This is a genomic window from Pandoraea sp. (assembly GCF_004297875.1).
GTDB lineage: Bacteria > Pseudomonadota > Gammaproteobacteria > Burkholderiales > Burkholderiaceae > Pandoraea.
Genome location: NZ_SCSK01000024.1, coordinates 1 through 57,671 on the forward strand (window position 1 = coordinate 1; position 57,671 = coordinate 57,671).

The 57,671-nt window shown below is 65.1% G+C and carries 45 protein-coding genes, 1 tRNA gene, 1 pseudogene and 1 riboswitch (1 of these 48 running past the window's edge); of the genes and pseudogenes, 24 read left to right on the forward strand and 23 right to left on the reverse strand.

Annotated elements, in window-relative coordinates:
- The first annotated feature begins 178 nt into the window (after positions 1 to 178).
- The gene (locus EPN80_RS07035; RefSeq protein WP_293025280.1) at positions 179 to 1,561 is read left to right on the forward strand and encodes an MFS transporter; all 1,383 of its coding nucleotides are present in this window, start codon (positions 179 to 181) and stop codon (positions 1,559 to 1,561) included.
- Positions 1,562 to 1,816: 255 nt separating this feature from the next.
- On the opposite strand, the gene EPN80_RS07040 is transcribed toward EPN80_RS07035, so the two are convergent.
- The gene (locus EPN80_RS07040) at positions 1,817 to 2,884 is read right to left on the reverse strand and encodes a porin (RefSeq protein WP_293025171.1); all 1,068 of its coding nucleotides are present in this window, start codon (positions 2,882 to 2,884) and stop codon (positions 1,817 to 1,819) included.
- Between the two features lie 268 nt (positions 2,885 to 3,152).
- Here EPN80_RS07040 and EPN80_RS07045 point away from each other — a divergent pair, with 268 nt between their 5' ends.
- Positions 3,153 to 4,211, forward strand: a complete 1,059-nt coding sequence (locus tag EPN80_RS07045; protein WP_293025173.1) for a LysR family transcriptional regulator — start codon at positions 3,153 to 3,155, stop codon at positions 4,209 to 4,211.
- Positions 4,212 to 4,301: 90 nt separating this feature from the next.
- On the opposite strand, the gene EPN80_RS07050 is transcribed toward EPN80_RS07045, so the two are convergent.
- Complete coding sequence (locus EPN80_RS07050; RefSeq protein ID WP_293025282.1) at positions 4,302 to 4,961, reverse strand: trimeric intracellular cation channel family protein; 660 nt, start codon at positions 4,959 to 4,961, stop codon at positions 4,302 to 4,304.
- A gap of 90 nt (positions 4,962 to 5,051) precedes the next feature.
- On the opposite strand from EPN80_RS07050, the gene EPN80_RS07055 reads away from it, so the two are divergent.
- The 5 genes and pseudogenes from EPN80_RS07055 (at position 5,052) to EPN80_RS07075 (ending at position 7,512) form a co-directional block, all read left to right on the forward strand.
- On the forward strand, positions 5,052 to 5,729 hold the full coding sequence (locus EPN80_RS07055) for a DsbA family oxidoreductase (RefSeq protein WP_293025175.1): 678 nt from the start codon (positions 5,052 to 5,054) through the stop codon (positions 5,727 to 5,729).
- 288 nt (positions 5,730 to 6,017) lie between these two features.
- On the forward strand, positions 6,018 to 6,311 hold the full coding sequence (locus tag EPN80_RS07060) for a HigA family addiction module antitoxin (protein ID WP_293025177.1): 294 nt from the start codon (positions 6,018 to 6,020) through the stop codon (positions 6,309 to 6,311).
- A 34-nt stretch (positions 6,312 to 6,345) separates the two neighbouring features.
- A pseudogene (locus EPN80_RS07065) lies at positions 6,346 to 6,870 on the forward strand (tyrosine-type recombinase/integrase); the annotation flags it as partial.
- A 90-nt stretch (positions 6,871 to 6,960) separates the two neighbouring features.
- A complete protein-coding gene (locus EPN80_RS07070; protein ID WP_293025284.1) occupies positions 6,961 to 7,230 on the forward strand; it encodes a type II toxin-antitoxin system RelE/ParE family toxin in 270 nt (89 codons plus the stop codon).
- Between the two features lie 3 nt (positions 7,231 to 7,233).
- Complete coding sequence (locus EPN80_RS07075; protein ID WP_293025179.1) at positions 7,234 to 7,512, forward strand: helix-turn-helix transcriptional regulator; 279 nt, start codon at positions 7,234 to 7,236, stop codon at positions 7,510 to 7,512.
- Between the two features lie 557 nt (positions 7,513 to 8,069).
- Here the strand turns inward: EPN80_RS07075 and EPN80_RS07080 are convergent.
- The 4 genes from EPN80_RS07080 to EPN80_RS07095 all read right to left on the reverse strand — a co-directional run bounded on the left by EPN80_RS07080 (position 8,070) and on the right by EPN80_RS07095 (position 11,643).
- A tRNA-Thr gene (locus EPN80_RS07080) sits at positions 8,070 to 8,145 on the reverse strand.
- Between the two features lie 112 nt (positions 8,146 to 8,257).
- Positions 8,258 to 9,262, reverse strand: coding sequence for a class 1 fructose-bisphosphatase (locus EPN80_RS07085; RefSeq protein WP_293025181.1), 1,005 nt, complete (start codon positions 9,260 to 9,262; stop codon positions 8,258 to 8,260).
- A gap of 84 nt (positions 9,263 to 9,346) precedes the next feature.
- Entirely contained in the window at positions 9,347 to 10,636 is a 1,290-nt protein-coding gene (locus EPN80_RS07090) for an aspartate carbamoyltransferase (RefSeq protein WP_293025183.1), read from the reverse strand.
- 83 nt (positions 10,637 to 10,719) lie between these two features.
- Positions 10,720 to 11,643, reverse strand: coding sequence for a LysR family transcriptional regulator (locus EPN80_RS07095; RefSeq protein WP_293025185.1), 924 nt, complete (start codon positions 11,641 to 11,643; stop codon positions 10,720 to 10,722).
- A 96-nt stretch (positions 11,644 to 11,739) separates the two neighbouring features.
- On the opposite strand from EPN80_RS07095, the gene metE reads away from it, so the two are divergent.
- The gene (gene metE / locus EPN80_RS07100) at positions 11,740 to 14,112 is read left to right on the forward strand and encodes a 5-methyltetrahydropteroyltriglutamate--homocysteine S-methyltransferase (RefSeq protein ID WP_293025187.1); all 2,373 of its coding nucleotides are present in this window, start codon (positions 11,740 to 11,742) and stop codon (positions 14,110 to 14,112) included.
- Here the strand turns inward: metE and EPN80_RS07105 are convergent.
- The 3 genes from EPN80_RS07105 to pepN form a co-directional block, all read right to left on the reverse strand.
- Positions 14,075 to 15,250 carry a chromate transporter gene (locus EPN80_RS07105; protein ID WP_293025189.1) on the reverse strand — a complete coding sequence of 392 codons (1,176 nt, stop codon included), beginning with the start codon at positions 15,248 to 15,250 and terminating at the stop codon, positions 14,075 to 14,077. The genes metE and EPN80_RS07105 overlap by 38 nt on opposite strands.
- A complete protein-coding gene (locus EPN80_RS07110) occupies positions 15,247 to 16,224 on the reverse strand; it encodes a chromate resistance protein ChrB domain-containing protein (RefSeq protein WP_293025191.1) in 978 nt (325 codons plus the stop codon). Before EPN80_RS07110 ends, EPN80_RS07105 begins: the two co-directional genes overlap by 4 nt.
- Before the next feature lie 283 nt (positions 16,225 to 16,507).
- Positions 16,508 to 19,183, reverse strand: a complete 2,676-nt coding sequence (pepN, locus tag EPN80_RS07115) for an aminopeptidase N (protein WP_293025193.1) — start codon at positions 19,181 to 19,183, stop codon at positions 16,508 to 16,510.
- A gap of 129 nt (positions 19,184 to 19,312) precedes the next feature.
- On the opposite strand from pepN, the gene EPN80_RS07120 reads away from it, so the two are divergent.
- Positions 19,313 to 19,921: a DUF4136 domain-containing protein gene (locus tag EPN80_RS07120; protein WP_293025195.1), complete on the forward strand. Its 609-nt coding sequence runs from the start codon at positions 19,313 to 19,315 to the stop codon at positions 19,919 to 19,921.
- A 69-nt stretch (positions 19,922 to 19,990) separates the two neighbouring features.
- On the opposite strand, the gene EPN80_RS07125 is transcribed toward EPN80_RS07120, so the two are convergent.
- The 6 genes from EPN80_RS07125 to xdhA form a co-directional block, all read right to left on the reverse strand.
- Positions 19,991 to 20,557 carry a TMEM165/GDT1 family protein gene (locus tag EPN80_RS07125; protein WP_293025197.1) on the reverse strand — a complete coding sequence of 189 codons (567 nt, stop codon included), beginning with the start codon at positions 20,555 to 20,557 and terminating at the stop codon, positions 19,991 to 19,993.
- Positions 20,526 to 20,753: riboswitch (yybP-ykoY riboswitch) on the reverse strand. (Overlaps the previous gene by 32 nt.)
- Before the next feature lie 49 nt (positions 20,754 to 20,802).
- Positions 20,803 to 22,152 carry a guanine deaminase gene (gene guaD, locus EPN80_RS07130; RefSeq protein WP_293025199.1) on the reverse strand — a complete coding sequence of 450 codons (1,350 nt, stop codon included), beginning with the start codon at positions 22,150 to 22,152 and terminating at the stop codon, positions 20,803 to 20,805.
- A gap of 276 nt (positions 22,153 to 22,428) precedes the next feature.
- Complete coding sequence (locus EPN80_RS07135) at positions 22,429 to 23,457, reverse strand: adenosine deaminase (RefSeq protein WP_293025201.1); 1,029 nt, start codon at positions 23,455 to 23,457, stop codon at positions 22,429 to 22,431.
- An 84-nt stretch (positions 23,458 to 23,541) separates the two neighbouring features.
- Positions 23,542 to 24,600 (reverse strand): xanthine dehydrogenase accessory protein XdhC, encoded by a 1,059-nt coding sequence (gene xdhC, locus EPN80_RS07140; protein ID WP_293025203.1) that lies wholly within the window; start codon positions 24,598 to 24,600, stop codon positions 23,542 to 23,544.
- On the reverse strand, positions 24,600 to 26,954 hold the full coding sequence (xdhB, locus tag EPN80_RS07145) for a xanthine dehydrogenase molybdopterin binding subunit (RefSeq protein ID WP_293025205.1): 2,355 nt from the start codon (positions 26,952 to 26,954) through the stop codon (positions 24,600 to 24,602). Before xdhB ends, xdhC begins: the two co-directional genes overlap by 1 nt.
- An 11-nt stretch (positions 26,955 to 26,965) precedes the next feature.
- A complete protein-coding gene (xdhA, locus tag EPN80_RS07150; protein WP_293025207.1) occupies positions 26,966 to 28,447 on the reverse strand; it encodes a xanthine dehydrogenase small subunit in 1,482 nt (493 codons plus the stop codon).
- Positions 28,448 to 28,606: 159 nt separating this feature from the next.
- Here xdhA and EPN80_RS07155 point away from each other — a divergent pair, with 159 nt between their 5' ends.
- Positions 28,607 to 29,557, forward strand: a complete 951-nt coding sequence (locus EPN80_RS07155; protein ID WP_293025209.1) for a LysR substrate-binding domain-containing protein — start codon at positions 28,607 to 28,609, stop codon at positions 29,555 to 29,557.
- A gap of 27 nt (positions 29,558 to 29,584) precedes the next feature.
- Here the strand turns inward: EPN80_RS07155 and EPN80_RS07160 are convergent, their stop codons facing one another.
- Positions 29,585 to 30,100: a disulfide bond formation protein B gene (locus tag EPN80_RS07160; RefSeq protein ID WP_366468792.1), complete on the reverse strand. Its 516-nt coding sequence runs from the start codon at positions 30,098 to 30,100 to the stop codon at positions 29,585 to 29,587.
- A 331-nt stretch (positions 30,101 to 30,431) separates the two neighbouring features.
- On the opposite strand from EPN80_RS07160, the gene EPN80_RS07165 reads away from it, so the two are divergent.
- Complete coding sequence (locus EPN80_RS07165; RefSeq protein ID WP_293025211.1) at positions 30,432 to 32,192, forward strand: cation:proton antiporter; 1,761 nt, start codon at positions 30,432 to 30,434, stop codon at positions 32,190 to 32,192.
- Between the two features lie 30 nt (positions 32,193 to 32,222).
- On the opposite strand, the gene EPN80_RS07170 is transcribed toward EPN80_RS07165, so the two are convergent.
- Complete coding sequence (locus EPN80_RS07170; RefSeq protein WP_293025212.1) at positions 32,223 to 32,429, reverse strand: cation transporter; 207 nt, start codon at positions 32,427 to 32,429, stop codon at positions 32,223 to 32,225.
- A gap of 185 nt (positions 32,430 to 32,614) precedes the next feature.
- Between EPN80_RS07170 and EPN80_RS07175 the strand changes: the two genes are divergently transcribed.
- From EPN80_RS07175 to EPN80_RS07210, 8 genes are all read left to right on the forward strand, one after another.
- The gene (locus EPN80_RS07175) at positions 32,615 to 34,999 is read left to right on the forward strand and encodes a heavy metal translocating P-type ATPase (protein ID WP_293025288.1); all 2,385 of its coding nucleotides are present in this window, start codon (positions 32,615 to 32,617) and stop codon (positions 34,997 to 34,999) included.
- A 138-nt stretch (positions 35,000 to 35,137) separates the two neighbouring features.
- Complete coding sequence (locus EPN80_RS07180) at positions 35,138 to 35,893, forward strand: endonuclease/exonuclease/phosphatase family protein (RefSeq protein ID WP_293025213.1); 756 nt, start codon at positions 35,138 to 35,140, stop codon at positions 35,891 to 35,893.
- 6 nt (positions 35,894 to 35,899) lie between these two features.
- Positions 35,900 to 36,325, forward strand: coding sequence for a Cu(I)-responsive transcriptional regulator (gene cueR / locus EPN80_RS07185; protein WP_293025214.1), 426 nt, complete (start codon positions 35,900 to 35,902; stop codon positions 36,323 to 36,325).
- 593 nt (positions 36,326 to 36,918) lie between these two features.
- Complete coding sequence (locus EPN80_RS07190) at positions 36,919 to 38,304, forward strand: NCS2 family permease (RefSeq protein WP_293025216.1); 1,386 nt, start codon at positions 36,919 to 36,921, stop codon at positions 38,302 to 38,304.
- 320 nt (positions 38,305 to 38,624) lie between these two features.
- The gene (locus EPN80_RS07195; RefSeq protein WP_293025217.1) at positions 38,625 to 38,765 is read left to right on the forward strand and encodes a DUF3563 family protein; all 141 of its coding nucleotides are present in this window, start codon (positions 38,625 to 38,627) and stop codon (positions 38,763 to 38,765) included.
- A gap of 379 nt (positions 38,766 to 39,144) precedes the next feature.
- Positions 39,145 to 39,918, forward strand: coding sequence for a translesion DNA synthesis-associated protein ImuA (imuA, locus tag EPN80_RS07200; protein WP_293025218.1), 774 nt, complete (start codon positions 39,145 to 39,147; stop codon positions 39,916 to 39,918).
- Positions 39,848 to 41,365: a DNA polymerase Y family protein gene (locus EPN80_RS07205; RefSeq protein ID WP_293025220.1), complete on the forward strand. Its 1,518-nt coding sequence runs from the start codon at positions 39,848 to 39,850 to the stop codon at positions 41,363 to 41,365. The genes imuA and EPN80_RS07205 overlap by 71 nt, the downstream gene beginning before the upstream one ends.
- A 3-nt stretch (positions 41,366 to 41,368) precedes the next feature.
- Positions 41,369 to 44,536: an error-prone DNA polymerase gene (locus tag EPN80_RS07210; protein WP_293025222.1), complete on the forward strand. Its 3,168-nt coding sequence runs from the start codon at positions 41,369 to 41,371 to the stop codon at positions 44,534 to 44,536.
- Here EPN80_RS07210 and EPN80_RS07215 read toward each other — a convergent pair.
- Complete coding sequence (locus EPN80_RS07215) at positions 44,533 to 45,468, reverse strand: pyridoxamine 5'-phosphate oxidase family protein (protein ID WP_293025224.1); 936 nt, start codon at positions 45,466 to 45,468, stop codon at positions 44,533 to 44,535. The two genes, EPN80_RS07210 and EPN80_RS07215, sit on opposite strands and share 4 nt — an antisense overlap.
- On the reverse strand, positions 45,465 to 46,079 hold the full coding sequence (locus EPN80_RS07220) for a glutathione S-transferase family protein (protein ID WP_293025226.1): 615 nt from the start codon (positions 46,077 to 46,079) through the stop codon (positions 45,465 to 45,467). Before EPN80_RS07220 ends, EPN80_RS07215 begins: the two co-directional genes overlap by 4 nt.
- A gap of 118 nt (positions 46,080 to 46,197) precedes the next feature.
- Between EPN80_RS07220 and EPN80_RS07225 the strand changes: the two genes are divergently transcribed.
- Complete coding sequence (locus EPN80_RS07225) at positions 46,198 to 47,100, forward strand: LysR family transcriptional regulator (RefSeq protein ID WP_293025228.1); 903 nt, start codon at positions 46,198 to 46,200, stop codon at positions 47,098 to 47,100.
- Positions 47,101 to 47,103: 3 nt separating this feature from the next.
- Here the strand turns inward: EPN80_RS07225 and EPN80_RS07230 are convergent, their stop codons facing one another.
- From EPN80_RS07230 to nirB, 3 genes are read right to left on the reverse strand one after another with little or no spacing between them, the layout of a single operon-like run.
- Complete coding sequence (locus tag EPN80_RS07230) at positions 47,104 to 49,911, reverse strand: nitrate reductase (protein ID WP_293025230.1); 2,808 nt, start codon at positions 49,909 to 49,911, stop codon at positions 47,104 to 47,106.
- Positions 49,912 to 49,920: 9 nt separating this feature from the next.
- Entirely contained in the window at positions 49,921 to 50,298 is a 378-nt protein-coding gene (nirD, locus tag EPN80_RS07235) for a nitrite reductase small subunit NirD (protein ID WP_293025232.1), read from the reverse strand.
- Positions 50,299 to 50,333: 35 nt separating this feature from the next.
- Entirely contained in the window at positions 50,334 to 52,775 is a 2,442-nt protein-coding gene (gene nirB, locus EPN80_RS07240; protein ID WP_293025234.1) for a nitrite reductase large subunit NirB, read from the reverse strand.
- A gap of 354 nt (positions 52,776 to 53,129) precedes the next feature.
- Between nirB and EPN80_RS07245 the strand changes: the two genes are divergently transcribed.
- Together EPN80_RS07245 and EPN80_RS07250 are read left to right on the forward strand one after the other, a co-directional pair.
- On the forward strand, positions 53,130 to 54,521 hold the full coding sequence (locus tag EPN80_RS07245) for an MFS transporter (RefSeq protein WP_293025235.1): 1,392 nt from the start codon (positions 53,130 to 53,132) through the stop codon (positions 54,519 to 54,521).
- Between the two features lie 165 nt (positions 54,522 to 54,686).
- On the forward strand, positions 54,687 to 55,928 hold the full coding sequence (locus EPN80_RS07250; RefSeq protein WP_293025237.1) for an MFS transporter: 1,242 nt from the start codon (positions 54,687 to 54,689) through the stop codon (positions 55,926 to 55,928).
- Here the strand turns inward: EPN80_RS07250 and EPN80_RS07255 are convergent.
- Positions 55,901 to 56,248, reverse strand: coding sequence for a hypothetical protein (locus tag EPN80_RS07255; RefSeq protein WP_293025239.1), 348 nt, complete (start codon positions 56,246 to 56,248; stop codon positions 55,901 to 55,903). The genes EPN80_RS07250 and EPN80_RS07255 overlap by 28 nt on opposite strands.
- A 482-nt stretch (positions 56,249 to 56,730) precedes the next feature.
- Between EPN80_RS07255 and EPN80_RS07260 the strand changes: the two genes are divergently transcribed.
- Together EPN80_RS07260 and EPN80_RS07265 are read left to right on the forward strand one after the other, a co-directional pair.
- Entirely contained in the window at positions 56,731 to 56,940 is a 210-nt protein-coding gene (locus EPN80_RS07260; RefSeq protein ID WP_293025290.1) for a DUF3311 domain-containing protein, read from the forward strand.
- A protein-coding gene (locus tag EPN80_RS07265) for a sodium:solute symporter (RefSeq protein ID WP_293025241.1) crosses the window boundary here: on the forward strand, positions 56,940 to 57,671 show its 5' portion. 741 nt of this gene lie beyond the right edge of the window; the window shows 732 of its 1,473 coding nt (coding positions 1–732); its start codon is at positions 56,940 to 56,942; the stop codon falls past the right edge of the window. The genes EPN80_RS07260 and EPN80_RS07265 overlap by 1 nt, the downstream gene beginning before the upstream one ends.

Below are 57,671 nucleotides of genomic sequence, written 5' to 3' on the forward strand. Positions count from 1 at the left end.
GCCAGTGGCCGAGCGGGGCAACCCATCGATCCACACACTAGGCCGGATACAAGGCAGCAGCCGACTTCTTCACAACACGATGCGGGTTACTACCTATCGCCGGGAGGCATCCATACAAGACGACATGAGTAATGCCTTGGCCGGAGAGCACATCGACGGCGAGCCCGGTGTCAGCCGCATGGAAGACCCGCTCGCTCGCGGCGCGCACCTGCTCTTTAGAATCGAAAACGTACCCTTTACCCGGTGGCACACCAAAGCCCGCGTGATCATGGGCAGCGCGACATTCTTCGATGCATTCGATGCGCTGTCGCTCGCTTTCGCCATGCCGGTGCTGGTTGGTCTGTGGCATCTCAGTGCCAAGGAAATCGGCGTGCTGATTGCGGCCGGCTATCTTGGCCAGTTGATCGGCGCCCTGGTATTCGGCTGGTGCGCGGAGCACTTCGGCCGGGTGCGTAGCGCGGCGGTGGCGGTTGGGCTGATGTCGGTGATGGGCGTGGCCTGCGCGTTCACCGGCAATTTTCATATGCTTTTCCTGGCCCGCTTCGTGCAAGGCATCGGCGTGGGCGGCGAAGTCCCCGTCGCGGCGGCCTATATCAGCGAGCTGTCGCAGGCGCATGGCCGCGGCCGGTTCTTCGTGCTCTACGAGCTGATCTTCCCGCTGGGGTTACTTGGCGCGGCGCAAGCCGGCGCGTTCGTCGTGCCGCGTTTCGGCTGGGAATGCATGTTCCTGGTCGGAGCGATCCCGGGCCTGCTGGTGGCGCTGCTGATTGCCCGTTTGCCCGAATCGCCGCGTTGGCTGGTCGGCAAGAATCGCTGCGACGAAGCCGAGCGGATCATCGAAGGAATCGAAGCCAGCACGCCCAGGCGAGATCTCGATGCCGTGCGCGACCGAAGCGAGATCGAAGCCCGTTTGGCCTCGCTGCGCCAGGGCGCCCGCCGGCATGGCAAGGCCACCTGGAAGGAGCTGTTCTCGCCGGTGTATCGAGGCCGCACGTTGGGTGTATGGGTGCTTTGGGCTGCCGCGTATTTTGTTGCGAATGGCATCAATAACTGGCTGCCGAGCCTGTACAAGACGGTCTACCATCTGCCGCTGCAAGAGTCCCTGAGGCTGGCGTCGATGTCGAACGTGTTGAGTGTGCTCGCGGTGCTCGGATGCGCATTTCTGATCGACCGCGTCGGGCGCAGGCGCTGGGCCATGGCCTGCTTCCTGATCAGCGGCGCGCTGCTGCTGGGGCTCGGCGCACTCGCCACGGGCAGCCCGTGGTCGCTGATGGTGCTGGGCTCGTCCGCCTATGCTGTTATGGGCACTGTCACCGTCATGCTGTATCTCTATACGCCGGAAATTTACCCTACGCGCATGCGTGCGATCGGCACCGGGGTGGCGACGTCGTGGCTTCGTGCGGCGTCGGCAGCCGCTCCGGCCATCGTGGGTATCGTTCTGACCGGGTACGGGATCGGCGCGGTGTTTCTGATGTTCGCCCTGGCGACCATGGTCGGCCTTGGCGCGGCGTCGCGCATGATCGAGACGACCAATCGCGCGCTGGAAGAAATCTCGCCTTGAGATCAACTCGTCGCGGCGAGCACGGACTGGCCGACGATTGACGTCGTGGATGTTCAACGAAAGAGCCATCACTTGGCGCGGCGAGGTGCCGCGACCCGTGATGGCTCGATGTTTTTTTACGTGACTGTATCTGGATTGATGCCCGGCCGGGGATTGCCGGTGAAGTGCTGCGGGAGGGCGGCGAGTGAGCCGGAGCGGGTGGTGAAGGGGCGGCAGCGCGGCAGCGCGAGCCGCCCCTTGTTGCGAGCACGAGCTCTAGAACCGGTGACGCATTCCGATGCCATAGGTGCTGCCGGACGGGTTCGATGCCAGCTTGTCATACGAATAGGCGGCGTAGACGTCGGTACGCTTGGAGAAGAAATAATCGTAGGCAATCGATGTCGTGTCGCGCACGGTATTTTTCTGCCGGGGGCCGCTTTGCTTGGTGAGAGCCCACTCCGCCAGCACGGATGCCCGCGGGGAAACCGGGACCGAGACGCCTAGCTCGTAAGTGTGAGAGCCGATGCCGAGTGTCGTCGTATTGGTCGTCTGGAGCGCGCCGTAGAATTTTGCGAAACGGGTCTGGTACGTGGCGCCTCCCAGGTAGAGGTACTGCTGCTGCGCCGGGGCGATCGCCGCGGCCCGCACGCGCTGCGCGGACAAAGCGACCAGCAGCGGCCCGTTCTTATAGGTGAGATGCAGGCCGAGATTGTCGCGGCCCTGATGTCCGGTGACATCGCTCACGCCATATTGCACGTTACCGGTGAGGCCGGCAAAGGAAGGAGAGGTATACCCGATCGTGTTGGACCAGACGGTGTCGCCGATGGCCGTGCCGTTGTAGGCCGCCATATACGATTGCACGATAAGCGGCGAGAACACGACCGACGGACCAAACGGATTGAGCAGTATCTGGTGCAGGTAGGTGCCGGTCGTCTGTTGGCCGACCTTGAGCGTCCCGTACGCGACGGAGGACAATCCCACGTATGCGTTGCGGGCGAAGAATCCGTCGGAGGGATTGCGTCCCATTTGGCCGGTGTTTGGCCTGAAGAAGCTCTCCAGCGCAAAAATGACCGCGGTGCCGTTACCGAGGTCCTCGCGCCCGCGCATGCCCCAATATGAAGTGGTCAAGCCGCCGCCACCCTGCTGGACCATGCCATGCGGTGTGGTGCTGAGTTTCGACTGATCGACGTAGACGCCGATCAGTCCATACAGCTGAACCGACGAGGATGAGTCGGCAAGCGGCGACGCCGCCTTGGCCGAGCCGTTGCACAGGACCAAGGAAGCCGCCGCGAGGCAACTCATGGCGAGGACGCTTCTGGATTTAAGGCGCTTGCTGGCAAGCATGGGGTTGTCTCCTTGAAATTGTTTTGGGGCACGCCGAGCCTGGGGTATGTGCCGCGCTACCCTGTGGCGCATGCCGCGGCGCATCGATGCCGCACCGGGCGCGAGGGTCGTATTGCCTTGCGACGCGCCATGAAGAGCCCGTCAAAGAGCGCGCACATGGCGTACCCGCATCCCTCGCCGAAGCCAGTGTATGTAACGCTGAGTTATGCGGATAGACTGAAGGGAGCGAATTCAGATATGCTCGATTTGAGATATCAATGGAGGCGACATGAATCGCGAGATATTCAAGCTTTTCGTCGAAGTCGCGGAATTGGGGAGCATCAGCCGCGTTGCAGCGTTGCGCCAGACGGTGCAATCGCATGTCAGCCGGCAGATCGCCGAGTTCGAGCGCGAGTGCGGTGGCCGGCTGTTCGAGCGCACCGGGCGGGGCGTGACGCTGACCGGTTTCGGCGAGCGAATCATTCCGCGGGTGCGCGCCTGGCTGGCGGATACCGATCAACTGCTCAATGACATTCGAACCTCCTCGGGCATTCCGGTCGGCGAGGTGCGCATCGGGATTCTGCAATCGACTGCCCATCCCCTGATCACGACGCTATGCGAGCGTCTGGCGGCCGCTTATCCGGATATTCGCTTGAACATTCGCGAAAGCCAGCTCGGCGAGGTTGAAACGTGGCTCGACACCGGGCGGGTCGATCTGGCGATACTCTTTCACGCCGAGCGGGCGATGACCACCGAACGCCTGGCGACGCTGGCGACCATCAACACCTATCTGGTCGGCGCCCCCGATGCGCCGCTGACGCAACACGAGAGCGTCGATTTTCGAAAGCTTCAGAATGCGCCGCTGGTATTGCCCGGGCGCCCCAACCGATTGCGTGACATGCTCGACGACGAGGCGCGACGGGCGGGCATCGTGTTGCGTACGATCTTCGATGCCGATTCCCTGGCGGTGCAGCGCGAGGTGGCTGCCAGCGGTCGCGCCTACGCGGTGCTGGGCCCGTGGGCGATTGCGCAGGACATCCGTGCCGGTCGCCTGCGCGCGGCGCGCATCGTGCGGCCTGGCATTACGCGTTTCGTGACGCTGGCCAGTGCCCGGCAAGGCTCGATGACGCCGGCGCTGCGCATCGTCATCGAGTTGCTGAAACAAATTTCCGCCGAACTGATCGAGTCGGGGCAATATCTGGGCCTGCCTCAGGCGCCTCTTGCCGTCGATCCAAAGCCGAAGAGCCGTGCCGCGGAAGGCGCGGACCGAGCCTCGTCCAGGCGCATGGGAGCGAGCGAGAAAGGTGCGCGGCGACGCCTTGTGCCAACCGATGCGAACGACAAATGACGGGAACCTGGCCGAGGCGGATTGGCTGGCGGCGGGAGGGTGTCTTTGCTCGCCGTTGCGAACGGCTCGCCGTCTAGAGGCATCGGCCGATCAGCGGTTGTCGCGAACCCCATTCTCCCGCGCCTCGCCGAACACCGGCAGACGCCAGCCGAAATAGAGCGAGGCGAGCCGCGCCGTCACGCAGGCGAGCGTCGCGAGCCAGGGCGTCCAGGCATTGCTCCAGCCGGCGTAGTAAAGGCCGACCTGGGTCACCGCGCCGAGCAGGGCGGCCGAGGCGTAGATCTCGCGCTCGAGGATGGCGGGCACGCGCGAGAGCATGACGTCGCGCATCACGCCGCCGCCGACCGCGCTGACGATGCCCAGCAGGATTGCCAGTTCCGCGCTGTGTCCGTAGGTGAGCGCCTTTTGCGCGCCCGACACGGCAAACAGGCCGAGCCCGATCGCGTCGAAAAGCAGCACCGAATGGCGCAGGCGCCGGATTTTCGGATACGCCAGGATGGTGAGCGCGGCGGCGCACAGCGAGGCGGCCAGGTAGCGCCAGTTCGACAGGCCCGCCGGCGGCACGGCACCGATGCAGACGTCGCGCACGATGCCGCCGCCGCAGGCCACGGTGAAGGCGACGGCCGCGATGCCGAACAGATCGAGTCGTCTTTGGCGGGCCGCGACGGCACCGCTGATGGCGAACGCGAAGGTGCCCACCAGATCGAGGACGGTGTACACCACATGGGAATTGACGACGTGGGGGGGCACGATGATCTGTCTGATAGTGAAGGCTGGCCAGACGCCGGCCAGATGGCGCTGGGAGCGAATATACACCGGTTGGCCGGAAAATTCGCTGGTATGATCGAAGCGATCAAGCCGGAGGAAAGCACCATGCAACCGCAACCGTTAAGAATCGATTTTGTCTCGGATATTGCCTGTCCATGGTGCGCGGTCGGGCTGTCGTCGCTGCGGCTTGCGCTGGCCCGTCTCGAAAACGAGGTCGAGCCCGAGATCGTGGTGCACCCATTCGAGCTGAATCCGGACATGGCCGCCGGCGGCGAGAACACCGTCAAGTATCTCAGCAGGAAGTATGGCCGCACGCCGGAGCAGGTGGCCCAGACGCAAGCGATGATCCGCGAGCGCGGCGCGAGTGTCGACTTCACGTTCGGCCCGCGCACCCGCGTCTACAACACGTTCGACGCGCATCGCCTGATGCATTGGGCGGGTCTCCAGGGCGAGCAGTTGCCGCTCAAGCTCGCGCTGCTGCGCGCCTATCATTCGGACGACAAGGATGTCAGCAACCACGACGTCCTGGTCGAGGTCGCGGAATCCGTCGGGCTCGACCCGGTCGAGGCGCGCGCCGTGCTGCAGCGTGGCGACTACGCCGAGCAGGTACGCGCCGAGGAGCGGGACTACCAAGCCAAGGGCATCCATTCGGTGCCGACCATCATCTTCAATCGCCGCTACGTACTGACCGGCGGCCAGCCGGTGGAGACCTTCGAACAGGTGATTCGCGAGGTGCTGGCGGCGGAGTAGGGCGCCACGCTCCCTGAAAGCAAAAAGCCCAACCTGGCGGTTGGGCTTTTTTGCGTGTGTCTCATATAACGAGTGAGGCACGCTGGCAAGCGCCGGATTTGCATTATCGGGGGCTGCGAGCGATCAACTGAATAGTCCGATATTCCGGGCAAAGCGGAAAGAGGGTGAACTATCGCGCACAGGCCATATCTGGCATTTCTCAATCAGTCGCGTGCCCATGGGAGAGTTTTGCCAGCGGCGAGGACGCCGAGGTTGTCGATTACCAGGATTATCAGTAGGGAACAGAATATGGCGCGCATGTACCATCCGCCGCACCCCGGCGACGCACTCAAGGAAGATGTATTGCCGGCCTTGGATCTGAGTGTGACCGAAGCCGCCGAGCAATTGGGGGTGTCGCGTGTGGCACTTTCGAGGGTAATTGACGGGCGGGCTGCGATTAGTGCCGATATGGCAATTCGTTTGGCCCAATGGCTGGGCGGCAGCCCGGAAATCTGGCTGCGGCAGCAGCTTCAATATGACTTATGGCATGCGGAGAAAAAAAGCACGCTCAAAGTCAAACCGGCAAAGCGGTTGAACGTCTAGCAGTGGCCGAGGATTCTGGCTTGGGCGATCCAAGAACCCGGTTATCAGTGCCTACTTGCAAGCGTTATTGCTTACCGGCACACGCCGCGAGGAAATGGCGGCGCTCAAGTGTGCCGGTGTGGATTTTCAATGGCGAAGCCTGCGTGTGGCTGACAAGGTGGAAACGGTGACGGACCGAGTTATTCCGCTGACAACTTATCCTGCCTCCTTGCTGGCCGCGTTACCGCGCCGCAATGAATGGGTGTTCAGCAGTCCGGCCGCCGCCGATGGCAAGATTGCCGAGCCGCGCATTGCGCACAATCAGGTGCTAGCCGCTGCCGGATTGCCTCATGTGACGCTGCATGGCCTGCGCCGGTCATTCGGCACGCTTTCTGAGTGGTGCGAGGTGCCTGTGGGCGTGGTGGCGCAAATTATGGGGCACACCGCGAGCGCACTTGCCGAGAAGCATTATCGCCGCCGTCCGCTGGACCTGCTGCGAAACTGGCACGACAAGATTGAGACGTGGATGCTGGAGCAGGCGGGCATCGACTTTAAGCCTGAGCAGGCGCCTTGCGGGTAGTGGCGCAGTGATTTACGAATATAGCAAAAAAGCGATAAAATAATGGCATGGCACGTAGAGTTAATACCTGACGCTGAAGCCGAATTGCTGGTGCTGCCGCCCGATATGCGCGCCCGCTTTCTGCACATCGCGGAAATGCTGGCGGAATTTGGTCCGCAGCGCGTCGGAATGCCGCACGTGCGCCCGTTGGATGGAAAGTTGTGGGAAATCCGCATGACGGGCCGGGATGGCATCGCGCGGGCGATATACGTTACACGGACCGGGCAGCGTCTGGTTGTGCTGCACGTGTTCGTGAAGAAGACGCAGAAGACGCCGCGCCGGGCCATCGAGACAGCTCTCGCCAGAATGAAAGAGGATTGAACGATGACTGACCTTGCCACCCTGAAAAAACGCCTGCTGGCGGACCCCAAAACCAAGGCTGAATACGACGCCCAAGCGCCGGAGTTTGCCATTGCACGAGAACTCATTGCAGCGCGTGTTCGAGCCGGGCTGACTCAAGATGAGTTGGCAGAACGGATGCATACGACCCAATCGACGATTGCCAGAATGGAGAGTGGCCGTTCGTTGCCTTCGATGCGTACACTTGCCCGATATGCCGAGGCAACTGGAAGCCGCGCTGTGGTGCGTCTTGAGGCCGTATAGAGCATGACCGTTGCCTGACGGTATCAGGCGGAGCGGCGGCGCGGGTGTTGCAGCACTTCGCGCCGCCTGGCCATAAGCCAAGCTAGAAAGGAGCTTGAATCTTGGCTAAGACCAATTCTACGCCGGTCCCTACCCCAAAATCGTTTCCTCAAGACCGCGCGAGCGAGCTTGCATTAAAGCTTGATGCGCTACTTTTTCAGACTTACGGCGACAGTGGCGAGGCTTTTCGCAACACCCATGAAACGCTGGGACTGCTACATGTGGGCTTGTGTTGGTATCGCTGCAGAACTGCGAGCGCTAATTAACGGCGAAAGTTCTGAGGTGCTTCATGGATATGAGGCCTACCGTGACCGGTTGGTACTAGTGAAGGACGCAGGTCAGCGTTACTCGGGGTCATCGGATACGTCTGCGCCCGCACTCTAAGCTGGATTATCAGTGGATTTGCTAAATCGCCTATGTAGGCCTGCAGTTTCTCCAATCCGGTTGCACAGTAGTTACACTGTTGCCAGAAACGACAAAGGGTTACGCGCATGATTGCGGTAACCCTTTGATTTTATTGGTGCCGGAAAGAGGAGTCGAACCCCCGACCTTCGCATTACGAATGCGCTGCTCTACCGACTGAGCTATTCCGGCGAAGCCTCGGATTTTAACAAAACCAGAGGTGATTTGTCACTAGCCTGACGCAATATTTTTCCCGGCAGCGGTGCGCATGGCGTCGCCGAAGCGGGGCCGACGCCAGGCCGGCTCAATCCTGCTGGTGATAGCCGGTCACGCGCTCGACTTCGTTTTTCGAGCCGAGGAACACGGCCACGCGCTCGTGCAGGCTGGTGGGCTGAACTTCGAGCATGCGTTGCGCGCCATTGGTGGCCGCGCCGCCGGCCTGCTCGACCAGGAAGCTCATCGGGTTGGCTTCGTACATCAGGCGCAGCTTGCCGGGCTTGCTGGGATCGCGCGCGTCGGCCGGGTACATGAAGATGCCGCCGCGCGTGAGAATGCGATGCACGTCGGCCACCATCGAGGCGATCCAGCGCATGTTGAAGTCCTTGCCGCGCGGGCCTTCCGCGCCCAGCAGCAGTTCGTCGACGTAGCGCTTGACGGGCGGGTACCAATGCCGCGAATTCGAGGCGTTGATGGCGAATTCCTTGGTGTCTTCCGGGATGCGCATGTTTTCCTGGGTCAGCACCCAGGAGCCCATCTCGCGGTCCAGCGTGAAGCAGTGCACGCCGTGGCCGGTGCTCAGCACCAGCACGGTTTGCGGGCCGTAGACCGCATAGCCGGCCGCGACTTGCCGGGTGCCGGGCTGCAGGAAGTCCTGCTCGGTGGCCTCGCACACGCCGTCGGGGCAGCGCAGTACCGAGAAGATGGTGCCGATCGAGACGTTGACGTCGATGTTCGACGAGCCGTCGAGCGGATCGAACAGCAGCAGGTATTCGCCTTTCGGGTAGCGATTGGGGATGTGGTGGACCTGCTCCATTTCCTCCGACGCCATGGCGGCGAGGTGGCCGCCCCATTCGTTGGCTTCGAGCAGGATCTCGTTGGAGATCACGTCGAGCTTTTTCTGGATCTCGCCTTGCACGTTTTCGCTGCCGGCGCTGCCCAGCACGCCGCCGAGCGCGCCTTTGGAGACGTTGTAGCCGATGGTCTTGCAGGCGCGCGAGACGATTTCGATGAGCAGGCGCAATTCGGCGGGGATGTTGCCGAACTCGCGTTGCTGCTCGATCAGGTATTGGGTGAGGGTTTTACGGCGCATGACTGCACTCCAGGGCAAAAGACTTGGGTTGCCGCAATTTTACCCGCCCGGGACGCGCTCATGCGCCTTTTTACTTTTGCCGGCTCAGTCCAGGCCGTCGAACGAGGCGTCGTCCGGGCCGATGCGCGACGGCGTGCGCCAGGTGACGTCGCGCATCGCGTGCTGTACCTGGTTTTCCACGCCCATGAGCACGGCGAAGATCGCCATGCGGATCGGAATGCCGTTGTCGGTCTGGCGGAAGATCGCCAGGCGCGGGTCGTGGTTCAGGTCGGTCGACAAATCGTTGGCGCCCGGCCGGCTGTCGCGCGGCAACGGATGCATGATGATCGTGCCGGCATCGCACACGCGATTGATCAGCGCCTGGGAGACCTGGAATTCCGGCGTGTAGCCCTCGATCGCCTCGTTGGCGAAACGCTCCTTCTGGATGCGCGTGGCGTACACCACGTCGGCGCCGCGCAAGCCTTCCTCGAGCGATTGCGATTGCTCGACCACGTGGCCGCCGCGCTCGACCTGGTCGATGATATAGGCGGGCATTTCCAGCGACACGGGGGAGATCAGGGTGAATTTCAGGCCGCGATACAGCGCCAGCAGCTTGATCAGCGAATGCACCGTGCGGCCATAGCGCAGGTCGCCGACCATTGCCACGTGGGCGCCGTCGACCAGCTTGCCCAGCCGCGAGAATTCGCGCTGGATCGTGTAGAGGTCGAGCATCGCCTGGCTCGGATGCTCGCCCGGGCCGTCGCCGCCGTTGATCACCGGAATGTTGGTGGCGCGCGCGAATTCGGCCACCGAGCCCTGTTCGGGGTGCCGCACCACCAGGGCGTCGACGTAGCCGCTCATGACCCGGCTGGTGTCGTAGATCGATTCGCCCTTGGCCATCGACGAGAAGGTGAAGCCGGTGGTGTCGCACACCGAGCCGCCCAGCCGGCAGAATGCCGCGCCGAAGCTCACGCGGGTGCGGGTGCTGGCCTCGAAGAACAGGTTGCCCAGCACCGCGCCTTCGAGCACGCGCGAAATTTTCTGGCGGCGTGCGATCGGCTGCATGATATCGGCGATGCGGAACAGGTCTTCGAGCGATTCGCGGCTGAATTGGTCGACCGACAGCAACTGCGGCTTGCCTTCGACGGCGATGCGCTCGCGCAACGACGTATGTACGCTTTGCGTATCGCCGCCGGCCGGCGCCTCGCGCTGCACGATTTCATCGACGAATTTCTCGACGATACCCGGCATGCTGCGAAATTCGCTCGAATCTTCCGGCAAAAGCCAGGTGTCGAGCGCCCGGCGGCGCACGCCGATACGGTCGGCGAAGCTGTCTCGGGTCATGTTGAGGCGGCGCATGGCGTCGCGCAGGAAGGTTTGTTGAGCGCTCATCATGACCCTTTCTGTTGTATTTGTACGCGATGCGTATAGTACGGCGACGTCTCGTGTTTGTCCACGAATTTCAGCGCCGCTCGCACCTACAGCAACTCGATCTCCGGAAAGTTCATCAGGCTGGTCTCGCGCATCACCGCGACGAATTCGCCGATGTACGGCTTGCCGCTCAGGGCGGGCAGGGTCGCGGCATAGAGCTTGCCGGTGAGGCCGGCGCGGGTAATCGGCCGGGCGGTGACGTAGCGGCGCTCCAGATAGCCGCTCACGGCCCACAGCGGCAGCGCCGCCAGGCCGCGGCGGCTCGCCACCAATTGCAGGATGGCGACCGTCAATTCGGTGGTGCGGCGTGCCGGTTCGATGCCGGCCGGGATCAACACCTGCCGCATCAGGTCGAGCATATCGTCCGGCACCGGATAGGTGATGAGCGTCTCGGCGCGGAAGTCCTCGGCGTCGAGGAACGGCTTGGCGCACAGCGGATGGTCGTTGGCCAGCAACGCCACCATCTGGAAGCTGAACAGCGGGTGATGGTCGACCGCCTCGTCGGGGTCGTATTCGGAGACGATCGCCAGGTCGGCGCGGTCCTGGTGCAGCAGGCCGATCGGGTCGGCGTGAAAGCCCGAAACGATGTCGAGCTCGATCTCCGGCCAGCGCGCGCGAAAGACGTCCATTGCCGGCATCAGCCAGTCGAAGCAGGTATGGCATTCGACGGCGATGCGCAGCGTGCCGCGTGTGCCTTGCGCGAGGCGCACCAGGTCGCGCCCGGCGGCTTCGACCGACGGCACCACCTGCTCGGCCAGTTCGAGCAGCCGCTTGCCGGCCGGCGTGAAGCTGGGCGGCGCCGATTTGCGCACGAACAGCGGCAGGCCGTAAAAGTCTTCGAGCGCCTTGATCTGGTGCGACAACGCCGATTGCGTCAGATGCAGCCACTGGGCTGCACGCGAGACGTTGCCAGTGTCGCGCAAGGCCAGCAGGGTCTGCAGATGGCGGAGTTCGATGGGTGTTCTTGTCATGAAAATAATTAATGATTATCAGAAATAACTTTCGTTTGAATAATAAATGAGCGAGGCGGATACTGCCAGCAGACTTTCAATGGCAGAGGAATGGCAATGGCTGGAGCACACGTATTGGGTTTGCCGCGCATCGGCGCGCACCGCGAGCTGAAATTCGCGCTGGAAAAATTCTGGCGCAAGGAAATCGACGAGACGGCATTGACGCACACCGGCCGCGCACTGCGCCACGCCAATTGGCAGGCGCAGCGCGAGGCGGGCGCCGCAGCGGGGCTCGGCGGCCTGGATAGCGTGACGGTGGGCGATTTTGCCTGGTACGACCACGTGCTGAACACGCTCGCGCATGTCGGCGGGCTGCCGGCACGCTTCGGCTTCGACGCCCGTGATCTCGATCTGGACGCCTACTTCGCCATGGCGCGCGGCAACGCCGCCCAGCCGGCGTTGGAAATGACGAAGTGGTTCGATACCAATTATCACTACCTGGTGCCGGAATATAGTCCGGCAACGACCTTCGGGGAGGGCGTGAATTGGCTGTTCGACGAGGTGGCCGAGGCGCAGGCGCTCGGTCATCCGGTCAAGGCGGTGCTGGTCGGCCCGCTCACGCTGCTGTATCTGGGCAAGGAGAAGGACGGCCTGGCCGATCGCCTGACGCTCCTGCCGGCTCTGCTGGCGCAGTATGAGCGCCTGTTGGCGCGGCTCCGTGCGCAGGGCGTGGCGTGGGTGCAGATCGACGAGCCGTTGTTTGCACTCGATTTGCCTGCCGCCTGGCTGGCCGCGGCCGCGCCGGCCTATCGCCGGCTGGCGCCGCTCGCGCCGCGCATTTTGCTGACCACATATTTCGGCGACGTCAGCGAGCATGCGGCCTTGCTCAAGGCCCTGCCGGTGGCCGGCCTGCACCTCGACCTGGCCCGCGCACCGCAGCAGCTCGCCACGTTTGTCGATGGCTACCCGGCCGACAAGGTGCTCTCATGCGGCGTGGTCGACGGGCGCAACGTATGGCGGCACGATCTGGCCGGCTCGCTCGCGTTGCTCGCGCCCGCGCACGCGGCGCTGGGCGATCGGCTCTGGGTGGGCTCGAGCTGCTCGCTGCTGCATGCGCCGGTCGATGCGCGCCTGGAGACCCAACTGGACGACGAGCTGCGCGCGTGGCTGGCGTTCGGTCGCCAAAAGCTCGACGAGATTGCGGTGCTGCGCCGGGCGCTCACGGATGGCGTGGCATCGGTGCAGGCCGCATTCGACGATACCGCCCGGGCGCTGGCGGCGCGCCGCAGCTCGCCGCGCATTCACAATCCGGTCGTGCGCCGCAAGCTCGACGGTCTGAGCGAGGCCGATGCGCGCCGCCGCAGCGACTACGCGACGCGCATCGCCGCGCAACAGGCGTGGCTCAAGCTGCCGCTGCTGCCGACCACCACCATCGGCTCGTTCCCGCAAACCGCCGAGATTCGCGCCGCGCGCGCCGGCTTCAAGCGCAAGCAGTTGACGCATCTCGATTATCTGGAAGCGATGCGCGCGCAGATTCGCCTGGCGATCGAAAAGCAGGAATCCTATGGACTGGACGTGCTCGTGCACGGCGAGGCCGAGCGCAACGATATGGTCGAGTATTTCGGCGAACTGCTGTGGGGCTATGCGATCACCGAGAACGGCTGGGTGCAAAGCTACGGTTCGCGCTGCGTCAAGCCGCCGGTGATCTACGGCGATGTGTACCTGCCCGAACCGATGACGGTGACCTGGAGCGCCTATGCGCAAAGCCTGACGAGCAAACCGGTCAAGGGAATGCTGACCGGGCCGGTGACGATGCTGCAGTGGGCCTTCGTGCGCGACGATCAGCCGCGCGAGCGCACCGCTTTGCAGATCGCGCTGGCGCTGCGCGACGAGGTGCTCGCCCTGGAAAAAGCCGGCGTGCGGGTGATCCAGATCGACGAGCCGGCACTGCGCGAAGGCCTGCCGCTGCGCCGGCGCGACTGGGCGGAATATCTCGACTGGGCGGTGCGGGCTTTCAAGGTAGCCTCATGCGCGGTGGCCGACGATACGCAAATTCACACGCATATGTGCTACTCGGAGTTTCACGACATTCTGCCGTCGATCGCGGCGCTCGATGCCGACGTGATCTCGATCGAGACCACGCGCTCCGACATGGAACTGCTCGATGCCTTCGAGGCGTTCGACTATCCGAATGAAATCGGCCCAGGCGTGTATGACATTCACTCGCCGCGCGTGCCCGCGCAGGCCGAGATGGAGCGCTTGATCGAGGCTGCGCTGGCGCGTATTCCGGCCCAGCGGCTGTGGGTGAATCCCGATTGCGGGCTGAAGACGCGCGATTGGGCCCAGGTCGACCCGGCGCTCACCGCGATGGTCGCGGCGGCTCAGGCGGTGCGGGCCAGGCTGCCGGACCACGGCGGCGCGGGCCTTGCGGCCCGCCTGGCCGCGCTGCCTGCTAGGGGTGCATCAGCGGGAATATCACCAGTCCGATGATGGCGGCGGCAACCACCACGACCGGCTCGGGCAGTTTCTTGAAACGCCAGAGCATGCCGATGGTGATCAGCGCCAGCGCAACGGTCGGCAGGTCGACGATGGATCGTTTGGCGATGACGATGACCGAGCCGGTAATCGCTCCGACAGCCGCTGCCGTGATGCCGTCGACGAACGCCCGCACGCCCGGCAGTTTCCCGTACTTCTTGAAGTAGGGCGCGGGTATCACGGTAAACAGGTAGCACGGTAGAAAGGTCCCGAGCGAGGCAACGCAGGCCCCGGGCAGGCCGGCGATCAGGTAGCCGATGAAGCCGACGGTGATGACCACCGGTCCTGGCGTGATCATCGCGACGGCCACCGCGTCGACGAATTGCTTGTCGTTGAGCCAGTGGTGCTCGGTCACGACGCCACCGTAGAGGAACGGCACAATGGCAAGGCCGGACCCGAACACAAAGGCGCCGGCCTTGATAAAAAAAGCGCCCAGCTGACCAAGCAGCGGCAAGCCAAGATCGCCGGGCAGGCCGCTGGCCAGCGGCAGGTGCGTCGCCGCCAGCGCATTCAGGCCGCTATGACCGAGCCACTTCGGAGGTGCGCGCCATAGCCATCCGACCAGCCCGGCCGCAATGAAGAGCCAGGCGATCTCGGATTCCGTTGCGACCGTGACCGCAGCCAGAATCAGGTAAATCGCCCACAGGAACCTGTCTTTGCCGACCGTCTTGACGGTTAGCTTGTACGCGCTGATCGCGATGATGCCGACCACGCAGGCGCCAACCCCGTAAAAAACCGCCTGCATCCATGCGAGCCCGCCGAAATGCACGTAGGCCCACCCCAGCGACACCACCATCAGGAATGACGGCAACACAAAGGCGACGCCGACCAGCGTCGCTCCCAGGATGCGGTAATGCACGTAGCCCAGATAAATGGCAAGCTGCGCGGCCAGCGGGCCCGGTGCGAGTTGCGCCAGCGTGAGCCCTTCCTTGTAATCGGCCTCGGTGATCCAGCCCAGGCGCTCGACCAGGTCGCGCCGCATATAGCCGGCCAGTGCCACCGGGCCGCCGAAGCCGAAGGTGCCCAGGCGCAGCATGTAGCGGGTCAGTTGGCCAATCGTGTAGCCAGGGGCGGATACCTCGGAAGCGTTCACGGGCGGCTCCTTGTGTCGGTGTTCGTCTGGCTCGAAAAATAGGCATGAAGCGAATCGAGCACGGGGCATATCGCATCGAGCAATTCATTGTCGTCGCAGGCACGTTGCCGAGCGCCGGCGAGGACGGCTTCGAAACCGCTGGCCTGCGGCACCGGCGCACCTCCGACGTCGAGCGCGCGTACCATCTCGCCCAACTGGCGCAGGCCGGCGTCATGATCGAGCCCGAAGCTGGCGGCCAATACCTGGAAGGTCACAAGGGCGCCGACATGCGTGAAAGCGGCACCGTCGAAATCGAACCCCAGCGCGTCGGGAGGACAGTCGTCGGGCGATGCAAGCCAACTGAAACGAGCCTGCGGATCGATGAAACGCCGAATCAGCCAGGCGCTGGCGACGCGGTCGACCCAGAGACGCCGGCGCGTCGCCCAATGCCGGTTTCGATAATCGTCGAGCTGCAAGCGGGCAATACTGCCGTCGACACAGTGGGGTTCTCCCGGCGAGGTGATGGTGTCGATCAGCGCCGTGAAATCCTGCCAGGCGGCCTCGGCGTCGATCGCGGCGTCGCTGGGAAAATAGTCGGTTGCCCTGATGGCCTCATATTCCTTGCCCAAGCGCCGCAGCAGCCGCGTGGTTTCGGCTGCCGATAGCCCGGCCACGGTCTTGCGGGCCTCGGCCAGCGCTCGAACGAAATCGGCGTAGTCGCCGGCACGGTCGAACAATGCCCGAAACTCGCCCTCCTGATCCGCGTCGCGGCTTGGCGCGTGCATCAGATGCGCGATGCCGCCTGCCGCAATGACGCCTTTGCCCAGTTCCGCAAGCTCGCTGTCACGCGTGCCACCGCCTGGCAGCAGATAGACGCCGTCGCGCAACACGGCGCAACCCCTGGCTTTGAGCGCTCGCCAGTACCGCATGCGTGCGGTGGCGTTGTCGGTCGGCAGGGTGAGGACGAAGACAAGCCAATCGGTAAAGGCATTCATGTAATGCACATTACAATGAAGTTATATATATAACAATAGAAATGCGGGAACACCCTGACTCGAGCGGTGTTCTCGAGGATCGGTGTCGGATGGAGGATTCGAATACAGGCGCGGGACGCGAGGGTGAGGCGCATCCGGGAGAGGACTTCAATGATCGCGGGATGGGGCTCGGACGCCCGCGGCGTGGGCGGTGCGTCCGTCAATGGCTGCCGTCGCCCGGGCAAGTGCAAATGCGCATGCCAACGCGCCGGGTGCCGGTGCGTTGGCGCGTGCGCCCAGGCGGCTAGCCGATCGCCTTGTCGACGATTTCCCGCACGTCTTTGGACAGCCCCTGGTGGGCGGCCACGCGGTTGAGCGCGTCGAGCATCGCGCTGCGCAGCGCCGGCGTGTATTTGCGCCAGCGGTCGAGCACGCGCGCGAGGCGGGCGGCGACTTGCGGATTGAGTGCGTCGAGCGCCAGCACCTGGTCGGCCCAGAACGCGTAGCCGGAGCCGTCGGCGGCGTGGAATTGCGCCGGGTTGCCGGCGCAGAAGCTGAAGATCAGCGCGCGGGCGCGGTTCGGGTTCTTCAGCGTGAAGGCCGGATGCTGCAGCAGCGTGCGTATCGTATCGATGACGCGTTGCGCGCCGGTGGCGCGCTGCATGGCCTGCAGCGCGAACCATTTGTCGATGGCCAGCGGCTCTTGCTCGAAGCGGCTGTAAAACTCGGCCAGTGCCGCGGATGCGGGCTCCTGCGCGCTCTGCCCGCCGTTGACCAGCGCGTTGAGCGCGGCCAGGCGATCGGTCATGTTGTTGGCGTGTTCGTACTGGACCTGGGCGGTCTGCGTGACGTGCGTGTCGTTGAGTTCGCTCAGGTAACTCAATGCCAGATTCTTCAACCCGCGCTGGCCGGCCGAGGCGGCATCGGGGCGGTAATCGCCCGGTGTCTGGTGATTGTGATAGGCGGCCAGCCATTCGGTATGCAAGGCGGTGGCCAGCCGCTGGCGCATGTATTGCCGGGCCGCATGAATGGCCGCCGGATCGATTTCGTCCATCTGCTCGCCAATGTAACTCTCGCCGGGCAGCGTCAGCGCCAGTTCGCGGTAGGCCGGGTCGAGCGTGCTGTCGCGCAGCACCTGGCGGAACGCGTCGATGACGAAGGTGTCGACGCTGGGCAGCTCGCCGCGCCGGATCGCGTCGACATGCGTGAGCAACTGGCGGGTGGCCAGCCGCTGGCCGGCTTCCCAGCGATTGAACGGATCGCTGTCGTGGGCCATCAGAAAGGCCAGCTCGTCGACCGTGTATTCGTGCTCGACGATCACCGGCGCCGAGAAGTTGCGCAGCAGCGACGGCAGCGGCGGCTCGTCGATCTCGACGAAGGTAAAGCGCTGCTCGGCCTCGGTGAAATCCAGCACGCGGGTAGTGGTGGCCGCGCCATCGTCTCCCTGCAGGCGCAGCGGCAGGTCGTGCCCGGACGTGTCGAGCAGGCCGACGGCGAAAGGAATGTGGAACGGCAGCTTGTCGGGCGTGCCGGGCAGCGTCTCGACGCCGACCTTGGGGCATTCCTGCCGCAGCGTCAGGGTGTAGGTGCGCGCGGCCGCATCGTGATGGCCGGTGACCTTGACGCGCGGCGTGCCGGCCTGGCTGTACCAGCGGCTGAACTGCGTCAGGTCGCGCCCGTTGGCATCGGCCATCGCCTGGCGAAAATCGTCGCAGGTGACGGCCTGTCCGTCGTGCCGCGCGAAGTAGAGATCCATCCCTCGGCGAAAGCCGTCCCGGCCGAGCAGGGTCTGGTACATGCGCACGACTTCGGCGCCTTTTTCATACACCGTCACGGTGTAGAAATTGTTGATCTCGACATAGCTGTCGGGCCGCACCGGGTGCGCCATCGGCCCGGCGTCCTCGGGAAACTGCGCCTGGCGCAGCACGCGTACGTCTTCGATGCGCTTGACCGCGCGCCCCGATTCGGTGCCCATCATGTCGGCCGAAAATTCCTGATCGCGGAATACCGTCAGGCCTTCCTTGAGGCTGAGCTGGAACCAGTCGCGGCAGGTCACGCGGTTGCCGGTCCAGTTATGGAAATATTCATGGCCGACCACCGCCTCGATATTGCCGTAGTCGACATCGGTGGCGGTTTGCGCGTCGGCCAGCACGTATTTGGTGTTGAAGACGTTCAGGCCCTTGTTTTCCATCGCGCCCATGTTGAAGTCGCTCACGGCGACGATCATGAAGCGCTCCAGATCGAGCGCCAGGCCAAAGCGCTGTTCGTCCCAGCGGATCGCATGGATCAGCGAGGCCATCGCGTGCGCGGTCTTGGGCAGGTCGCGCGGCTCGACCCACACCTGCAGCAGCTTTTCTTCGCCCGAACCGATGCGAATGCGCTCCTCGCGGCACACCAGCTGGCCTGCCACTACCGCAAACAGATAACTGGGTTTCTTGAACGGATCGTGCCAGACGGCATAATGCCGGCCGTCGGGCAGCTCGCCCTGTTCGGCGAGATTGCCGTTGGCCAGCAGGATCGGGTAGCGTTGCCGGTCTGCGCGCAGCGTCACGGTGTAAGTGGCCATGACGTCGGGCCGGTCGAGAAAGTAGGTGATCTTGCGAAAACCCTCGGCCTCGCATTGCGTAAAGAAGTTGCCGTTCGACACATACAGCCCCATCAGCGAGGTATTCTCCTGAGGGCGGCAGCGCGTGACCAGACGCAGCTCGAAATCCTGCGGCGGGTGCTCGATGAGCAGGCCATCGGGCGTCAGGCGATGGTCGTGGCAAGGCGCCCCGTCGATCTCGATGCCGAGCAGTTCCAGTTCCTGCCCGTGCAGCAGCAGCGCCGCGCCGGCGGCCTGCGGATTGCGGCGCACCCGCATGCGGTTGGTGACGGTGGTGTTGCCGGGATCCAGATCGAAAGCCAGATCGACGGTATCGATCAGATAGGCAGGAGGGGTGTAATCGGTGCGGCGGACTGCGGTATCTGGGCTTGGCATGGGAACTCGGTAAGCGGCACGTGATGGTTAAATTGTACCTAAGCGGCGCGGCACCCGCCGGAATTGAATTTCACGGCAGGGGCCCAGTCGAAGGAAAATACTCGCTGCGCGAAATTTCAAGGAGAAGCGATGCGGCTCAATTGGCGTCTTGGCGGAGTGATTTCGCTGGTGTTTTTGCTGAGCGCTTGCGCCAGCACGGTGACGACCCAGGTGGTCGCCTTTCACGACAACGGGGCATTCCCGGGGGCGCGCACCTATGCCTTCAAGCGCACCCCGGAGCAGGAAAACAACCTGGAGCAGAAGACTTACGAGGGCTGGGTGCGAGACCGGCTTGCGGGCGACGGTTTTCAGGAGCGGGCCACGCGCGATGCCCAGTATCTCGTCACGCTCGCCTACGGCATGCAAAGCAGCGTGGTGCGCGTTCAGGAGCCGGCCTTCGACCCGATGTTCGGGCCCGGCTGGTACGGCCCCTGGGGCTGGCGCTACAACCCGTGGATGTGGGGGCCGCCGCCGATGTATGTCGAGCGCGATTGGCCGGTCTATATGAAATGGCTGCAACTGCGCTTTCTCGACCGCGCCAGCGGGCGGGAAGTCTATCTGGTGTCGGCGCGCACGGAAGACGGCGGCAATTCGCTGGTGGGCGTCATGCCTTATCTGATTCGCGCGGCGCTGGCCAAGCTGCCATTCCCGAGTGGGCAGCAGTCGAGCGTCGAGGAGAAAGTCACGCCGTCGAAATGACCCGCGCCGGCACCATCGCACCAGAGAGCCCGCCACCTGTGCGGGCTTTTTTCATGCGGGCCACGCGACTCACATGCCGGCTTCGCGCCAGGCCAGCACGCCCAGCACCGCGAAGATCACCGCCGCGGCGATGTGAACCGCGCGCGTGGGCATGCGGTGCGCGAAGCGGTGGCCGAGCAGCACCGCCGGCACGTTGGCGAGCATCATGCCCAGCGTGGTGCCGGCCACGACGCCGAAAAATTCATGAAAGCGCGCGGCCAGCATGACGGTGGCGATCTGCGTCTTGTCGCCCATTTCGGCCATGAAGAAGGTGACGAGGGTGGTGCCGAACACGCCGAATTTGCCGCGTGCGCTGTCGTCTTCGGCATCGAGCTTGTCGGGAATCAGGATCCAGACGGCCATCGCCAGAAACGAGATGACGATGCTCCAGCGCAGGATGGCCGGGCTGACCACCGTGGTCAGCCAGTCGCCGATCGCACCGGCCCCCGCGTGGTTGAGCAGGGTGGCGGCCAGAATGCCCAGGATGATCGGCACCGGCTTCTTGAAGCGGGCCGCCAGCACCAGCGACAGCAATTGGGTTTTATCGCCGATTTCGGCAAGCGCGACCACACCGGTCGAGATAAGGAAAGGGGACATCGAGCGCTCCGCCGGGCCGATATGGTTTGCCAATGACCGTCCCCCTCCGGCCCGTCGCGAGGGAGTCGGTCATTGGTCTGGCCAGGCCCATGTGTGGCTGCGCATGCCATGGTCGCCGGTGAAATTCGGCAGCCAAGTCTGTTGACATGCGCCCCTGCCGTTACTGACAGGGCGGCTACTCCCCAATGAAGTGGGGGCGATTATAGCATCGGCCGGCAGCGCCGGGCCAGCGTCGGCGGCCGCGCTCAGCCGCCGCGCTGATGCACGCGGCGGCCCGCCGCGAACGTGGCGGCGACAGCGCGGTCGTCGCCCAGCATGGCCAGCGCGAACAGCAGTTCCTCGAGCGAGTCCGCCTGCGCGGTGCGGCGCGCCAGCAGTGGCGTGGCCCGGGGGTCGAGCACCACGAAGTCGGCTTCGGCGCCGGCCGCCAGGGTGCCGATCCGGCCACCCAGGCCGAGCGCTTGCGCGGCACCTTCGGTGGCTTGATAGAACATCCGCTCGGCGTTCAGGTGATAGCCGGACAGGCGCGCGACCTTGTGGGCTTCGTTCATGGTTTGCAGCATCGAGAACGACGAGCCGCCGCCGACATCGGTGGCCAGCGTCACCGGCATATGGCTGGCTTCGGCCGCAGCGAAATCGAACAGCCCGCTGCCGAGGAACTGGTTCGAGGTCGGGCAGTGCGCGGCCACCGCACCGGTTTCCTGCATGCGGCGGCGGTCATGGCCGTCGAGCCAGATGCAATGGCCATACACCGCGCGGGGGCGCAGCAGGCCGTAATGATCGTAGATGTCGAGGTAGCTGCGGTGACCCGGGAACAGCTCCTTGACCCATTTCACTTCATCGAGGTTTTCCGCCACGTGGGTCTGGATGAATACGTCCTGATAGCGCTGCGCCAGCTCGCCGCATACGCCCAATTGCGCTTCGCTCGAAGTGGGAGCGAAGCGCGGCGTCAGTGCATAGAGTTGCCGGCCCTGGCCATGCCAGCGCTGGATCAGCATTTCGCTGTCGCGCCCGCCGGACTCCGCGGTGTCGCGCAGGAACTCCGGGCAATTGCGGTCCATCATCACCTTGCCGGCGACCATGCGCAAGTTGCGTGCGGCGCTCTCGGTGAAAAATGCATCGACCGAGCCCGGATGCACTGTGCAGTACACCAGCGCACTGGTGGTGCCGCAACGCAGCAGCTCATCGATGAAGAAACGCGCGACATCGGCCGCATAGGCCGGATCTTCGAAGCGGCGCTCGGTCGGGAACGTGTAGGTCTCCAGCCACGGCAGCAGGCCCGGGGCGGGCGACGCGATCATATCGGTCTGCGGATAGTGGATGTGAGTGTCGATGAAGCCCGGGGTGATCAGTTTGTCGCGCCAGTCGATCACCGGCGTGCCGGGGGCCAGATCGGACGCGAGCGAGCGATAGTCGCCGACCTGCGCAATGCGTGCGCCCTCGACCACGAGCAGCCCGTCGGACAGCCACACGGTGGTGCTCGCCCTATTGTCGCCGGCGTGGCCGGGCTCGCCGGTGAAATACAGCAGTTGGGCGCGGTAAGCCGTGCGCTGGCCAGCGTCGGGCAGTTTGGGGGAGGTCGGGTCGGCAGGCATAGTCGATGTTTCTCTCGTGGGACGTGGAGATCGGCGGGACGGGCGACGGCACGCGTATGAGGCCTGAGCGGCCGGGGCGTGGCGGTCGTGATCCTCGAAGAGTCTCCGGTTTCTTGTGGATGTCTTTTGCCGGTGGCGCGAACCCGAGGGCCCCACGCGCCAGCATGTCAGGGGAAGGTAACATTAGCCGCGCGTGACGGGGTGCCCGAGGCTGAATATGCCGCATTCGCATTCCTTGATAACCCAGCGACCCTTGCCGACGCGAGGCGGCGAGCCTCACGACGTTTGCCAATAGCGCTCCAGATGGCCCAGCAGGGTGCGCTTCTGTCGATCGTCGAGGAAGGCGGCCTCGAAGCTGTTGCGGGCCAGCGTGTAGGCATCCTGCTCGTCCAGGTCCAGGGCGTCGAATGTCGCCAGATAGTTGTCGTTCAGATAGCCGCCGAAGTAGCTCGGATCGTCCGAATTGATCGTGACCGCCAGGCCGGCGTCGAGCATGGTCCTGAGCGGGTGCCGGCTCAGGTCGTCGCAGACCTTGAGCTTGACGTTCGACAGCGGACATACCGTGAGCGCGGTGTGCTCGCGCGCCAGACGCGCCATCAATGCCGGGTCGTCGACGCAGCGCACGCCATGGTCGATACGCTCGACGTGCAGGACATCGAGCGCTTCGCTGATATAAGCGGGCGGCCCCTCCTCGCCGGCGTGCGCGACCAGGCGCAGCCCCAATGCGCGGCATTGGGAGAAGACGCGGGCGAACTTGGCCGGCGGGTTGTCTCGCTCGGACGAATCCAGCCCGACGCCGATGAGCCGATGCGACAGGCTTTTGAAATAGGGCAGCGCGGCCTCGAGCGTGACGATGGCGTCGGCCTCGGACAGGTGCCGCAGAAAACACAATATCAATCGGCTCGACAGGCCATAACGCCTTTCGGCATCGGCCAGCGCCCGCTCGATGCCGCCCAGCACCAGATCGAGCGGAATGCCGCGCGCGGTGTGGGTTTGCGGATCGAAGAAAATCTCGGTGTGAACGATATGATCGGCATGGGCGCGCGCGAGATAAGCCCACGTCATGTCGTAGAAGTCCTGCTCGGTCTGCAACACGCCGGCACCGGCGTAGTACAGATCGAGGAACGACTGCAGATCGGTGAAGGCGTAGGCGTGGCGCAATGCGTCGACCGATGCGTAGGGCAAAGTGAGCCCGTTGCGCTCGGCCAGGCGGAAAATCAGCTCGGGTTCGAGCGTGCCCTCGATATGCAGGTGCAGCTCGGCCTTGGGCATGTCGCGAATTTTCTTGATCAGCGTCGGATTCATGGGAGCGATTGAGCAAAGTCGAGCGCGGGTCAGGCAAATATCGCACGATCGGCCGCCGTTTGCGCGGCGGCCCGACAGAGAAAACTATACCGCGATCGCGGCAGGGCGGGACGCAGTCCGTTGGATATGCTGCTCGCGCACGCGCAGCAGTTGCGCGGCCACTGCAATGGCAATCACCTCGGGCGTCTTGGCGCTCACGCCGGGCACGCCGATCGGGCAGATCATCTGTTCCAGGCGCTCGTCGGGCACGCCGCGCTCGCGCAGCCGATGCTCGAACTGGCGGCGCTTGGTTTGCGAGCCGATCAGCCCGAAGTAGGCGAAGTCATCGCGCAGGAAGATGTGCTCGCACAGGCGCTGGTCGAGGGCATGGCTGTGCGTCATGACCAGAAAGTAGCTGTGCGGCCGCGCTTCGGCAATCGCGGCTTCGGGCACGTCGGTGGCCTCGACTGTGACGTTGGACGGCAAATCGCCGGGGAACTGCACTTCGCGCTCGTCGACCCAGGTGACGGTGCAGGGCAGGGTGGCGAGCACGCGCACCAGCGCCTGGCCGACGTGACCGGCGCCGAACAGCACTACGTGAAAATCGACCGGAGCGATGATCTCGGTGAGCCAGCGCCAGCCGTCGCGCGCCTGCCACAGCAGGCAATCGTCCTGCGGCGCGAGCGGAGCATCGGTGCTGCCGGCGGCCGGGTCGGTCAAGGTCACCGGGCCGGCCGCCGGGTTGGCTTGGCCGGGCGGGTGGCTGCCAGCGTCGGCGATCGCGACGCTGCGCAAGGTCGCCTGGCCCGCTTGCAGGCGCTTGGCCAGGTTGGTGAGCCAACCGAGGTCGGCGACCGTCAGCAGCTCGAATACGAGCGTCACCGCGCCGCCGCAGCATTGCCCCAGGCTGGGGCCGAGCGAGAGCCGCTCGACGTGGCGTGCGCCGCCGTGCCCGGCGCTTTGCTTGAGCAGCTGTCGCGCCAGATCCGCGGCACGCCATTCGAGATGACCGCCGCCGATGGTCTGCCATTGATGCTCGCGCGTGACCAGCAGCTTGGCGCCGGCCTCGCGCGGCGTGGATCCTTCGGCCTTGGCGACCGTGACCAGCACGGCCGGCTCGCCGTGCGACACCAGGCGCTGGGCCTCGGCGATCCAGCCGTGCATCAGTGCGCGCTCCGGCTGCGCAGTTCGGTGAGCGCGCCGAGAATCGCCTCCGGCGTGGCGGGTGCGTTGAGCACCGGCTCGTCGCGGTAGTCGTTGACGCTGGCCACCGCATCGCGAATCGCGTTGAAGACGCTGAACGGCAGCAGCAGCGGCGGCTCGCCGACCGCTTTGGAGCGGTGGATCGAGTCTTCCGCGTTGCGGTTGTCGAACAGCTTCACGCGGAAGTCGGCCGGGCAATCGCTGACCGCCGGGATCTTATAGGTCGAGGGTGCGTGCGTCATCAATTTGCCGTCCTTGTTCCACCAGAGTTCTTCCGTGGTCAGCCATCCCATGCCCTGGATGAAGGCGCCCTCGACCTGGCCGATATCGAGCGCCGGGTTGATGGACCTGCCCGCATCGTGCAGCACGTCGGCACGCAGCAGCCGCCATTCGCCGGTCAGCGTGTCGATCAATACTTCCGAGACCGCTGCGCCGTATGCGAAGTAATAGAACGGGTGGCCGGTCATCGTGCTGCTGTCCCAGTGTACACCGGGAGTCGCGTAGAAACCGTCGGACCACAACTGGACGCGCGCCAGGTAGGCGGCGTTGATCAGTTCGGCGAATGGCAGCGACTGCTGCCCGATCGTCACGGTGCCGTTGGCGAAGCGGACGGCCTCGGGCGCGCAGTTGTAGCGCTGCGCGGCGAATTCCGTCAGGCGCCGGCGGATCTGCGCGGCGGCATCCTGCGCCGCCTTGCCGTTGAGGTCCGAGCCGGTCGAGGCGGCCGTCGCCGAGGTGTTGGCGATCTTGCTGGTGTCGGTGGCGCTCACGCGCACGCAGGCCAGATCGACGCCCAGTTCGTGCGCGACCACCTGCGCGACCTTGGTGTTGAGCCCCTGGCCCATTTCCGTGCCGCCGTGATTGACCAGGATCGAGCCGTCGCGATAGACATGCACCAGCGCGCCGGCCTGGTTGAACGCCGGCACGTTGAACGAAATGCCGAATTTGAGCGGGGTCAGCGCCAGCCCTTTCTTCAGCACCGGACTGGCGGCGTTGTATTCGCGCACCGCCTGGCGGCGCGCCCGGTAGTCGCTGCTGGCGGCCAGTTCGTCGACCAGCGTGTGAATCACGTTGTCGGTGATGGTCTGGCCGTACGGCGTGACATTGCGCGCGTCGGTGCCGTAGAAATTCAGGCGCCGCACGTCGAGCGGGTCCTGGCCGAGCTTGCGGGCGATCGCGTCGATCGCCACTTCCATCACCAGCGCGCCCTGCGGGCCGCCGAAGCCGCGAAACGCCGTGTTGGACTGCTTGTTGGTCTTGCCGCACAGCGCGTGCATGTCGACGTCGGCCAGATAATAGGCGTTGTCGAAATGGCAGATCGCGCGCGTGGCCACCGCGCCCGAGAGGTCGGCCGAGAAGCCGGCGCCGAGCGTCATGTCGAGCCGGGCGCCGAGGATGCGGCCGTCGTGATCGAAGCCGATCTCGTATTCGTAGTAGAAGCCGTGACGCTTGCCGGTGATCATGAAGTCGTCGTCGCGATCGAGCCGCAGCTTGACCGGGCGATTCAGGCGGGTGGCGGCAATCGCCGCCAGGCAGGCGAACAGGCCCGACTGCGATTCCTTTCCGCCGAAGCCGCCGCCCATGCGACGGCACTCGACCAGCACCTGGTGTGCGTGCCAGCCCAGCGCGTGCGAGATCAGCGCCTGCATTTCGCTCGGATGCTGGGTGGAACACCAGACGTGCACGCCGTGGCCTTCCTTGGGCGCGGCATAGGAAATCTGCCCCTCGAGATAAAACTGTTCCTGACCGTTGCATTCGAAGGTGCCGGCCAGCTTGAACGGCGCGCTGGCGATCGCCGCATCGGGGTCGCCACGCTTGAGGTGCAGCGGCGGCAGCACGCCGGCTTTGGCGGCCTTGGCCTGCTGCGGCGTCAGGATCGCCGGCAGTTCTTCGTATTGGACCTCGGCCAGACGCGCGGCGCGGCGCGCCGCATCGTGGCTTTGCGCCACGACGAGAAACATCGGCTGGCCGATGTACTGCACCACCCCGTCGGCCAGCAGCGGATCGTCGTGAATCACCGGCCCGCAGTCGTTGACGCCCGGAATGTCGGCGGCGCTCAGCACCGCCACCACGCCGGGCGCCCGGCGCACCGGCTCGAGGTCGAGCGCGAGGATGCGGGCGTGAGCCTTTTGCGAGAGTCCGAGCGCGGCGTGCAGCGTGCCCTGCAGCTCGGGAATGTCATCGGTGTAGACGGCTTCGCCGCTGACGTGCAGTTCGGCCGATTCGTGCGGGCGCGACAGGCCCACCTGGGCTCCCTGGCTTTGCCCGGCAAACGCCTGGCCTTCGGTCATGAAAGCTTCGACTTGGGTATTCATGGCGATTTTCCTCAAACAGTGGCGGCGGTGGCGAACGCGTTGACCTGATGCGCCGCGAGCGGCGCGTCGGGACGCGTTTCGAGGAAAAAGCGATACAGCAGATTCTGTGCCGCGCTCAGGCGATAGGTGCTGCTGGCCCGCATGTCGGCCAGCGGGGCATAGTCCTGCGCCAGCGCGGCCATCGCCAGGCGCGCGTTGGCCTCGTTCCACGGCTTGCCGGCGAGCGCTTGCTCGGCGGCCGCGGCGCGCTTGGGCGTGGCGGCCATGCCGCCGAAGGCGATGCGGGCCGAGCGCACGGTGTCGCCGTCGAGCGTGATGGCGAAGGCCGCGCACACTGCCGAGATGTCCTGGTCGAAACGCTTGGACAGCTTGTAGGTGCGAAAGCGCTGCGCCGCCGCCGGCAGGGGCACGCGAATGCCCTGCACGAATTCACCCGGCTCCAGCGCATTTTTTTGATAGGCCAGATAGAAGTCTTCCAGCGGCATGTCGCGCACGCGCTCGCCGCGTCGCAGCACGATGCGCGTACCCAGCGCGATCAGGCCCGGCATCGAGTCGCCGATCGGCGAGCCGTTGGCGACGTTGCCGCCGAGCGTGCCGGCATTGCGGATCGGGAACGAAGCGAAGCGCTGGCGCATTTCGGCCAGCTCGCCATAGTGTTCGAGCAGCGCGTCGAAGGCGTCGTTGAGCAGCACGCCCGCGCCGATGTAGAGGTATTCGGGCTCGCGCGTGAGCTCGCGCAGTTCGGCGACCTGGCCGATGTAGATCAGGTGCTGCAGTTCACGGAATTGCTTGGTGACCCACAGGCCGACGTCGGTGCTGCCGGCCAGAATGCGGGCCTCGGGATACGCCACGCGCAACTCGGCCAGTTGCGCCAGCGTGCGCGGTGCATGGAACACCTGGTTGCCTGCCTGGTAGGTGAGGGTATCCTGGCGCGCCAGCCCCTTGAGGATGGTCGCGAGCGCCTGGCGGTCGAATTCGGCGCGCGGCAGGTCGAACATCGCACAGGCGGCGTCGACGATCGGCCGGTAGCCGGTGCAGCGGCACAGGTTGCCCGACAGCACGTCGTTGATTTCCTCGCGGGTGGGTTTGGGCAGCGCCGGATCGCGATTCAGGTACATGCCCCACATCGACATGATAAAGCCGGGGGTGCAAAAACCGCATTGCGAGCCGTGGCAGTCGACCATCGCCTGCTGCACCGGGTGCAGCGCGCCGTCGGGCTGGCGCAGGTCTTCGACCGTATAGAGCGCCTTGCCGTCGAGCGTGGGCAGGAACTGAATGCAGGCATTGACCGCCCGCAGCTCGACCTCGCCGTGCTGATCCAGTTCGCCGATCACCACCGTGCAGGCGCCGCAGTCGCCCTCGGCACACCCTTCCTTGGTGCCGGTGCAATGCAGGTCTTCGCGGATGTGCTGGAGGACGGTCCGCGTGGTAGGCTGACCGGCGACTTCATGCACCTGGCCGCGAAAATAGAAGCGGATAGTTTGTGTCTCCATGACTCGAGTCTAGTTCATTGTGGGAATGCCCCGACGATAGCACCGGCTGTCGTCGGCGGCATTTGTCGCGGATGATGTTGGTTATCAAGCGCGACCGATGAAATGGATTGACGTAGACTATTCAGATACAGCAGACGATAACCAGAGCACCTACCGCCCATGCAACGACCCCGCGAACAGATCGACGCCTATTTGCTGCGCGTACTGCAGATTCTGCTGACCGAACAGAGCGTGTCGCGCGCGGCGCTCAAGCTCGGCCAGTCGCAGCCGGCGATCAGCAATTCGCTGCGCCGCCTGCGCGAGATCACGGGCGACGCCATCCTGGTGCGTGGCAAAAGCGGGATGGTGGCAACCGAACGCGGCCGCGAACTGCTGGCGTACGCGACCGATGCGCTGGCGGCGATCGACCGGATCACGCATCCCACCACGGAATTCTCGCCGCATAGCACGTCGCGCGTGTTTCAACTGGGCGCGCCCGATTACCTCGATGCCGTGTTCCTGCCCAAGATCGCCGAGGTGCTGCGCCGCGAGGCGCCGCAGGCCAAGCTGATCGTGCATCCGATCAATGCGGGTTTCGATTACGTTGGGGCGCTGGAGAACGGCACGCTCGACGTGGTGATCGGCAACTGGCTCGAGCCGCCGCCGCAATTGCACATGTCGCGCCTGTTCGACGACGAGGTGGTTTGCATGCTGGGCAATCACCACCCGCTGGCCAACAAGGGCATATCGCTCAAGCATTACCTGGAACTGCCGCATCTGGCGCCGACGCCCTATGTGTCGGAGCGGCACAGTTTCATCGACGGTTGCCTGGCCGAGCGCGGCTTGCGCCGTCACATCCAGATGACCATGCCGTATTTCGGACTGGTTCCTTATGTCTTGATGCGCACCGATCTGGTGTTTACCACCGGGCGTCAGTTTGCCCAGCATTACGCCCGCTATTTGCCGATCCGGGTGGTGGCTTCGCCGTTCGGCTTCCCGCCGATGCGCTTCTATCAGTTGTGGCATGAACGCACGCATGCCGCGCCCGAAATCACCTGGCTGCGGCGGCGCATCGCCGAGGTGGCAACCGAACTCGAGGAGAGCGTGCGGGTGCCGGGCCGCGCGGGCTGAAGCGCGACCCAGCCGGGACTTGGCGACTCAGCGGCTTTGCGACGGGTGGCGCAGCGGACGATGCAGCAGCAGCGCCAGCAGGATCAGGACGAAGCCGATCAGTGACCATACCGGCAGCGACAGGCCCAGCAACGGCGGGTAGACTGTCTGGCACAGGCCCTGGACCTTGAATACCGAGGGTAGCCACCGGGCGGTCGGCAGGCCGTCGACGAAGGCTTCCACCGCGTCGTAGCCGCAACTCATCGACGGATGGGACTGCACCCAGATCAGGTAACCGGCGGCGCCAGCGCCACCCAGGGCCGCCAGCATCGATAGCCAGCGCGCCACGCCAATGCCCGCCGCACTGCGCGAGGCGGCCGCGCCGAAGGCGAAGATCGCGATCAGCGCGTAAGCGTAACGCTGCAGAATGCACAGTGGGCAGGGATCTTCTCCGCGGCCGTATTGCAGGTAGAGAGCGCCGCCTAGCAGGGCCACACAAATCACGCCGAGCAGCAGGTAAAGGCGCCGCTCGTGCTGCAGTGTATCGTCGTAACGGGTCATCATAAAAAACCGGATCGAAGGTGAAAACGCGATGCCGCGCATTGTACTCCGCGCGCTTCGGGTATCGGACATGCGGCCTGCGGGCAGGTTGCGCGGCAGGCCCTATATTTTTGTACTGCCAACGGCTGCTTGCGTGGCGCCGAGCCCCTCGCGTATATTCGGCAGTGCCGAGCCGCCTGGCGCCGACAGCGGTCGCGGCTTGCTCCCCGCAACACACGACGTCCCGCGCAATTCGGGTGAGCCCATTTGCATCCCGGCCCTGGCCGCCGCGGTGCCGGCGGCGCCAATTACGCGGTCTGGTTCTCGCAACGCCTTTTTCTGGACGGCTTATCGGATGCACCACGCGATCGATTTCATTCAGGATCTGGCCGTCATCATGCTGCTCGCCGGCATCGTCACGGTCATTTTTCATCGTTTCAAGCAGCCAGTGGTGCTCGGCTATATTCTGGCCGGCGTGATCATCGGGCCCTACACGCCGCCGTTCGCGCTGATTCACGATGAAGCCACCATCAATACGCTGGCCGAGCTGGGCGTGGTGTTCCTGCTGTTTTCGCTGGGGCTGGAATTCAGCCTGCGCCGGCTGGCCAAGGTCGGCGTCACCGCGCTGGTGGCCGCGCTCACGGAAATCGTGCTGATGCTCTGGCTGGGCTTCGAGATCGGCCGCGGTTTTGGCTGGGACACGATGGATTCGCTGTTCCTGGGGGCGATGCTGGCGATTTCCTCGACCACCATCATCGTCAAGGCGCTCGATGAACTCGGCATGAAGCGCGAGCATTTCGCGCAGCTCATCTTCGGCGTGCTGATCGTCGAGGACATTCTCGCCATCGCCATGATCGCGCTGCTCTCCGGCATCGCCACCAGCGGCTCGGTCAACGCCGTCGACGTCAGTCTTACGCTGGGCAAGTTGCTGCTGTTCATGGTGGTCTCGCTGGTCGTCGGCTTGCTGCTGGTGCCGCGACTGCTGGCTTACGTGGCGCGCTTCAAGAGCGACGAGATGTTGCTGGTAACGGTGCTCGGGCTGTGCTTCGGTTTCTGTTTACTGGTGGTTCAGTTGGACTACAGCATCGCGCTGGGCGCATTCCTGATCGGCGCGATCATGGCCGAGTCGCGCGAGCTGCACGTCATCGAGCGGCTGATCGCGCCGCTGCGCGACATGTTCAGCGCGATCTTCTTCGTTGCCATCGGGTTGCTGCTCGATCCGCGCGTGCTGCTCGACTACGCGGTGCCGATCGCGGTGATCACCGCGGCCGTGGTGTTGGGCAAAATCATTTCGTGCGGTCTGGGCGTGTTTGTCTCGGGGCAGGACGGCCGCACCTCGATGCGGGTAGGCATGGGCCTGGCGCAAATCGGCGAATTCTCGTTCATCATCGCCTCCCTCGGTCTCTCGCTGAAAGTCACCAGCGATTTTCTCTACCCGATCGCCGTGACCGTGTCGGCCATCACCACGTTGCTGACCCCTTATCTGATCAAGGGAGCCGATCCGCTCTCGCGCTGGCTCGGGCAGGCCATGCCGCCTCGCGTGGCATATGTGTTTCGACAGTACACACTGTGGCTGCAAGGCCTTCGCCTGTCGGGCGAGCGAGCTGCGCTGGTCGGCATTTTCCGACGCGTGGTGCTCAATGTGGCGGTGAATCTGGCGCTGGTGGTGACGATTTTCCTGGTGGTGGCGTATTTCAGCCCGCGGCTGATCGCGCTGTTTTCCCCCTGGGTCACAGACGACGGGCTGCAGAGCACGCTGGTATGGGGCGTGGCGCTGCTGCTGGCATTGCCATTCCTGATTGCGGTGTACCGCAAGCTCAAGTCGATCAGCCTGCTGCTGGCCGAATTGAGCTTGCGGCCGGCGGTGACCGGACGCCACACCGCCCACATGCGGCGAGCCGTCGCCGAAATCATTCCGGCCGCCGCCATGGTCGGCGTGATGCTGCTGGTCGCCGCGCTTAGCGCCAGCATTCTGCCCAGCACCGAAATGCTGCTTCTGCTGGTGTGCGTGGCGCTGTTGCTGGCCATCCTGCTGCGCCGCTGGTTCATCCGCATTCACGCGAAACTGCAGATCGCGCTCAAGCACACGCTGGAGCAGGATGGCGAGCAGAACTAGCTGCGCGACAGGCGTTCGGGGCGGCGGGCCTCAGGCCGGGTTGTCACTCCTGGCGGGATAGCCGGCTTCGGTAATTGCCGCGGCAATGTCATCGGCGGTGCGCCGGCTCTCGACTCGCACCGAACCGGCGGCCAGATCGACATCGACCTTTGCATGGCTATCGAGTGCCTGTACCGCCTGCGTGACTGCCTTGACGCAGTGACTGCAGCTCATACCTTCGACCTGGAATTGCATCATGATGACTCCTGTTGATTGACTGTTGCATGATAAACCTTCCCACCGTTGTAAGCCCAAGGGAAAATAATCGAAAGCGCGGCGCGGACGGTGCTTGACCTTCCAATCGATGGAAGGTTTAACATGGCAATGTGATTTTCAAAAGGAACTGTACCGTGAGTCAGACTTGGTCCGTGGGTATCGAGGGAATGACCTGCGCCTCCTGCGTTGGCCGTGTGGAAAAAGCACTTGGCAAAGTGCCTGGAGTGACGCAGGCGAGCGTCAACCTGGCCACTGAAACGGCGCTCGTGCAGACCGACGGCGAGGCTGCGCCTGCCGCGCTGGTCGAGGCGATCGAGGCGGCGGTCGACAAGGCCGGCTACCAGGTCACCGAAACGCATCTCGAGCTGGCGGTGTCGGGCATGACGTGCGCCTCTTGTGTCAATCGTATCGAAAAGGCTTTGCTGGCAGTGCCGGGCGTGCGCTCGGCCAGCGTGAATCTGGCGACTGAACGGGCCAGCGTGCAGGCGTTGCGTGGCATGGTTGATGCGCAACGCCTGATCGACGCCATCCGCAAGGCGGGGTATGAGGCCAGCGAGATCAGGGCTGAGCAGGGCGGCGCGCCTGACCAGGCCGCCCCAATATGGCGCGCCGCGTGGCCGGTGGGTGCCGCCGCGCTCCTCTCGGCGCCGTTGCTCGCGCCAATGCTGGCGGCGCCGTTCGGCGCGCACTGGATGCTGCCGTCGTGGCTGCAATGGCTGCTGGCGACTCCCGTGCAGTTCTGGCTGGGCGCGCGCTTTTATCGCGCCGGCTGGAAGGCCTTGCGTGCCGGCACGGGCAATATGGATCTGCTGGTGGCGCTGGGTACCTCGGCCGCTTACGGCTTGAGCCTGTACGAATGGCTGCGGCCGCACGGCGGAGCGATGGCGCACCTGTATTTCGAGGCGTCCGCCGTGGTGATCACGCTGGTGTTGTTGGGCAAATGGCTCGAGGCGAATGCCAAGCGGCAGACAGTCGCGGCCATTCGCGCGCTGGCTGCGCTGCGCCCGGAGACCGCGCGACTACTGCGCGGCTCGGCACCGGCCGAGGAAGTGCCGGTCGGCGAGGTGCGGGTCGGCGACATGGTGCTGGTGCTTGCCGGCGAGCGGGTGCCGGTCGACGGCGTGATCCGGGAGGGGACCAGCCAGCTCGATGAGTCGCTGCTGACCGGCGAGAGCCTGCCGGTCGAAAAGCGCGAGGGGGCCCACGTGACGGGCGGCGCGATCAATGGCGCCGGCACGCTGCGCGTCGAAACCACCGCGGTCGGGGCCGAGAGCACGCTCTCGCGCATGATCCGGCTGGTCGAGGACGCGCAGGCAGCCAAGGCGCCGATTCAACGGTTGGTCGATAAGGTCGCCGCAGTATTCGTGCCGGTGGTGCTGGGCATCGCCTTGTTGACCCTGCTGGTGAGCGGTTGGTTGGGCATCGGCCTGGAGGCGGCGGTGCTCAATGCGGTGGCCGTACTGGTGATCGCCTGCCCGTGCGCCCTGGGGCTGGCCACGCCGGCGGCGATCATGGCCGGCACCGGCGTGGCCGCGCGTCACGGTATCCTGATCAAGGATGCCGAGGCGCTGGAGACGGCGCACCGCGTCACCGTGGTGGTGTTCGACAAAACCGGCACGCTGACCGAAGGCAAGCCGCGCCTGACCGATCATCTCGCCGTACCGGGGATCGATGCCGCGCAATTGCTGCAGTGGGCCGCCGCAGTTCAGGCTGGCAGCTCGCACCCGCTGGCGCGCGCGGTGCTGGTGGCGGCGCAAGAGGCCGGGCTGGCGCTGCTGGCGGCCAGTGAGATGAGCGCGCTGCCGGGGCGCGGCGCCGCCGCGCGCGTAACGGGCGAAGACGGCACGCATGAGCTTCGGCTCGGCAATGAGCGCTTGCTCGATGAACTGTCACTGTCTCCCGGTGCGTTGGCGCAGCAGGCCGAACGGTTGGCGCAGGCCGGGCGCACCGTGTCGTGGCTGATGGAAGCCGACCCGCAGCCCCGCCTGCTCGGGCTGCTGGCGTTCGGCGATACGGTCAAGGTGAACGCCAAGGCTGCCATCGACCGCCTGCACGCGCGCGGCATCCGCACCATGATGGTGACTGGCGACAACGCCGGCAGCGCCAGGGCGGTGGCCGACACCCTGGGCATCGATGAGATCAGGGCGCAGGTGCTGCCCGAGCACAAGGCCGAAGCGATCGCCGCGCTGCGACAGGGCGGCGACGTGGTGGCGATGGTGGGTGACGGCATCAATGACGCGCCGGCACTGGCGGCGGCCGACGTCGGCATCGCCATGTCGACCGGCACCGACGTCGCGATGCACGCCGCTGGCATCACGCTCATGCGCGGCGACCCCGCGCTGGTGGCCGATGCCATCGACGTTTCGCAGCGCACCTGGAGCAAGATTCGGCAAAATCTTTTCTGGGCCTTTGCCTACAATGTGGTGGGAATTCCGCTGGCGGCGCTCGGCTGGCTCAATCCGATGATTGCCGGCGCCGCCATGGCGGCCAGCAGCGTGAGCGTGGTCAGCAACGCGCTGCTGCTCAAGCGCTGGCGGCCGCGCGCGGCATGACGGCGCGGCCGACTGGGGGGATAATGGCCGTGCGGGCGAGATCGGCATATGCTTGAAAATCGCCCGCATGGCCCCAAGTGACTTGCATGTGCGACATGCCTGACCGCGGTCTCCATTCATCGCAGATCTTGGACGTCCATGGCCACACCCAGCCCACTTCACATCACCAGCTACAACATCCACAAGGGCTTTTCGCAGTTCCATCGCCTGCGTATCCATGAATTGCGCGATCGGCTCGAGGGGCTCAATCCCGATCTGGTGTTCCTGCAGGAAGTGCATGGCTTGCATCTGCGCCACGCGGCTCGCCACCTGAACTGGCCGAGCGAGCCGCAGTACCAGTTCCTGGCCGGCGGCACCTGGCAGGAACATGCTTACGGGCGCAATGTCATCTACGAGCACGGCGATCACGGCAACGCGATTCTGAGCCGCTTTCCGATCCTGCGCTCGGCCAATCACGACATCACCACGCACAGTTTCGAGCGGCGCGGCATGCTGCATTGCGAAGTGGCCGTGCCCGGCTGGGCACAGCCGCTGCATTGCCTGTGCGTGCACCTGTCGCTGAGCGGCCGGGGGCGGCGACAACAATTTGGCATGCTATTCGATCGTGTGATGCGCACCGTGCCGAAAGACGCGCCGCTTATCATCGCGGGCGACTTCAACGACTGGACCAACCAGGCCGACCATTTGCTGGCCGAGCGCCTGGGGCTGACCGAGGTGTTCGACAGTGCCGGGCGTCCGGCGCGAAGCTTTCCCAGCAGCTTGCCGCTGTTGCGGCTCGACCGCATTTACGCGCGTGGCCTGCATATCGAAACCGCGCAGGTGCTGCATGGGCGCCCCTGGTCGCGGATTTCCGACCACTCGCCGATCAGCGCCTACCTGAAGCCACTGAACTGATACGACATGAATATCGGACAAGCTGCCCAAGTCTCGGGCGTCAACGCCAAGATGATTCGCTATTACGAGAGTATCGGTCTGGTGCCCGAGAGCCGGCGCACCGAGTCCGGCTATCGAACCTATAGCGACACCGATCTGCACCTGCTGCGCTTCATTCGGCAAGCGCGCCGGCTGGGCTTCGGCATCGAGCAGATTCGCCAGTTGCTGGCGTTGTGGCAGGACCACGAGCGCGCCAGCGCCGACGTCAAGGCGCTGGCGCAGGCGCACATCGATGAGCTGAATCGGCGCATCGCCGAGCTCAGCGCGATGCGCGATACGCTCACGCATCTCGCCGCGCACTGCCATGGCGACGCGCGTCCCGAATGTCCGATTCTCGACGGCCTGGGTTGTGACGAAGAAGGCGTCGACCCGCCGCTCGAACGGCACCGTTAAGGCCCGTCCGGCCTCGCCTGACCAGGCGCTGGAGCGGCCCCCGGCACAGCTTTCCGGCGGCATCAGGTAAACCATGATTATCAGAGACTTCTGATAATCGACATCACTCGCGCAAGGCTTTCCGGCGATCCCAAGCTCATACAATGAAGTCGCATAAGAACGCGACCTAGTACAGGAAGATGCGATCGCCACGATGCGGTCGCCAGAGAGCGTGAGGAGATAAGTTTCGCCGCCTGTCTTATCGGATGGGCGAGCCTCGTGGATGTGCCGGCAGTTCGCGGCATGGCATATGGACGAGGCATGGCACGGACCGACACGGACGTGCTATTGCAGGCTGACCCCTCATCGCGCAGCGGGTGCTATCAGCCTCCGCCTTCCCGCACGGATCGCTTCGGCGCACGGTATTGGTTGCGGTTGCGGGGCGATCCCTTCAAAACGTTTCCGATGTAAGCAGCGCTCCTCGCGCGCGCCGGCAATGACGGGCCAACAGACCCCACCGCCCTGGCGTCGCGACGCGCATCACACATGAGAGCATGCCTGACGACGGACATTTTTCTGATCCGTTTCAGTACGCTGATAAAGGAGCTTGAATCATGATGGAACAAGACTACGCCCCCACCGTAGGGGTCGATGCGCCGGCACCGGCTCGAGAGGTGAGCAGACTGGACCGCCATTTCCAGATTACCGCGCGCGGTAGCTCGCTGCGCCAGGAAGTCGTGGCCGGGCTCACCACGTTCCTGGCGATGGTCTATTCCGTGTTCGTCGTGCCGGGCATGTTCGGCAAGGCAGGTTTCGACACCAGCGCGGTGTTCGTCGCCGTTTGCCTGACAACGGCCTTCGGCTCGCTGTTGATGGGGGTCTGGGCCAACTTGCCGATCGCCATTGGCTGCGCCATTTCGCTGACCGCTTTCACCGCCTTCGATCTGGTGCTGGGCAAGGGCGTGTCGCCTTCGGTCGCGTTGGGCGCGATCTTTCTGATGGGGCTGGTGTTTACCGCCATCTCCGTGACCGGCGTGCGTTCCTGGATATTGCGTAATCTGCCTGCGGGCGTCGCGCACGGCACGGGCGTGGGTATCGGCCTGTTCCTGTTGCTGATCGCCTCCAACGATGTTGGTCTGGTGATCAAGAATCCGGGGCCCGGGCTGCCGGTCGCGCTGGGCCATCTGGCCAGCTTCCCCGCGCTGATGTCGATCGGCGGTCTGGCCGCCATCTTCGGGCTGGAGCGCCGGCGCGTGCCGGGCGGCATCCTGCTGGTCATCATCGCACTGTCGGCGCTGGGCCTGGCCTTCGATCCGAGCGTGAAGTTCACCGGCATGTTCGCGCTACCGTCGCTAAGCGCGCCGGGCCATCCGACGCTGATCGACTCGATGAGCGTCAGGGGCGCCTTGACCGCCGCCGTCATTCCCAGCGTGCTTGCGCTGGTGATGACCGCCGTGTTCGACGCCACCGGGACGATTCGCGCCGTGGCCGGACAAGCCGGGCAGCTCGACGAAAAAGGGCAAATCATCAATGGCGGCCGTGCGCTTACAGCCGACTCCGTCAGCTCGATCTTCTCGGCTTTCCTCGGCGGCGCGCCGGCGGCGGCTTATATCGAATCGGCGGCGGGCGTGGCCGCTGGCGGCAAGACCGGGCTTGGCCCGGCAGTGGTCGGCGTGCTGTTCCTGCTGCTGATATTCCTCTCGCCGCTGGCCGCGCTGGTGCCGGCTTATGCCACCGCGCCGGCGTTGATGTACGTGGGCCTGTTGATGCTCGGCAGTATCAGCAAGCTGCACATGGAAGATACCGTCGATGCGATGGCCGGTCTGGTGTGCGCGGTATTCATCGTGCTGACCTGCAATATCGTGACCGGCATCATGCTTGGCTTCTGCACGTTGGTGATCGGCCGCCTGGTGTCGGGTGAATACAGGAAGCTCAACATCGGCACCGTAGCCATCGCCGTAGTGCTGGCCACGTTTTATCTGGGCGGCTGGGCGATCTGAGTGGCCTGATAGCGGCCGGTGCCATCGCAGGGACGCGATGGCAGGCAGCCACCGGTTGAAAACACCCCCTCGCCAGCCTGCGCCGGCGAGGGGGTGTTGCTTTTGGGCCACGCTTTTTGCTGTTCGAGGGCTTGCTCGAGAGAAAATTAATTTATTAAGCAGTTGATTTTTAAATGATTTCTTAAAAAATCATCGCGCCGAAGATGGAAGAAAAAAGGATAAGTCGCTTTTTTCGGAATTAGGGCTAACACCTATAGGGAAAACCCTATATAATTCCAAACACTGCTGCAATGCAGCAAATTATGCGACTGGAGGTTGCCATGTTTGCCAAACTGTTTGAAATCGTTAATTCCTGGTTCGAAAACGCCGAACGCCGCCGCCGTGAAGAGTATCTGGCGCAGTCCACCGATATTTATGAATTGGAATATCGCATTCGCGCGCTCGAAACCGGCGCCGTCTGAACCTGCTGTCTTGCTGGATGCAGTAACCCGGTAGTAAAGCGCCTCGCGCGCCTCATGAGATATCCTGCCCTCCGCCGGCCTGGCCGCTGCGACCGCGGATGATCTCAGCAAAAAGGCCCACCCTTGCGTGGGCCTTTGGCTTTTCTGCGATAGCTCGACGACGTCAGCTTGACGATCGCGCCATCCACGGCTTTCTCATTCCCGTTTTATCCCGGCAGCGCCATGGCCTGAGCGTGCCGGAAATCGCCTTCTTGCCGTGACCGGTATCGAGGGATTGTTCGCCTTCGTCAGTTTGGCTTGAGACAAATCCCACATTGATGTACTGTATAAACATACAGTATTTGCTGGTTGTTGCCACCCGCTCCCATTGGTCGTTCCGATGTCGCTCTCTCTTGAAAATTTACCGTCTGGGCTTTGGCGCGCCAGCGAACTGGCTCAAGGCCAGGGGCAGGTGCGGGCCACCGGCTTTACCGAGCTCGACCGGGAATTGCCGGGCGGCGGTTGGCCGGTTGGCGCGCTGGCCGAGCTGCTGCCCGCGCGCGCCGGGATCGGCGAGCTGCGTCTATTGCTGCCGGCGCTGGCGGCGCTGACCCGAACGGGCAAGCCCGTCGTGATGATCGCGCCGCCACATCTGCCTTACGCACCAGCCTTGGCCGGCGCCGGGCTCGACCTGCGCCACCTGGTGATTGTGCATGCTCCACCGCAATCCGGCGTGGCGTCGCCGCAGGCGGCCGACGACCTCTGGGCAGCCGAGCAGGCGCTCAAAAGCGCCAGCTGCGGCGCGGTTCTGGCCTGGTTGCCGCAGGCTCGCTCCGATCAACTGCGCCGTCTGCAACTGGCTGCCGCCGGCGGTGATGCGCTGGCCTGGATCGTACGCCAACCCCAGGCATTGGCCTCGTCCTCGCCCGCGCCGCTGCGGCTGGCACTCGAGCCGGCGCCGGGCAGCGGCCTGCTGATTCATTTCCACAAGCGCCGAGGTCCGGCCCGGAGCATGCCGCTGCGGCTGGACTTGCCGGCGCATCACCCGAAACTGGGGTCGCCGCGCCCCGGTACCGCTCTTTCTCTGGATTCAGGAGGCCTCCATGCGCTGCTGGATTGCACTGCACTTACCCTGGCTCATCCTCGAAATCTTCCGGCCGGTCTTGCCGCCTGACGGACCCGCTGGCATGACGTCCGATGCGCTGGTCGTGATGGACGGCGAGCATGTGCGCATGGCGAGCGCCGCGGCCCGGCAGGCGGGCATCGTGCCAGGCTTGCGCCGGGCCGGGGTGTTGGCCTTGCTGCCCGATGCGATCTTGCGCGAGCGCGACGCGCAGCGCGAGCAGCAGCGGCTGGAGACCGTGGCCCTGGCCCTGTTGCGCTTCAGTCCGCAAGTCGTGCTGGCTGGCGAGCACGTGGTGCTGGTCGAGGTATCGGCCAGCCTGCGCCTGTTTGGCGGCCTGAGCGCGCTGTGCCGCCAGGTCGGGCAGACCGCCCGGCTGCTCGGCCACGCGGCGCGTCTGGCCGTGGCGCCGACAGCCACCGGCGCCTGGTTGCTGGCGCGCCAGAGCGGCAGCCGGCAGCGCCGCCATGCGACCGACCTGGCGCAACTGTGCGCGCTGCTCGACGATTTGCCTGTGTCGCTGCTGGGTGAGACCGCGCCGCATCTTGGCTGGCTCGAGCAGTTGGGCTGCGCCCGCTTGGCCGACATGCGCCGCTTGCCGCGCGCGGGCCTGGCCAGGCGCTGTGGCCAGGCGTTGGTGGATGAGTTGGCGCGGGCTTATGGCGATGCGCCGGAAATGCCGGCCTGGTTCCAGGCGCCCTTGCAGTTCGAAGCGCAGCTCGCGCTGCCGGCCCGCACTGCTCAGGTCGAGACGCTGCTGTTCGGCGCGCGGCGCTTGCTGGTGCAACTGGCAGGCTGGCTCGCGGCGCACCACCAGGCTGTGCACGCCTATGAGCTGGTGCTGGAGCACGAGCCGCTGGGACGCCGCACGTTGCCGCCTACACGCGTGATGGTGCGGCTGGCCGAACCCGGCGCGGCGCCGGCGCACCTGCTGAATGTGCTCAAGGAACAGTTGGCACGGCATCGTCTCGAGACGCCGGTACTGGAGTTGCGTTTGTGCGTCAGCCAGGTGGTGCCGCACGAACCGGGCAATGCCAGCCTGTTGCCGGAGCCTGGCCGTGCGCGCCAGGAGTTCGTGCGCCTGATCGAGCGCCTGAATGCCCGCCTGGGCGAGGCGCAGGTGAGCCAACTGGCCTTGCACGACGAGCATCGGCCCGAGGCCGCGTACCGCCTGCTGCCGTACGTCGTGTCACGGCCGGCGTCGGCGACGCCTGGTGCCGCGCCGGGCGCCATCCAGGCATCTCCCAAGGTCCGGCCGGTCTGGCTGCTCGACTCGCCACGGCAGCTGACCATGCTAGGCGAGCGGCCGGTCCATGGCACGCCGTTGCGCGTGCTCACGCATGCCGAGCGCATCGAGTCGGGCTGGTGGGATGGCGCCGCGGCGTTGCGCGACTACTTCATCGCCGCCGATGCGCAGGGCGCGTTGCTGTGGGTGTATCGCGAGCGGCAGACCAGCCTCGGCCAGGCCGCCTGGTATCTGCACGGCCTGTTCGGGTGAGGCATGAACGCATCCGTCCTGCCCGCTTATGCGGAATTGCATTGCCTGTCGAATTTCACTTTCCTGTGTGGTGCTTCGCATCCCGAAGAATTGGTCGAGCGCGCAGCACGGTTGGGCTATCAGGCATTGGCTCTGACTGACGAGTGTTCGCTGGCCGGGGTGGTGCGAGCACATGGCGAAGCCAAGCGACAGGGGCTGCACTTGCTGATCGGCAGCGAATTGCGATTGGTCGACGTTGACGGGGCGTCGGCCGTGCATCTGGTGGTGCTGGCGCAGAACCGCGAAGGCTACGGCAACCTGTCGGAACTCATCACGCTGGCGCGCACGCGCGGGCGCAAGCAGGAGGGCTACCGGCTCACGCCGCAAGACCTGGCCGATCCGCCGCCGCCATGCGCGCATCTGCGCGGACTGCCGGATTGCCTGGTGCTGCTGGTGCCGCCCCACGGCGTCGCACGCGAGCGCCTGCGCGAGCAGGTTGCCTGGGCCGCCCGTTTGTTCTCGGGACGCCTGTGGCTGGCGCTCGAATTGCTGCATCGACCCGACGACGATCTGCACCAGGCGTGCCTGACGTCGGTCGCGCGCGAGACCGGCGTGCCGCTGGCTGCCGCCGGACACGTGCTGATGCATGTACGCTCGCGCAAGCCCTTGCAGGACACGTTGAGCGCGATCCGCCTGGGCCGGCCGGTGCAAGCCTGCGGCACCGCACTGATGCCCAATGCCGAGCAGCACTTGCGCTCGCGCCTGCGGCTGGCCGCGCTCTATCCGCCCGAGGCGCTGCAGGCCACTGTCGAGATTGCCGGGCGCTGCACTTTCAATCTCGACGAACTGCGCTACGAATACCCCGACGAACTGGTGCCGTGCGGCTTGACGCCGGCCGATTATCTGCGCCGGGAAGTCCTGGCCGGCGCGCGGCAGCGGTATCCGCAGGGCGTGCCGGAGAGCGTGAGCAAACAGCTCGCCGAGGAATTGGCGCTGATCGCCGAGCTGGCCTACGAGCCTTATTTCCTGACGGTCTACGACATCGTCAAATTTGCCCGGGAGCGAAAGATCCTGTGCCAGGGCCGCGGCTCGGCCGCCAATTCGGCGGTGTGCTACTGCCTGGGCATCACGGCGGTCGATCCGGCGCAAAGCCAGTTGCTGTTCGGCCGCTTCCTGTCGCGCGAACGTAACGAGCCGCCCGATATCGACGTAGATTTCGAGCACCAGCGGCGCGAGGAAGTGATCCAATACATCTATGGCAAATACGGGCGGCAGCGCGCCGCGCTGGCCGCGGCCGTGACCACCTATCGCACGCGCAGCGCCTTGCGCGAGACCGGCAAGGCGCTTGGCATCGACGCATCGATCGTCGACCAGGTGTGCGCCGGCCAGCAGTGGTGGGACGGCCGCCGCGACCTGCTGCAGCGCTTGGCGCGCCAGGGTCTGTCGCCCGAGGCGCCGGCGGTGCGTCACTGGTGCGAACTGGTCGAGCAACTGGTCGGATTCCCGCGGCATTTGTCGCAGCATACCGGCGGCTTCGTCATCTCGCGCGGCAAGCTCTCGCGGTTGGTGCCAATTGAGAACGCCGCGATGCCCGAGCGCTGCATCATCCAGTGGGACAAGGACGATCTCGAAGCGCTCAAGCTGCTCAAGGTCGACGTGCTGGCGCTCGGCATGCTCTCGGCCTTGCGCCGCGCGCTCGATATGCTGGGGCAGCGGCATGGCCGCTGGCTCGACCTGGCCGATATTCCGCGCGAGGATCCGGCCACTTACGAGATGCTGTGCCGGGCCGATACCGTGGGCGTGTTCCAGGTCGAGTCGCGCGCGCAGATGAGCATGCTGCCGCGCCTGCAGCCCCGCAAGTTCTACGACCTGGTGGTACAGGTGGCGATCGTGCGGCCCGGCCCGATCCAGGGGGGCATGGTGCATCCTTATTTGAAGCGCCGGCAGGAGCCGCTGGAGAAAATTCACTACGCCAAGGACGCTTTGGCGCCCGCGCTGGCGCGCACGCTGGGCGTGCCGATCTTCCAGGAGCAGGTGATGCAGATCGCGATGATCGCGGCTGACTTCACCGCTGGCGAGGCCGACGATCTGCGTCGCTCGATGGCCGCCTGGCGGCGCAAGGGCGGACTGGAGAAATTCCAGGAAAAAATCATCGCGGGCATGCTGAAAAACGGCTACGAGCGAACCTTCGCCGAAGCCATTTGCCGTCAGATCGAGGGGTTCGGCGAATACGGATTTCCCGAGAGCCACGCGGCCAGCTTCGCGCAACTGGTCTATGCCAGCGCATGGATCAAGCGGCACGAGCCGGCCATTTTTCTCTGCGCGCTGCTCAACAGCCAGCCGATGGGTTTTTATTCGGCCTCGCAACTGGTGCAGGATGCGCGGCGCCATCAGGTCGAAGTGCGGGCCGTCGATGTGACTGCCAGCGACCCGGCTTGTACGCTCGAAGCGCGCGACGGCGGCATGCCGCCCGCCGTGCGGTTGGGCTTGGCGCAAGTCGCGGGGCTGGCCGCCGGCGCGGCGCGGCGGATCGCGCAGGCGCGTGCTCAGGCCCCTTATCGCGACATCGACGATCTGGCCGCGCGGGCGCAACTGAGCCGCCAGGAACTGGCCGCGCTGGCTGCGGCCGATGCACTGGCTACGTTGCTGGGCGGAAGGCGTCAGGCTCAATGGACGGTCGCCGCCCATTTGCCGGCTACGCCGCTGCTGGGCCAACCCACGCTGCAGGACGACGGTGACCGGGTGCCGTTGCCGAGGTTGCGCGAAGGCGAGGAGATTCTGGCCGACTATGCCAGCACCGGCCTGACGCTGCGGCGCCACCCGCTGGCGCTATTGCGCCCGCGCCTGAGCGCCATGCGGCTCAAATCGGCCCAGGAGCTGCGCGATCTGCCCAATGGCCGGCGCGTCCGCGCCTGCGGCATCGTGACGATGCGGCAGCGACCCGGCACCGCCAAGGGCACGGTTTTTGTCTCGCTCGAAGACGAGACCGGGGTCGTCAACGTGATCGTCTGGCCCGATCTGGTCGAGCGCCAGCGCAAGGAACTGCTCGGCACGCGCTTGATGGCTGTGCATGGCATCTGGCAATGCACGGGCGAGGGCGAGCATGTGGTGCGCCATCTGGTGGCGCGCCGGCTGATCGATCTGTCGCCGCTACTGGGGCGGCTGATGACTCCCAGCCGCAATTTTCATTAGCCCCAGACGCCGGTGCGCTCGGTGGCCGGCGACAGGGTGCCGCCGCTCCAGCGCAGCGGTACGGCGCCCGGCCGGTACCAGCCGCGCACGACCTGAAAGCGCCAGAACCGCTCGGCGCCGGCAAACTCGCCGAGCGCGGCCGCGTCCCAGACGATCTCGGTGGTGCCTTGCAGCTGCAGCAGATCGCCGTTCGAGAAATCGACGAACAGCATCGCCGCACGCGGTTCGCGCACGAGATTGCCGAGCGTATTGAAATAACGGTTGCCGCTGAAATCAGGCACGGTCAGGGTGTTGCCGTCGATGCGCACGAAACCCGGTCGCCCGCCCCGATGCGAAATATCGACCCCGGCCGCGTTGCCCGCCGAGCCCGCTCCGCTGGCCGTGGCCACGAAGCAAGTATCGGCGCCCGCGATCAGATCGCGCGACCTCGCATCCAGCGCGGTGAAATGCGTCGCGGCCATGCGGGCCGGCGGCGCCTCGCGAATTTCGCGCATCTGAATATATCGGGGGCAATTGCCGAACGACTGCGTCACGGCGATCTCCAGCCGATGATGGTCGATTGCCGCGACGGTGCCATTGACCCGGTTGCGGCGCCGCGTGCCGAGGTCGATACCGAGCAGCCCGACCTGGCTGTGCGGCGTCAGGCCGGCGACCACCGGATCGGCAGCCTGCGCGTGGAGATCGATTTGCAAACCATGCGGGTCCGGCGAGGCGATAAATCCCGGTGGTCCGGCCAGCATCGTCGCCACTGGCCACCCGTCGGCATCGGTTGCGCCCAGAAACAGGAACGGCAAGGCTGCAAAGAATGCGCGGTGCTGGTCGGGCATGAACTCGCGTATGGCCGCGCCGCGCGGACCGCCGCCGGCGAGTTCCTGAGCCAGCAACTCACCGTCGTGGAAAAGGGCTGAGGCTAACGGTGTGTCCGGATTCATGACACGCTCACCGGCATGGCGACGAACCCCGGCAATGCCTCGACCTGCGCGAGCCAGGCCCGGATGTTGGGGTAGGGCGTGAGCGCGATGCCGCCCTCCGGCGCGTGGGCGATGTACGAGTAGCACGCCAGGTCGGCCAGCGTGGGGTGATCGGCCGCCAGGTAGCGCCGGCCGCTCAGATGCTGCTCCATGAATGGCATGAGCCTGTAAGCGGTGTGCATCGCCGGGCCGACGTCGTCGCCCGGTGCGCCCCAGCGCCGGATCACGCGGGCGGCGGCCGGCCCGAAGCGGATTTCGCCCGCGGCGATCGACAGCCAGCGCTGCACTTGGGCGGCCGGCACGGGATCGTCCGGCAGCCAATGGCTGCCGGGGGCGTAGCGCCTGGCCAGATAAACCAGGATCGCATTGCTGTCGCACAGCACCAGGCCGCCGTCGTCGAGCACCGGGATCTGGCCAAGCGGATTGAGCATGCGGAACCCGGCGCTGCGGCGCACCTCGGCTGGCGTATCGATGAAGCGATACGGCAGGCCGAGTATCGACAGCATCAGCTCGACGCGGTGCGAGTGCCCGGAGAGCCGGGTGCCGTGCAAGGTAATTGTTGATTCGGACATGATCGGACCATGCTGGTTAAGGAAGTGAGAACAGATTAGTCATTCCGATATTTGACGTAAATATCGATATACTGAAAGTCAGTCTTCCGATAATCGGAATGATGAAAGGCTTATCCCCATGGACCGACTCGATGAACTCAGCGTATTGATCGCCATCCTCGATACCGGCAGTCTGGCCGCCGCCGGGCGCCGGCTGCGCCGCTCGCCGCCGGCCGTCACGCGCACGCTGGCGGCGCTCGAAGCGCGCGTGGGCATGCGCCTGGTCGAGCGCTCCACGCGCAATCTGAGCGCGACCGAGGCGGGCGCGCGGCTGGCCGAGCACGCGCGCCGCTTGCTGGCCGATTACGAGGCGGCGGTGCGCGAGGATGCCGATGCACCGCTGCAGGGCAGGTTGCGCGTCACGGCACCGCGCATTTTCGGGCGGCGCCACGTCACGCCGGTGGTGACCAGCTATCTCGATAAATACCCGGCGATGCGGGTCGAGCTGGTGCTCAGCGACGCCAATCTGGATTTGATCGAAGAGGGGCTCGACGTGGCGGTGCGGATCGGGACGCTCGTCGACGCCAGCCTGGTGGCGCGCCGCGTCGGCGAAGTCCGGCGCATGTGGGTGGCCAGCCCGGACTATCTGGCCCGGCACGGCTGGCCCGGTACGCCGGGCGACCTGGCCGCGCATGAAGTGGTCTATACAGCCAGCCGGCCGGTGGCGCCGGAGTGGCGTTTCCGTCATGCCGGGCGCGACCAGGTGGTGGCGCTCACGCCGCGCCTGACGGTCAACGCAATCGACGCGACGCTGCTGGCCGTAAAAAGTCATCGCGGCATCGGCCGCGTGCTGTCCTACCAGGTGGTCGACGATCTCGCCGCCGGCACGCTGGTGCGCCTGCTCGCCGAGTATGAACCGCCACCGTTGCCGGTGCATCTGGTGATGCCCAGCGCGCGGCACATGGCGCCCAAGCTGCGCGCGTTTCTTGACCATGCGGCCGAGCAACTCAACCGGCTCGACGTGATACGGCCGATGCGCTGACGCTCAGTGCTGTGCCGCTGGCGCCACCATGCGGCGCAATTCAGGCAGGCAGGAGCCGCACGTCGTGCCGCATTTGAGGGTGTCCTGCAACGCGCGCAGACGGGCCTCGGGCGGGCCATGTCGATCGGCCAGACAGGCGTTGATCTGGCTCTCGGTGACGCCGTTGCAATTGCATATGGTCTTGCCGCGCGGCTGCACCCCGGCCGGCGCGGTGCGGCTGGGCAACAGCAGCAGGCGCCCCAGCGTGGAGGTCGTCTGGCCGCTTTCCAGCATTTCGCGCAGCCAGCCCGCCGCGCTCACGTCGCCGGCTAACGAGACGGCCTGCAGCACGCCGTCCTCGATGCGCAGGCGCCGCGTCGTGCCGCGCCGGTGATCGTGATAGCTCAGCACTTTGGCCTGCGGCACACCAGCCAATCCAAACAACGTTTCGATTTCCTGCTGCAGCGCGTCGTCGGCGCGCTCGTAGGCGGCCACGCGCCACAATAGCCCGCTGTGCGCGCCGCCCGGGCGACCGAACGGCACGCAACTGGCGTAGGGGAAGCATTTGAAATAGCGTCGCAGATGCATCTGCCGCAGCAGCACCTGATCGGCCGGCAACCAGGCGAACACAACCCATTGCCATGGCAGTTCGGCCGGCAGGATCTTGACCGCGCTGTGCTTTAACTCCGGTTGCAGCGAGTGCGGGTCGAGCGCGGGCAGCGTCAGGCTGTTCACGCCGAAGGCGGCTTGCCGGCCCGCCACGCCGGAGACGTATTCCTCGCCCCAATGCATGGCCACGAAGGCTTGTCCGGGAGCCACGCCGTCGGTGGCATGCACAGGCAGGATCTGGCTGCCGCGCCGCGAGGTGAGATGAACGAACGCGCCTTCCTGCAATCCGAGTCGCTCGACGTCGCGCGGATGCAGGTCGACGCACGGTTCCGCCGCGTGGCCGAACGACTGTTCGAGCGATCCGGTGCGGCTCATGCCATGCCACTGATCGCGCAGGCGGCCGGTGTTCAGCGAAAATGGATAGCGCGCGTCGATGGCTTCGGCCGGCGGCGTGTACGACACATCGGCAAAACGCGCGCGACCGTCGCCGGTATGAAAGCGGCCCTGGCTGAACAGGCGCTGCCGGCCTTGCGTGGCTCCTGCGGGGAATGGCCACTGCTGAGGGCCTTCGGTCTCGAGCAGCGAGTAGGAGAGCCCGCCGATATCGAGATCGCGGCCCACGGTAGTGGCGCGATGCTCGAGCCAGATTGCCTCGGGCGAGTCATAAGGAAACAGGGTGGCTTGCCCAGGACGCAGGCGTGCTTCGAGGCGCCGCGCCACGTCGCACACGATCTGCCAGTCGTGCCGGGCTGCGCCAAACGGCGCCACGGCCGCGCGCACGCGCGAGATGCGGCGCTCCGAATTCGTGACCGTGCCTTCTTTCTCGCCCCACGTGGTGGCCGGCAGCAATACGTCGGCATGGGGTACCGTGGCGGTATTGCGATAAGCCTCCTGCACCACCACGAACTCGGCCTGGCTCAGTGCCGCGCGCACGGCGGTTTGCGACGGCAGTGATTGCGCGGGGTTGGTGCAGGCGATCCACACGGCCTTGATGGTGCCGTCGCGCAGCCCGTCGAAAATCTCGACCGCGGTCTTGCCGGGTTGCATCGGCACGCTCGGCACGTCCCACAGGCGGGCGATTTCGGCCCGATGCGCGGGGTTGCCGAGATTGCGGTGGCCTGACATCAGGTTGGCCATTGCGCCGACCTCGCGCCCGCCCATCGCATTCGGTTGTCCGGTCAGCGAGAAGGGACCGGCGCCGGGCGTGCCGAGCTGTCCGGTGGCCAGGTGCAGATTGATCAGGGCGCGATTCTTCGCGGTGCCGCTCGAGGATTGATTCAATCCCTGGCAGTACAGCGACAGCGTCGGGCCCTGGGCGAACCAGCGCGCGGCGGTGACGATGTCGTCGGCTTTCAGGCCGCACAGCTGCGCAGCCACGCCCGGCGTGAATTCATGTACGGCGGCCCGCAGCGCGTCGAAACCTTCCGTGTGTTCGTTGATGTAGGCGCGATCGATCAGGCCCTCCCACAACATCACGTGCAGCATGCCATGGAATAGCGCGACGTCGGTGCCGGGCTGCAGTGGCAGAAACAGGTCGGCGCTTTGCGCCGTATCGGTGCGGCGTGGATCGGCAACGATCACGCGCATGGCCGGATGCCGGGCGCGTGCCTCCTCGAGCCGCCGGTAAAGCACCGGGTGGGCGTAGGCGGGGTTGGCGCCGGCGATGAAAACCGTGCCGGCCAATTCGATGTCCTCATAGCTGCAAGGCGGTGCATCGACGCCGAAAGCACCCTTGTAGCCGGCCACCGCCGAACTCATGCACAGCCGCGAGTTCGAGTCGATGTTATTGGTGCCGATCAAGCCTTTGGCGAGTTTGTTGAAGACGTAATAGTCCTCCGTGAGCAGTTGGCCGGACACGTAAAAAGCGACAGCGTCGGGCCCGTGTCGCTGCACGATGTCGGCCAGGCGCTGCGCGACGTGATCGAGCGCGTCGCCCCAGCCGGCCGGTGCCAGCGCATCGGCACGGCTGCGCCGCAGCGCGGGTTGCGCCGCGCGCACCTGGGCGTAGCGATGCGGCGCGGCGGTCAGATGCAAGGTGCTGCCCTTGGTGCACAGCCGGCCGAAATTGGCAGGATGGTCGGGGTCGCCGGCGACCCCGACGATTTCGTCGCGACCGTCCGGGTGATGCAGGCTGTCGATCACCACGCCGCAACCGACCCCGCAATAACAGCAGGTCGAGCGCGTGCGGCGCGCAATGGGTTTGGCGGGCAGGCTATCAGCCATGGATCGGCCTTACGCCGCGCCGGCGGCGAGCGCTTGCATGTTTGCCGCGGCCTCGGGCTGGGATAACTCGCTGCGCAGCATGTACACGGTGCGCTTGTCGCACTGCACCGCGAAGGTTGGCGCGCAACCGGCGTCCGGGCTGAGCGCGCAGCCGTCGCCCAGGCCGATCTGCCAGCCGTGCAGCGGACAGGTGACGCGCTCGCCATGCACGATGCCTTGCGAGAGCGGGCCGCCCTTGTGCGGACAGCGATCGAGTACGGCGAACACCTTGTCTTCGCCGTTGCGGAAGATGGCGATATCGGCATGTTGCGCACGCCTGAGCAAGCGCGCGCCCAGTACGGGGATGTCATCGATTTGGCAAATGGCCAGCCAGTTGTCGTCAAGCATTGCAATATCCTCGGATGAATTCGGCAGCCTCAGGGTCACGCCAGCGTAAGCGGCTCGAACTGGCGCAGATCGACAGCGGCCTCGGCCGGCTGGTGCCAGGGATCGGGCTCGTCGCGCAGCGCGAACTGCAGGCGCTCCCACAGCGCGCGCCGGTTGGCCGCATCGTCGAGCACGCGCTTCTTGACGTAATCGAGTCCGACCCGGCCGACGTAGTGCACGGTGCGCTCGAGATACCAGCCTTCCTCTCGATACAACTGCAAAAAGGCGCCGGCATATTCGAGTACCTCCTCGTGGGTTTTCACCTTGACGAGGAATTGCGCGACTTCGGTCTTGATGCCGCCATTGCCGGCCACATAAATTTCCCAGCCCGAATCGACGCCGATGATGCCGACATCCTTGATGCCCGACTCGGCGCAGTTGCGCGGGCAGCCCGACACCGCCAGCTTGACCTTGTGTGGCGCATACATGCGCCACAGCGCGCGCTCCAGCTCCTGGCCCATGCGGGTCGAGTCCTGCGTGCCGAAGCGGCACCATTCCGAGCCGACACAGGTTTTGACGGTGCGCAGCGCCTTGGCATACGCATGGCCCGACGGCATGCCGAGGTCGGCCCAGATGGCCGGCAGATCCTCTTTCTTGACCCCGAGCAGATCGATGCGCTGGCCGCCGGTGACCTTCACCGCGGGCACCTGGTATCTGTCGACCACGTCGGCGATACGGCGCAGTTCGGCCGAGGTGGTCACGCCGCCCCACATGCGCGGCACCACCGAGTAGGTGCCGTCTTTCTGAATGTTGGCGTGCGCGCGCTCGTTGATGAAACGCGCCTGTGGATCGTCCTTGGCCTGATGCGGCCAGGTGCTGATCAGGTAATAGTTGAGGGCCGGACGGCAGGTCGCGCAGCCATTGGGCGTGCGCCATTCGAGAAAGCGCATGGCCGCATCGAGCGAGAACAACTGGTGCTCGCGAATGGCCTGGCGCACCTCGGCATGGGTGTGATCAGTGCAGCCGCACAAAGCCTTTTGCTTGGGCGCGGCCGAGTAGTCGCCGCCCAGGGTGGTCATCAGGATTTGCTCGACCAGGCCGGTGCACGAGCCGCAAGAGGCCGAGGCCTTGGTGTGCTTGCGCACGTCTTCGAGCGTAAACAGGCCCTGCTGCTTGATCGCCTGCACGATGGTGCCCTTGCACACGCCGTTGCAGCCGCACACTTCGGCCGTGTCGGCCATTTGCATCGCACGCTCGGCGCCGCCGTGGCCGGCATCGCCCAGATTCGCTTCGCCGAACATCAGCGTGTCGCGAATCGCCGCTATGTCGCGCCCTTCGCGCAGCAGCTTGAAGTACCACGCGCTATCTACGGTGTCGCCATAAAGGCAGGCGCCGATCAGCTTGTCGTCCTTGAGCACGAGTTTTTTGTAGACGCCACCGAGCGGGTCGGCCAGCGTGATTTCCTCGGCGCCGGGGCTGCCCATGAAATCCCCCGCCGAGAACAGATCGATGCCGGTGACCTTGAGCTTGGTCGAGGTGACCGAGCCGGTATAGCGGCCGATGCCGAAGTGCGCGAGGTGATTGGCACACACCTTGGCCTGTTCGAACAGCGGCGCCACCAGTCCATAGGCCACGCCGCGATGGCTGACGCATTCACCGACCGCGTAAATGCGCGGATCGAAGGTCTGCATCGTGTCGTTGACGACGATGCCGCGCTGGCAGTGAATGCCGGCCGATTCGGCCAGCGCCGTGTTGGGCCGGATGCCGACGGCCATGACCACCAGGTCGGCCGGAATTTCTTCTCCGCCGGCCAGACGCACGGCGCGCACGCGACCGGTCTCGCCGGGCCCGGTGCCCAGCAGCGCGGCGGTTTGCGCGCCAAGTTTGAAGTGCAGGCCGCGCGCCTCGAGCGATTGCTTGAGCAAGTCGCCGGCGGTGCGGTCGAGCTGGCGTTCCAGCAGCCACTCGGCCAGATGTACCACAGTGACTTGCATGCCGCGCGCGGCCAGGCCGTTGGCCGCTTCCAGACCGAGCAGTCCGCCGCCGATGACCACCGCGGCGCGGTAGCGCGCGGCGGCGTCGATCATCGCCTGCGTGTCGGCGATGTCGCGATAGGCCAGTACGCCGTCCAGATCGTGCCCCGGCACGGGCAGGATGAACGGGTCGGAGCCAGTGGCCAGCAACAGGCGGTCGTAGTCGCAAACGATGCCGTCGTCGGTGCTGACCTGGCGCCGCACGCGGTCGATTTTGGTGACCTTCTTGCCCGTATGCAGGGTGATGCCATGCTCGCGATACCACTCGAACGAGTTGAGTACGATCTGCTCGACGGTCTGCTCTCCGGCGAGCACCGGCGAGAGCAGAATCCGGTTGTAATTTGGATGCGGCTCGGCGCCGAACACCGTGATGTCATACATATCCGGGGCCAGTTTGAGGAGTTCCTCGATGGCGCGCACGCCCGCCATGCCGTTACCCACCATCACCAGTTTCATCTTCCGCATTGCAACCTCGCTCTTTGAATTGCGGCGCTGCCCGCGCTGCTTGAAAAGATTCGAGCAAGATGCATGCCACGGCATAAAGGGGACGTGGTGCCGATGTCAACGGCGCATTCGCGCCGGCACGCACCATCGCGGCGCATGGCGCGCACGTTGCCTGTGCCGTCTGGCCATATACGGGCATAAGGGCGCGCCGGCCTTGCATGGGGGCGCGGTGTCCCGGCCGGCTCGCCCACGCCGCGAAATGCTGCGCAGCGGCATGCCTCGGAGGCCCCCGGCCAGGCGCGCACGCCTGCGAAGGCGGGTGGCATCGAACTTGCTCGATCCTTCGGATGACTCGACAACCGGGAGAGGTTTGCAATGAAAAATCTGCTGATTTCGCTGCGCAGCGGTGACTGGCGCGCTTTGCTGGCGTGTTTCCTTTATTTCGATACCGGCTTCACCGTGTGGGTGCTATATGGGCCGCTGGCGCCTTTCATTGCCAAAGACATCGCCATGAGTCCGGCCCAGCAGGGATTCCTGGTGGCCGTGCCGGTGCTGGCCGCGGCGATCCTGCGCGTCACGCTGGGTAATCTGTATCAATCGGCCGATGGGCGGCGCATCGCCCTGATGGGGATCTCGCTCTCAGCGCTGCCCGCCATTGTGTTGCCGTTGCTGCCTGGCGTGCCGTCGTATTCGCTGCTGCTGGTGCTGGGTGTGTTTCTCGGCGTAGGCGGCGCCAGTTTTGCGATCGCGCTGCCGATTGCCGGCAGCAACTATCCGCCGCGCGTGCAGGGGCTGGTGCTGGGTGTGGCCGCGGCCGGCAATATCGGCGCGGTGCTCGATGGCTTCTTGTTCCCGGGACTGGCGACGCACTTCGGTTGGCAGAAGGCGGCGGGCGCGGCGGTGATTCTGCTGGCCGTGGCCGCCGTGGCGGTGTTTCTGTGGGCGCGCGATCGCGCGCCCAAAGGCGGCAGTGCGGTGCGTGCGTTCGGCGGCTTCGTGCTGAACCTGGCCGGGTTGATGCTGTTGGTGCTGGCGGTGCCGGCGGGGTTGTTAGGCCAGGGCAGGACCGGCGTACTGTTGCTGCCGGTGCTGGGTGCGCTGCTGGCGATCGCGGTCTTGCCGTCGAAATACCGCACCGTGCTGGCCGAGCGCGACACTTGGGTGATCATGCTGATCTATAGCATCACTTTCGGCGGGTTCGTCGGCATGTCCTCGTATGTCACGCTGCTGCTGACCAATCTCTATCAGATGCCGAAAGTCGAGGCAGGCTTGTTCATGGCGCTGCTGGCCTTTACCGGCGCGATGGTGCGTCCGCTCGGCGGTTGGGCGGCCGATCGTATCTCGGGCGTGCGCGCGCTGCTCGCACTGCTTGCGTTGATTTCGCTGTGCGATCTGGCCTTCGCGATATGGATGCCACCGTTGGGCAGCGGTATCGCTCTGTTGTTGGTCCTGTATTTAGGTTTCGGCCTGGGCAACGGCGCCACGTTTCAATTGGTGCCGCATCGCTGGCAGGGCAAGACCGGCCTGATGTCGGGCATCATTGGCGCGGCTGGCGGCATTGGCGGGTTTTACTTACCGGTTGTCATGGGCATCGCCAAGGAAAGCACCGGTAGCTACCAAATGGGTTTTGCCACCTTTGGCGCGCTGGCCGGTTGCGCTTTCCTGTTGGTGGTGGCGCTGCGCGCGCAATGGCTGCGCTGGGCCGTGCTTGCGCCGGAAGCTGCCGGTCACGGAGAGGCGGCGCTGGCAGGGCTTCACGCGGAATAGCCGGATGGGCGGGCCCGGCTCGAGGCGAGCGCCGGATTAGCCATGCGGCGCTGCACAAAAAACCAAATCGGCGTATGATTCGGGAAAACCCTAATATCCGGCGCTGCAAAGAAACAACCGCAGCGCCGGCTTTTTTCGTGCCGTCGCAACACTGTCCCCCCACGCATGCCAAAAGAATCCTGTCTTCCCCGTTCGGCGCAGCGCGCGCCCCTGGTGTCAAACACTGCGGTCACGGGGCAAATCGTTTCCACGGTCTTCTTCACTTTTTTGTGCTATCTGGCGATCGGCATTCCGCTGGCCATCCTGCCGTCATATGTGCATCTGGACCTGGGATACAGCTCGGTGGTCGCCGGGCTGGCAATCAGCGCGCAATACCTGGCGACTTTGCTGAGCCGGCCGCGCGCGGGGCGGACAGCTGACACGGTCGGACCCAAGCAGACGGTGCTATACGGTTTGCTGGCGTGCGGCGTGAGCGGTGCGCTGCTGTTCGTCTCGGCGCTGTGGCAGCACATGCCTGGCTTGAGCTTGCTGGCGCTGCTGGCAAGCCGCCTGGCGCTGGGCTGCGGCGAGAGCTTTGTCGGTACCGGGGCGATCACCTGGGGCATCGGCCAGGTGGGCGCGACCCATACCGCCCGGGTGATTTCCTGGAACGGCGTGGCAACCTACGGCGCGCTTGCGGTCGGCGCGCCGATTGGCGTCGCGCTGGAGCGCGCCTACGGCTTCTCGGCGGTCGGCGTGACGGTCATTGGCCTGGCGCTGGCCGGGTTCGGTCTGGCTCAGCTCAAGCGCGCCACGGCCATCGTGCATGGCGAGAAGCTTGCGTTTCGGGCGGTGCTCGGACGCGTTCTTCCGCATGGTCTCGGACTGGCGCTCGGCTCGGTCGGCTTCGGTGCCATTGCGACCTTTGTCACTTTGTTTTATGCGAGCCGCCACTGGCCCGATGCGGCCTTGACCCTGACCGTGTTCGGCACTTGCTTTGCCGGCGTGCGCCTGCTGGGTGCCAACAGCATCAAGCGCTTCGGCGGCTTCCGGGTCGGCATCGTCTCGTTCTGCGTCGAATTGCTCGGGCTGGGCCTGCTGTGGCTGGCGCCTGATCCGTCCGTCGCGCTGCTGGGCGCGGCGCTCTCCGGCGCAGGCTTCTCGCTGGTGTTCCCGGCGCTGGGCGTCGAGGCGGTCGGGCTCGTGCCGCCGCATAGCCGTGGCGCGGCGCTGGGCGCATACTCGGTGTTCCTCGATTTGTCGCTCGGTGTGACCGGGCCGGTCGCCGGGCTCGTGGTCAGCCAGTTCGGCTATGCCCAGGTGTTCCTGTTTGCCGCGCTCTCAGCGGCGCTGGGAGCATGCCTGACGCTTGGATTGCATCGCCGCGCCCGGCGCGAGCCTCACTTGACGGTCGCAGGCGCGGAATAGACGCCATGCCGGCTCACCCGCTGCCGTGGCTTCGGGATGGCGGGCAAGCGTGGATGATCCGGCCCTGACGCGCGCTGGCGCTGTGTTGCCGCTTGCATCGGCGAGGTATCGAGTTCGCTGGCAAAGCGCGTTTCGAGCCCGCCCTGGCCGCTCGTGCCGCTGCCTCGCATCCCTGCGTCGCCGAATTGTCCGGCGGTGAGTCCAAAGCCCATCGACGAATGGGTACCCAGGTGCGCGCTGCCGGCCAGCCCGGTCTGCGCCTGAGCCTGACACGCGACGAGCAGTGTCAGCGCACTCCCCAAACGAAGCAAGATTCGCACGGATAATTTCCCCGAAGTATGGCGATCGCGCTGCACTGGCACGATCGAAGCTCGCCAGTGTAAGCATCTTTGCCGCGTCTGGCGAATGCAGTGCGCCGATCGATGACACGATACGCGATGCACGGCGACCCGGTGTGTTTCATTGAGCGATCCGATCGCCATCGCTGCAACGCTCCGAACAACGACATCGCTCGCAGTCCGAGCGGAATTTCGTCCTCTGCTAACAGTCCTTCGATCCTTGCGCGGCACTTCGTGCCGCCCCGGCTGGCGTGGCATAGCGGGCATGATTGGCGCGCCGCGAGTGGCGCCGAGTGTCGGTGCGCGGCGTACCGCGCATGATGACCAGCGCCGTCTATATCGAGTTTATGATGTTAAGCATCATGGTTAACGCGGATGACGCCATCGCCATGATTCAGCATACAGTAACGCACAGCTTTTCCCTTCACGGTGTCTCGCTTCACCTTTCGAGAAGGATATTTAATATGTCGATACGCTGGCTTGCTGTACTGCCTTTCATAGGCATCCTAATCGGGACTGCATTTGTCAATCAGGTTGAACCTCTGGTGCTGGGCATGCCGCTGCTGCTGGCATGGCTCGTGATGTGGATTGTTTTGACGGCGGTCATCATGGCGATCATTTATGCCAACGATCCGGCCAATCACAGTGAGAATGGCAACTCGGAGACGAATTGATGAATAGCGCTCTGCTCATTATTTTATTGGTGACTCTGTTTGCCCTGTTTCTCGGCGTGCGTGCACGCCGGGGGCGAGACATGAATCTCGAGCAATGGACCGTGGGCGGCCGCAGTTTTGGTACCGCTTTCGTGTTCCTGCTCATGGCCGGGGAAATCTATACGACCTTCACGTTCCTGGGCGGCAGCGGCTTTGCCTACGGCAAGGGCGCGGCGGTGTTCTACATTTTGGCTTACGGCGCACTGGCCTACATTCTTTCGTATTGGCTGCTGCCGCCGATCTGGCGCTTTGCCAAACGCGAGAGCCTGGTTTCCCAGCCGCACTACTTCGCCCGCAAATACAACAGCCCGGCGCTCGGCGTGCTGGTGGCGATTGTCGGCGTGATCGCGTTGATCCCTTACCTGGTATTGCAGTTCAAGGGACTGGGCATCATCGTGGAAACCGCTTCGTATGGCTCCATCTCGTCGACCCCGGCGATCTGGATAGGCGCGGTGGTGGTTGCCGCCTATGTGATGGCCTCGGGCGTGCGCGGTTCGGCCTGGAACGCCGTGGTCAAGGACACGCTGATTCTGGTGATGGTCATTTTCCTGGGCATCTACCTGCCGATACATTACTACGGCAGTCTGGGCTCGATGTTCCAGGCGGTCGATCAGGCCAAGCCGGGCTTCCTGAAGTTCTCCGACAAGGGCACCAGCGTCGTGTGGTTCCAGTCGACCGTGCTGCTGACCTCG

Coding starts and splice junctions, on each gene's coding strand:
- imuA (WP_293025218.1), top strand. CDS start 39,145: ATGTCGCTCTCTCTTGAAAATTTACCGTCTGGGCTTTGGCGCGCCAGC.
- EPN80_RS07090 (WP_293025183.1), bottom strand. CDS start 10,636: ATGATGAGCGCTCAACAAACCTTCCTGCGCGACGCCATGCGCCGCCTC.
- EPN80_RS07250 (WP_293025237.1), top strand. CDS start 54,687: ATGCCAAAAGAATCCTGTCTTCCCCGTTCGGCGCAGCGCGCGCCCCTG.
- nirB (WP_293025234.1), bottom strand. CDS start 52,775: ATGCGGAAGATGAAACTGGTGATGGTGGGTAACGGCATGGCGGGCGTG.
- EPN80_RS07175 (WP_293025288.1), top strand. CDS start 32,615: ATGACCTGCGCCTCCTGCGTTGGCCGTGTGGAAAAAGCACTTGGCAAA.
- EPN80_RS07180 (WP_293025213.1), top strand. CDS start 35,138: ATGGCCACACCCAGCCCACTTCACATCACCAGCTACAACATCCACAAG.
- EPN80_RS07060 (WP_293025177.1), top strand. CDS start 6,018: ATGGCGCGCATGTACCATCCGCCGCACCCCGGCGACGCACTCAAGGAA.
- EPN80_RS07170 (WP_293025212.1), bottom strand. CDS start 32,429: ATGATGCAATTCCAGGTCGAAGGTATGAGCTGCAGTCACTGCGTCAAG.
- xdhA (WP_293025207.1), bottom strand. CDS start 28,447: ATGGAGACACAAACTATCCGCTTCTATTTTCGCGGCCAGGTGCATGAA.
- EPN80_RS07220 (WP_293025226.1), bottom strand. CDS start 46,079: ATGTCCGAATCAACAATTACCTTGCACGGCACCCGGCTCTCCGGGCAC.
- EPN80_RS07055 (WP_293025175.1), top strand. CDS start 5,052: ATGATCGAAGCGATCAAGCCGGAGGAAAGCACCATGCAACCGCAACCG.
- metE (WP_293025187.1), top strand. CDS start 11,740: ATGGCTGGAGCACACGTATTGGGTTTGCCGCGCATCGGCGCGCACCGC.
- EPN80_RS07075 (WP_293025179.1), top strand. CDS start 7,234: ATGACTGACCTTGCCACCCTGAAAAAACGCCTGCTGGCGGACCCCAAA.
- EPN80_RS07245 (WP_293025235.1), top strand. CDS start 53,130: ATGAAAAATCTGCTGATTTCGCTGCGCAGCGGTGACTGGCGCGCTTTG.
- nirD (WP_293025232.1), bottom strand. CDS start 50,298: ATGCTTGACGACAACTGGCTGGCCATTTGCCAAATCGATGACATCCCC.
- EPN80_RS07225 (WP_293025228.1), top strand. CDS start 46,198: ATGGACCGACTCGATGAACTCAGCGTATTGATCGCCATCCTCGATACC.
- EPN80_RS07210 (WP_293025222.1), top strand. CDS start 41,369: ATGAACGCATCCGTCCTGCCCGCTTATGCGGAATTGCATTGCCTGTCG.
- EPN80_RS07045 (WP_293025173.1), top strand. CDS start 3,153: ATGAATCGCGAGATATTCAAGCTTTTCGTCGAAGTCGCGGAATTGGGG.
- EPN80_RS07205 (WP_293025220.1), top strand. CDS start 39,848: ATGCGCTGCTGGATTGCACTGCACTTACCCTGGCTCATCCTCGAAATC.
- EPN80_RS07125 (WP_293025197.1), bottom strand. CDS start 20,557: ATGTCCCCTTTCCTTATCTCGACCGGTGTGGTCGCGCTTGCCGAAATC.
- EPN80_RS07215 (WP_293025224.1), bottom strand. CDS start 45,468: ATGAATCCGGACACACCGTTAGCCTCAGCCCTTTTCCACGACGGTGAG.
- EPN80_RS07110 (WP_293025191.1), bottom strand. CDS start 16,224: ATGAATGCCTTTACCGATTGGCTTGTCTTCGTCCTCACCCTGCCGACC.
- pepN (WP_293025193.1), bottom strand. CDS start 19,183: ATGCCAAGCCCAGATACCGCAGTCCGCCGCACCGATTACACCCCTCCT.
- EPN80_RS07195 (WP_293025217.1), top strand. CDS start 38,625: ATGTTTGCCAAACTGTTTGAAATCGTTAATTCCTGGTTCGAAAACGCC.
- EPN80_RS07260 (WP_293025290.1), top strand. CDS start 56,731: ATGTCGATACGCTGGCTTGCTGTACTGCCTTTCATAGGCATCCTAATC.
- EPN80_RS07120 (WP_293025195.1), top strand. CDS start 19,313: ATGCGGCTCAATTGGCGTCTTGGCGGAGTGATTTCGCTGGTGTTTTTG.
- xdhC (WP_293025203.1), bottom strand. CDS start 24,600: ATGCACGGCTGGATCGCCGAGGCCCAGCGCCTGGTGTCGCACGGCGAG.
- xdhB (WP_293025205.1), bottom strand. CDS start 26,954: ATGAATACCCAAGTCGAAGCTTTCATGACCGAAGGCCAGGCGTTTGCC.
- EPN80_RS07160 (WP_366468792.1), bottom strand. CDS start 30,100: ATGATGACCCGTTACGACGATACACTGCAGCACGAGCGGCGCCTTTAC.
- guaD (WP_293025199.1), bottom strand. CDS start 22,152: ATGCCTGCCGACCCGACCTCCCCCAAACTGCCCGACGCTGGCCAGCGC.
- EPN80_RS07190 (WP_293025216.1), top strand. CDS start 36,919: ATGATGGAACAAGACTACGCCCCCACCGTAGGGGTCGATGCGCCGGCA.
- EPN80_RS07165 (WP_293025211.1), top strand. CDS start 30,432: ATGCACCACGCGATCGATTTCATTCAGGATCTGGCCGTCATCATGCTG.
- EPN80_RS07035 (WP_293025280.1), top strand. CDS start 179: ATGGAAGACCCGCTCGCTCGCGGCGCGCACCTGCTCTTTAGAATCGAA.
- EPN80_RS07095 (WP_293025185.1), bottom strand. CDS start 11,643: ATGACAAGAACACCCATCGAACTCCGCCATCTGCAGACCCTGCTGGCC.
- EPN80_RS07135 (WP_293025201.1), bottom strand. CDS start 23,457: ATGAATCCGACGCTGATCAAGAAAATTCGCGACATGCCCAAGGCCGAG.
- EPN80_RS07085 (WP_293025181.1), bottom strand. CDS start 9,262: ATGCGCCGTAAAACCCTCACCCAATACCTGATCGAGCAGCAACGCGAG.
- cueR (WP_293025214.1), top strand. CDS start 35,900: ATGAATATCGGACAAGCTGCCCAAGTCTCGGGCGTCAACGCCAAGATG.
- EPN80_RS07040 (WP_293025171.1), bottom strand. CDS start 2,884: ATGCTTGCCAGCAAGCGCCTTAAATCCAGAAGCGTCCTCGCCATGAGT.
- EPN80_RS07230 (WP_293025230.1), bottom strand. CDS start 49,911: ATGGCTGATAGCCTGCCCGCCAAACCCATTGCGCGCCGCACGCGCTCG.
- EPN80_RS07155 (WP_293025209.1), top strand. CDS start 28,607: ATGCAACGACCCCGCGAACAGATCGACGCCTATTTGCTGCGCGTACTG.